The sequence below is a fragment of the Streptomyces sp. NPDC003284 genome, from assembly GCF_053589675.1.
Genome location: NZ_JBSFSI010000003.1, coordinates 568,986 through 626,656, shown reverse-complemented (window position 1 = coordinate 626,656; position 57,671 = coordinate 568,986). Strand labels below are relative to the sequence as shown.

Sequence of the window (57,671 nt, the reverse complement as noted above, 5' to 3'; positions counted from 1 at the left end):
CCAGGGCACCCGGCAGGCCGCCGGGTCCGCCGTGCGCGCGCCAGCCGAGCGCGTGCCCGACGCCCACGAGGACGGCAAGGACCAGCGCCGACTGGAGCATGTCGGCGGCCGAACGCCCCACCAGCACCGCGCCGTCGGCCATCGGCATCGCGCGGAACCGGTCGATGACCCCCTTGTTCAGGTCCTGGGTGACGGCGAGCATCGTGCCTTCCAGGCCGAAGGCCATGGTGAGGGCGAGCATGCCGGGGACCAGGTAGTCGACGTAGTCACCGCGCACGTCCCGGCCGCCGCCGACCAGGTAGCCGAACATCAGCAGCAGCATCACGGGGAAGACCAGGGCGACGGCCACCTGGACGGGCCGCCGCGCCCAGCGGGCCAGTTCGCGCCGGGTCATCGTCCAGGAGTCGGACAGCGCGCGGACGCTCGGGCGGATCTCCGCACTCAGGCTCGTGCCCGGGGTCCGGGTCGGGCTCGGGTTCGTGCTCGGGGCCATGCTCACGCGGGCTCCTCCACTCGGTGGTCCCCTCCGGTGAGGTGCAGGAACACCTCGTCCAGCGTCGGGCGGCGCAGGGCCACGTCCTCCGCCTCCGCACCGGCCTCCTCAAGGGCCCGTACGACGGCGGACAGCGCGGCCATGCGGTCGGTGACCGGGGCGCTGAGCAGCCGCCGGTCGGGGTCGGCGGACACGCCCGTCAGCGGCAGCAGCGCGGCGACGGCCGCCAGCCGGCGCGCGTCGCGCAGCACCACGTCGACGCGGTCGCCGCCCGCGAGCGCCTTCAGCTCGCCTGCGGTGCCGTCGGCGATCACCCGGCCCGTGTCGACGACCGAGATCCGGTCGGCGAGCTGATCGGCCTCCTCCAGGTACTGGGTGGTCAGCAGGACGGTCGTACCGCCGCCGACCAGGGAGCGGACCGCCGCCCACACCTCGGCGCGGCCCCGCGGGTCCAGGCCGGTGGTCGGCTCGTCCAGGAAGAGCACCTCGGGCTCGGTGATCAGGGAGGCCGCCAGGTCGAGGCGGCGCCGCATGCCGCCGCTGTAGGTGCTCACCGGCCTGCGTCCGGTGCCGGTCAGGCCGAAGCGCTCCAGGAGTTCACCGGCACGCGCGCGTGCCCCGCGGGCGCCCAGGTGGTGGAGGCGGCCGAACAGCTCCAGGTTCTCCCGGCCGCCCAGTTCCTCGTCGAGCGCCGCGTGCTGACCGAGCAGCCCGATGCGCAGGCGTACGGCGTAGGCGTCGGCCACCACATCGTGCCCGGCCACCGTGATCCGGCCCGCGTCGGGCCGCAGCAGCGTGGACAGGATCCGGACCAGGGTGGTCTTGCCCGCGCCGTTCGGACCGAGCACCCCGTGGACGGTGCCCCGGTCCACCCTCAGACGGAGCCCGTCCAGCGCGTACACCCCTCCTCTGCCGCCGTATTTCTTGCGTACCCCTTCGACGGTGATCGCCGCCTCGGCCATCGGCCGCTCCCCTCGCTAGCCAAATTTGACTACTGATGCCTGCCGGAGGAAGGTAGCGCCGCCGAGGCGGTTGGTCAAACTTGATTAGTGGGTCTCTTCGTCCGGTGCACCGCCGGCCTCTCCCGGCCGTCCGGTCCCGAAGGGGTTCTCCTGGCCGTCCGCCAGGATGCCGCGGAACGGCTCGCCCTCCCCCGCGAAGGTGTACGCCCCGCCGCGCACGCGCTCGATGAGGCCGCGCGTCCACTCGGCGCCCGAGTCGGCGGAGTGCACCCAGAAGTTCATGATCTCGCCGATGTGCCCGAGCTGCCCCGGGCCTTCCTCGGGGGTGTAGTACTCGGTGACCGACCTGCGCCACTCCTCGATGCTGCGCACCCGCTTCTCCAGCAGGCCGAGGACCTCCGCGCGCCCCAGGTCGACCATGAAGCCGAGCGCGGCGGTGAGCACGTCGGGGCGCTGGTCGTAGGCGGTGAGGTACTCGCGCAGCAGCGTGAGGTACTCCTCGGTGCCCAGCTCCGTGATCTCGTACTCGACGCGCGGCGGGCCGCCCGCCGTGGACGGCGCGATCTCGTGCGCGAGCAGCAGTCCCTGCTTCGCCATCTGCTTCAGGGCGTGGTAGATCGAGCCCGGCTTGGCGTTGGACCACTCATGGGCGCCCCAGTACTCCAGGTCGTTGCGCACCTGGTAGCCGTGGGCCCGCCCGTGCTGGCGGACGGCGCCCAGCACCAGGAGACGGATCGCTGACATGCGGTCCAGGTTATGGCCGCCGCCCGGCCCGCCCGCGCGAGGGCCGGGCGGACGGACGGCGGGCGGTGGGGCGAGGGCGGACGGCGGGTGAAGGGGGCCGGTCCCGTCAGACCGTCAGGCCGTCGGCCCGTCGGCCGGTCGGCCGGTCGGCCCGTCGGCCGGTCGGCCGGTCGGCCGGTCTGCCGGTCTGCCGGTCTGCCGGTCTGCCGGTCTGCCGGTCTGCCGGTCTGCCGGTCTTCCGGTCTGCCGGTCAGAACGGGAAGCCGCTGCGGCCGTGCTGGACCGAGATCCACTTCACCGTGGTGAAGGCGTCCACGGTCGTCTCGCCGTTGAGCCGCCCGATGCCGGAGTGCTTCTCGCCGCCGAAGGGGACCAGCGGCTCGTCGTGGACGGTGCCGTCGTTCACGTGGAACATGCCGGTGTCGATCCGCTTGGCGAAGGCCACACCGCGCTCGATGTCCGCCGTGTGCACGGCACCGCTGAGGCCGTACGGGGTGTCGTTGACGATCCGGACCGCCTCCTCCTCACCGTCGAAGGGGATGAGGAAGGCGACCGGGCCGAAGACCTCCTGCTGGAGCAGCGCGGAGTCGGCGGGCACCCCGGTCAGCACGGACGGGGCGACCAGGTTGTCCCGGGTGGTGCCGTGCACCAGCGCCGTCGCACCCTCGGCGATGGCCTGCTCCACGGTGCCGGACACCGCGTTCGCCTGCGCCGAGTTGATCACCGGGCCGATGACCGTCCCCGGGTCGCGCGGGTCGCCGACCTTCAGCGACTTCACCTTGGCGACGAACTTCCCGGTGAACTCCTCGGCGACCGAACGGTCCACGAGGACCCGGTTCGCCGCCATGCAGACCTGGCCCTGGTGGACGTAGCGGCTGAAGACGGCCGCGTCGACCGCGTAGTCGAGGTCGGCGTCGTCCAGGACCACGATCGCGCTGTTGCCGCCCAGTTCGAGGACGGAGCGCTTGAAGTTCGCGGCGCACACGGTGGCCACGTGCCGGCCGACCTTGTCGGAGCCGGTGAAGGAGATCACCTTCGGGACCGGGTGCTCGATGAACGCGTCCCCGATCTCGGCGATGTCCGTGACGACGACGTTGAGCAGACCGCCGGGCAGACCCGCGTCCTCGAAGATCTTCGCGACCAGGGTGCCACCGGCGATGGGCGTGTTCTGGTGCGGCTTGAGCACCACGGCGTTGCCGAGCGCGAGCGCCGGGGCGACCGACTTGACCGACAGCAGGAACGGGAAGTTGAAGGGGCTGATGACGCCGACGACACCGACCGGGACGCGGTAGACGCGGTTCTCCTTGCCGTCGGACGGCGACGGCAGGATCCTGCCCTCGGGGGCCAGCGCCAAATGGACCGACTCGCGCAGGAACTCCTTGACGAGGTGCAGCTCGAAGGCGGCCTTGAGGTGCGTACCGCCCAGCTCGGCGATGATCACCTCGGTGATCTCCTGCTCGCGCTCCTCGACCAGGCGCAGCGCCTTCTCGAAGACCAGCCGGCGCGCGTAGGGGTTGGTCGCGGCCCACTGCTTCTGGGCGCGGGCCGCCGCGCGGTAGGCCGCGTCGACCTCGTCGACGGTGGCTATCGTGATCGAGGCCAGCTTCTCGTCGTCGTACGGATTGAAGTCGATGATGTCCCAGGAGCCACTGCCCTGGCGCCACTCGCCGTCGATGTACTGCCGTGCCAGGTCGGTGAAGTAGGACGACATGTGACCCCTCGAATCCCAGGCGCTCGCTGTCTGATCGAACGTCATCGTACGCGCGGGCAAGGCGACTTGGGGACGAACCGGGACGGCTCAGGAGAGCTGGAGCAGCCCCCGCAGCACATCGCGGCTCTCGTCCGGGCCGGGGCTGTCGTGCTGGAGCTCCTTGAGCGCCCGCTCGTACTGGGCGACGTCCTCGCGCTTGTCCAGGTAGAGGGCGCTGGTGAGCTGCTCCAGATAGACGACGTCCGACAGATCGGACTCGGGGAAGCTGAGGATGGTGAAGGCACCGGACTCACCGGCGTGCCCGCCGAAGCTGAACGGCATGACCTGGAGCCGTACGTTGGGCCGCTCGGAGAACTCGATCAGATGCTGCAACTGGCCGCGCATGACCGCGCGGTCGCCGTAGGGGCGGCGCAGGGCGGCCTCGTCCAGGACGATGTGCAGCTCCGGCGCGTTCTCGGAGACGAGGTACTTCTGCCGTTCCAGGCGCAGCGCGACCCGGCGCTCCACGTCCGCCTCGCTCGCGCCCTGCATCCCGCGCCGGACCACCGCGCGGGCGTACGCCTCGGTCTGGAGCAGGCCGTGCACGAACTGCACCTCGTAGACGCGGATGAGCGACGCCGCGCCCTCCAGGCCCACATAGGTGGGGAACCAGTTGGGCAGGACGTCGGAGTAACTGTGCCACCAGCCCGCGACGTTGGCCTCTTTGGCGAGCGAGAGGAGTGAGGTGCGCTCGGCGCCGTCCGTGATGCCGTACAGCGTCAGCAGGTCTTCGACGTCACGGGTCTTGAAGCTCACCCGGCCCAGCTCCATCCGGCTGATCTTCGACTCCGAGGCGCGGATCGAGTAGCCCGCCGCCTCCCGCGTGATCCCCCGTGCCTCCCGCAGCCGCCTGAGTTGCGAGCCGAGCAGCATGCGCCGCACCACCGATCCGGGCTCTCCCGCGCTCACGTTCGCCAGCCTCCCCAACCGTCTTCAAGAGCCGCAGTCTGCCACTAAAACACTTCGAGCAGTACTCGCATGATTACGGAAACGGAAAGAGATCGCAGAAAGCGCACAGCGAGAGGCGAGAAGAAGGCAATCGCCGGTCGAGAAGATGGCGGAAAAAATGGCCAGTAAGCGGTACGGGAGGGTCTAATTCGGTCACGTGCACGTGCATCTGCCCTTGCATCTGCTGTACGCATCCGAAACCATGGTCTCGCGCCACCGCTGCATCGCAATGACCAATGCATCGCAACGATCGCGATTTCCCGGGAGTGCCTCGCATGGGGACGAATGGATCGACCATGCTCCAGCCGTTACGGCAGGGCCTTCCGCCACTGGACCCCTCCGCCGTGTGCGATGCCGCCTCCTGCGCTCTGCCCGCCCGCTTCGAAGCCGTGCGCGAGGCGCGGCGGTTCACCCGCGCCACTCTCGACGGATGGGACCTGGGCGAGCGTTTCGACGATGTCTGCCTGGTCGTCTCCGAACTGGTCACCAACGCCCTGCGGCACGCGCTGCCGGACGCGCCGGGACCGCGCGCGTGCGACCACGGCCCGTCGGTGCGGCTGCATCTGATGCACTGGACCGAACGGCTGGTGTGCGCCGTGCGCGACCCGAGCCGGGAGAGCCCGGTGGCCCGCGAGAGCGACGACTTCTCCGCCGAGTCGGGCCGGGGGCTGTTCCTCGTCGACTCCTTCAGCGACGGCTGGGGCTGGCATCCGCTGGCCGGCACGCTGGGCGGCAAGGTCGTCTGGGCGCTGTTCCGGCTGGGGCCCGTCGCGCCGATTGCACCGGTCCTGCCGATCGCGCCCGCCGCAACGGCCGCACCGGCCGTCCCGCTGATCTGAGGAACCGGCCGCGGCGTCGTGCGACGCCGCGGTTCTACGCGCGTCACGGGGTACGTGGCGACCGGTCCGTCCTCCCGGGTCCGCGCCCCCGCGGTGCGGCGAGCCCCCGCCCTGTGCTGTGGCGATTCGTTTCGTCAGCCGACGATCAGATGGTCGAACTCGCCGTCCTTGATGCCCAGCAGCATGGCCTCTATCTCGGCGCGCGTGTAGACGAGCGCGGGACCGTCGGGGAAGCGGGAGTTCCGCACCGCCACGTCCCCGCCCGGCAGCCGCGCGAACTCCACGCACGAGCCCTGTGAGTTGCTGTGCCGGCTCTTCTGCCAGGCCACGCCTCGCAGCCGTTCGGCCGCCATGCCGTTGTACACGTCGCACTCCCCGTACACGCCCTCGACGTCGTGGTTCACAGGTCGCTCCCCGGTGGTGCACTGGCTGGTATGGCCATTGATGCATCGGTCAACTGATCCGGATCATAACCTTGTTCATGTGCAGGTGCATGAGCAGATGCACGTGCACGCGGAGTGGTGCGGCCGTTACAGCTTTGACGAGCGCTTTACCGAAGCTGATGCAGCGATTGCCCCCGGACGGACCGGGCATGCGCGTCCCGTGCCCTGTCCGCCCGCCGGGCGCGCCCGTACTGCGCGCCCGTACTGACACGTGCACTCCAGGAAAGACGCACGGGAGGCCCGCGGTGTTCCGCCTCCGCGAGGGGGTTGCGTGAACGTGACCCGATAGCCTGCCGGTGGTGCACCGGCAGGCTGCCGGACGGCCGCTGCCAGGTGGGGGGGAACTCGGTGAACAGGACGGTCGAGGCGGGCGAGGCGGTCAAGGCGGGCGAGGCGGCCAGGACTGACACGGCGGCCACGGCAGCCACGGCAGCCACGGCAGCCACGGCGGCGAACAGGACGGCCGTGGTGGTGCGAACGGCCGTGGCGGTGCGGGTCGGTGTCGTCGCGCTGTTGGGCGCGTTCGTGCTGGGGGCTTGCGGCAGCGGGGGCGGGGGTGGGGGTGGGGGTGGAGACTCGGGTGCCGGGGGTGCCAAGGCGGATGTCTCCGGTGGCGCCACGCCGTCGGCCACGGGCGGCGGGAGTACGGGCGGCGGAGGTGCGGGCGGCGGGGGCGCGGGTGCCACGGACGCCGCGCTGAGCGGCAGTTGGCTCACCACCAGCGGCGGCAAGGCCGTGGTGCTCATCATCACCGGCCGTCAGGCGGCCCTGTTCTCCACCGACCGGACCACGTGCACCGGAACCGCGACCGGACAGGCGGGCGAGGACGTGATCCGCCTGGACGCGTGCAAGACGCGGTCGGCGGGCACGGTCGAGTCCGTCAACAAGACCACGCTCCAGGTGACCTGGGAGGGTGGACTCGGCAAGGAGACCTACACACGGTCCGAGGGCGGGGCGCTACCGTCGGGGCTGCCCACGGCGAGCAGCGGTTCCTGAGCGTCCGCGAGACCCGCGGGGGCCCGCAAGGTCCGCGACGTCCGAGGCGGGTGGGGCGGGCAACCGCGCGGCCCGCTCGTACGTGATGATCGTCGAGCATCGTCACGACCCGAGGAAGCAGCACATGCGCGCCATTCCCCTCACCGTCACCGCCGTAGCCGCGGCCCTTCTCCTCGCCGCCTGCGACAGCGGCGGCAGCGGCTCCGACAGCGACACGGGCAGCAAGAACACCGACAGTTCAGCCAACTCCGCCGGTTCGGCCGGTCCCGCCGGTTCCGCCTGCCGTATCGGCCAGGTCGGGCTCCAGGTCGGCCCCGCCAACGCCGCGCCCGCCGCCGGTGACACGGGTGACGTCCCGGTCACCCTCACCAACCGGGGCGCCCAGTGCACCCTGGACGGCTTCCCCACCGTCACCCTGGCCGCCGGGAGCACCTCCGCGACCGTGAAGCCGGACGAGGCAGGCCAGCCGCAGAAGCTGACCCTCGCCAAGGGCGGCACCGCGTCCTTCACCCTGACCTATGTGCGGGGCAAGGAGGGCGACGGGAAGAGCCTCGCGGCGACCTCGCTGAAGATCGCCCTGCCCGGCGCGGCCGACGCCCTCGACTCCAAGTGGTCCTACGGCCCGGTGCAGGGCAAGAAGGACGCGAGCGAGCCGGACGCGTCGGTGACGGCCTTCCAGCAGGCGGGCGACTGACGAACCGGGCCCGACCGGCGGAGGACCGCGCGGCGGACTGCCCGGAGGACTGCGCGGGGAACAGCCGAGACCGGCCGTCCGGGTTTGGCCGGGCAGCCGGGCAGCCGGGTTCAGTCCAGTCGGCGGCGGGATCTCATCTGCGCCCGGTCGGCCGCCTGCGCGCCCTCCGTCCATCCCGCCTCGTCGCTCACCCCCCGCAGCCGGGTGGTCGTCGTCTCCGGGAACAACCGGTCCAGCCGGTCGCCCACCGCGACGTCCCGGCTCGCCAGGACCGGCAGCAGGTCCTCGGTGACCTGGGTCCCGGCGGCAGCGGCGAGGCGGGTGCCGATGCGATGGGCGTAGGCGGCCAGGAAGGACTGCCGGAAGGTCTTGGTCCGCTTGCGTCCGCCGGCCCGCTGCGCCGCCTCGGCCTTCGCCATGGCGGTCGTGGCCTGCACGAGGAGTGAGGTGTACAGCAGCTCCACCACCTCCAGTTCGGCCTCGAAGCCGACGACGGTCGAGAAGCCCAGGGGCTCGTTCCACACCGCGCGGCAGCGGTTCGCGGTGGCGACGGCGTCCAGCAGTACGGCCTTGGCCTGCTCGTACGGCGGTTCGACACCGATCCGGCAGGCGCCGGGCGCGTCGGGCGCGGGAGCGCGGGCGGCGAGCAGCGCCTCGTCGACGCTGTGCCGGGCCATCAGCTCCTGCGCCTTGGCGCTCAGCGCCTCCGCCTCCTCCGGGAACCCGGTCGCCTCGGCCTTGGCCAGCAGCGCGCGGATCCGGCCGAGCATCCGGGACTCGGCTCCCGGCGCCGCCGCCGCGGACGGTCCGGCCGCCTCGTCCAGGTGCTCCAGCGCGGGCAGCCGCAGCAGCAGGCGGTACAGCTCCAGCACGGCGGTGGCGTACGAGAAGCGGTCGGCCCGGCCCGGCGCCGTGGCGGTCAGCTCGTCGAGCTGGGCGGTCCAGCGCCGTCCGCGCGGTCCGTCGTGCCGGGCCTGGGCGCGGATCAGCGAGGCGGCGAGGCGTACGTGCTCCTCGCCCAGCTCGCGCCCCACGATCCGCACCACGTCGGCGGGCTGCCAGCCCCGCTGCCAGGCGACCGCCACGAACTCCTCGCCGCGCCGGTCGAGTTCGGCGTCCGCGGCGGGGGCGGCGGCGAGCAGCGAGGCGCCCGTGTCGAGGGCGTCGTCGGAGGCGGCGTAGAGGGCGGCCCGCAGGGCGCGGTCGACGACGGCCCCGGGTCCGCCGGACGCGTCGGACGCGCTGGAGGAGCCGGAAGGGTCGGAGGAGCCGGAGGAGCCGGAAGGGTCGGTGGAGCTGGTCGTACGGGTCACGGACCGATCGTGCCACGTCGGGCCGACCGGCCGTCCACAGCCTGTGGACAACTCTGCGGCCAGCGGGCGGTGGGCGGCGGCCAGCGGGCGGCGGAGCCGCCGAGGCTCATGTCAACCCGAGGTTGACACTCCTCCACTGTCAACCTACGGTTGACACATGACGAACCCCAGCATCCGGTCGACGGTCCGTCTCGACGACCTCATCTCGGCCATCAAGAACGCTCACCAGGAACCCCTCGAACAGCTCCAGGACGCCGTCATCGCCGGTGAGCACCTGGGCGAGGTGGCCGACCACCTCATCGGACACTTCGTCGACCAGGCCCGCCGCTCCGGCGCCTCCTGGACCGACATCGGCGCGAGCATGGGCGTCACCCGGCAGGCCGCGCAGAAGCGGTTCGTGCCCAAGGAGTCCGCCGATCTCGACCCCAGCCAGGGCTTCAGCCGCTACACCCCCCGCGCGCGGAAGGTCGTCATGGCCGCGCACGAGGCGGCCAAGTCCGCGGGGAACACCGAGGGGCTGCCCGCCCACCTCGTCCTGGGCCTGCTCAGCGAGCCGGAGGCGCTCGCCGCCAAGGCGGTCCAGGAACAGGGCGTGACGCTGGAGGCGGTCCGGCGGGCCGCGTCCGCCGCGCTGCCGCCGGCCTCCGCCGACGCACCCGACCTGGTCCCCTACGGCCCCGCCGCCAAGAAGGCCCTGGAACTCACCTTCCGCGAGGCCCTCCGCCTCGGCCACAACTACATCGGCACCGAGCACATCCTTCTCGCCCTCCTGGAGCAGGAGAACGGCGACGGCCCGCTGAGCGGCCTCGGCCTCGACAAGGCACACGCCGAGGAGTTCGTCACCCGCCTCCTGGCGGAGTTCCTGACGGACGGCGAAGCACCGGCGGCCCCGTCCGGCGAGACACAGGACGGGCCGGCCTGAGCGAAGGGTCAGCGGACCCTCCGGCTCTCCTGAGTTCCGTCCGTCCACAGGTCCGGCCGATTGTCACAGGTGCCTGCGAGACTCTCGGCATGACCGACCGCTGGGCTCTCGCTCCGGCCGAGGACGGTGGCGCCGACGTCGCCCCCCTCGGCCCGGACGGGCTGCCCTCGGGCCCGGTGCGCCGGGAGCCGGACCTCGCCGAGTCCGTACGGAGCAGACCGCACGTCACCCGTTGGGTGTGGCGCTCCACCGCCGAGGTATACCCGCGCCTGCTCGACGCGGGCGTGCGCGTCGAGCGGTGCTACGACATCGAGGACGCCGAGACGCTGCTGCTCGGCCACGAGGGACGGCACGGCGAGCCCCGTTCGGCAGCGGCGGCCCTGGCCCGGCTGCGCGGCGGCCCCGTACCGCGCGATCCGCCGCAGCGGGCCGCCGAGCCGGGTTCGCAGTCCCCCCTCTTCGAACCGCGCGGCACCCACCTGCCCCTGTCCGATCTCCTCGCTGTCTACGCCGAGCAGCAGCGGCGGCACGGCAGGACAGCTCATCCCGACCGCATGCACCTGCTGACCACCGCCGAGTCGGCCGGGATGCTGGTGGCCGCCGAGATGAACCGCGCGGGCCTGCCGTGGGACGCGGACGTGCACCGCGGGGTCCTGCGCGAGCTGCTCGGCGAGCGGTACGCGGGCGGCGGCGAGCCCCGGCGGCTGGCCGAGCTGGCGGAGGAGGTGTCCGCCGCCTTCGGCCACCGGGTGCGGCCCGACCTGCCCGCCGAGGTCGTCAGGGCCTTCGCGCGGGCCGGGGTCAGGGTCAGATCGACGCGCCGCCACGAGCTGCACTCCGTGGACCACCCGGCCGTGGCCCCCCTGCTGGAGTACAAGAAGCTGTACCGGATCTGGGTCGCCCACGGCTGGGCCTGGTTGCAGGACTGGGTGCGGGAGGGGCGGTTCCGCCCGGAGTTCCTGGCGGGCGGCACGGTCACCGGGCGCTGGGTGACCCACGGCGGGGGCGCGCTCCAGATCCCGAAGGTGATCCGGCGTGCCGCGGTCGCCGACCCGGGCTGGCGGCTGGTGGTGGCGGACGCGGCGCAGATGGAGCCGCGCGTGCTGGCGGCGATCTCCCGCGACCCGGGCCTGATGGAGGTGGCGGGCCGGGACGACGACCTCTACCAGTCGGTGTCCGACCGGGCCTTCTCCGGCGACCGCGCCCAGGCCAAGCTGGCCGTGCTCGGCGCCGTCTACGGCCAGACCTCCGGGGACGGCCTGAAGAACCTCGCCGCGCTGCGCCGCCGCTTTCCCCGCGCGGTGGCCTATGTCGACGAGGCCGCGCGCGCCGGTGAGGAGGGGCGGCTCGTACGGACCTGGCTGGGCCGCACCTGTCCGCCCGCGGCCGGGGCGACGGACGAGGCCACCCAGGAGGCCGGCCTCCCCCAGGACGATCCGGACGAGCAGGACACCGGCCGGAGCCCCGACCAGGGCTGGACCCCGGGGTACGCGTCGGGTGACGCCCGCGCCCGGGGCCGCTTCACCCGCAACTTCGTCGTCCAGGGCAGTGCGGCCGACTGGGCGCTGCTGCTGCTCGCCGCGCTGCGCCGCGCCTGCCGGGACCTGACGGCCGAGCTGGTCTTCTTCCAGCACGACGAGGTGATCGTGCACTGCCCGGCGCACGAGGCCGACTCCGTCGCCGCGGCGATACGGGAGGCGGCGGAGCTGGCCGGGCGGCTCACCTTCGGCCCGACGCCGGTGCGGTTCCCGTTCACGATGTCGGTGGTGGAGTGCTACGCCGACGCCAAGTGACGCCGCGGGGACGGCCTTGATCAGATGATCGGAGGCCGACCCAGCCGGGTGAGCCGCCACACGGTCCGCCAGCGCATGGGCCGCCGCTCCCCCGCCGGGCGGCGCAGCCCCTCCGCGAACCCGCCGAGCCACGCCCGCAGCCCGGCGGCCGACCGGGTGCGTACGAGGGTGAGCAGCGCCCATACGCCCAGGTGGACCGGGATGAGCGCGAGGGGCAGCCGTCGGCGGGCCAGCCAGACCCGGTTGCGGGCGGTGACGCGGTAGTAGATGGCGTGCCGGGCGGGCGAGGTCTTCGGGTGCCGCAGGAGCAGTTCGGGGGCGTAGAGGATCTTCCATCCGGCATCGGCGGCGCGCCAGGCCAGGTCGGTCTCCTCGTGCGCGAAGAAGAACTCCGCGGGCCAGTCGCCGGTCTGTTCGAGCATCGGCATGCCGAGGGCGTGCCCGCCGCCGAGGAAGCCGGTGACGTACCCGCCGCGCATCGGGTCGGCGGAGCCGACACGGGGCACGTGCCGCTGCTGGGTCTCGCCGTTCTCGTCGGCGATGCGGAAACCGACGATGCCGAGGCGGGGATCGGCGGCGTACAGGTCCCGTACGCGGCGCAGCACGTCCACGTCGACGAGGAGCCCGTCGTCGTCGAGGTCGACGACCACATCGACGTCGCCGAACTCACGCAGCCGGGCGAGGGCCGCGTTGCGTCCGCCCGGACAGCCGAGGTTCTCGTCCAGCTCGACGGTGGTGACCTCGCCGGGCAGGGAGAGCCGCCGGGCGAACTCGGGCAGCCGGCAGCCGTTGCCGACGATCACGATGCGCGCGGGCGCGAGATCCTGCGCGGCGACGGACTTCAGCAGGGCGTCGACCTCGTCGGGCCGGTTGCCCATGGTCACCACGGCGACGGCGATCCGCGGTTCGCGCGTTCGCCCCGCTCCCACCCCTACCGCTACTTCCGCTTCTTGCGCCTCTGTTGCCTCTACTGCCTCTACTGCCCCTGCCGCCTCTTCTGCCCTGGCCGCCCCTGTCGTCACGTTCCGCTCACTCCATCCGCACCGGCGGCGCCCGAGCCCGTGTCTCAGGACGATCCGCTGATTCCGCTCGTTCCGCTCCTCGTTCACGACGATGTTGCCTCAGCTCGGCCCGTAACCCTGACACGGCGTGGCGGGGCTGCGTGCCCGGGTTTCCCGTCCCACCGGGGTGCGTCCCGCGGCCCGCGGTGTACCTCGCACCGGTTCCTGCGGTACTCCTGAAGATCCACGGCGACCGGGCACCCGACACCCGCACACGGACCCAGCCACCGAACCGAGGGGGAGAGCACCCATGCGCCTGCGCTGCGCCGTACTCGACGACTTCCAGAACGCCGCGACCACCGCGGCCGACTGGTCACCGCTGCACGACCGGGTGGAAGTCGTCGCCCACGACGAGCACTTCGCCACGGAGGACGCCCTGGCCGAGGCGCTCGCCGACGCCGACATCGTGGTGACCCTGCGCGAACGGGTCGCCTTCCCGGCCTCCCTCCTCGACCGGCTGCCCCGCCTGAAGCTGCTGATCGCCTCCGGTATGCGCAACTCGGTGATCGACCACGCGGCGGCACGGGCGAACGGCGTGACCGTGTGCGGGACCGAGAGCTCGTCGACTCCGCCGGTGGAACTGACCTGGGCCCTGCTGCTCGGCCTCGCCCGCGGGATCGTCCAGGAGAACAACTCTCTGCGGGCGGGCGGCCCCTGGCAGTCCACCGTGGGCGCCGACCTGCACGGCCGGCGCCTCGGCCTGCTGGGACTCGGCAAGATCGGCAGCCGGGTGGCGCAGGTGGGGCTGGCCTTCGGCATGGAGGTCACGGCGTGGAGCCGGAACCTCACGAAGGAACGTGCGGACGAGGTGGGCGTGGCCCTGGCGCCGAGCAAGGAGGATCTGCTGTCCACCGCGGACTTCGTCTCGGTCCACCTGGCCCTGAGCGACCGCACCCGCGGCCTCCTCGGCACCCGTGAACTGTCCCTGCTGAAGCCGACCGCCTACCTCGTCAACACCTCCCGCGCCGCCATCGTCGACCAGGACGCCCTGCTCACGGCCCTGCACGAGGGCCGGTTCGCCGGAGCGGGCGTCGACGTCTTCGACACCGAGCCCCTCCCCGCCACCCACCCGATGCGCACCGCCCCGCGCCTGCTGGCCACCCCGCACCTCGGCTACGTCTCCCGGGCGAACTACGCCCGCTACTACGGCCAGGCGGTCGAGGACATCGAGGCGTACCTGGCCGGAGCCCCGATCCGCCTCCTCGGCTGACCGCACCCGGCGCCACCCACCCGCTCGATAACATCAACCGACAGACACACGACCGGGCTGACGGCCCGGCGGATCGCCGTACGGACCGACGAGCGGGGGAAGGGGCCGGCGCGGACATGGGCGGGGTGGCGCGGCTGCGCGTACCGGTGGGCGAGGACGCCGAGCGGTGGATCACCCGCACCGGCTGCCGCCGCGTCCTGTTCATCGTCCACAACGTGACCTCGGCGACCCGCCTGCTGGACACCCTCCCGCTCTTCGACGGCGACCTGCGCGTCCAGCTCTTCGCCACCTGCACAGGCTCCTCCCCCTTCCTCGCCGGAGTACCCGAACTCCTCACCCGATCCGGCCTGCCCGTCCTCCCCTGGGCACAGGCGAAGGACACGGACTTCGACCTGGCGATCACGGCAAGTTATGGGGGCGAACTGGAGGCGTTCCAGGGGAAATTGGTGGTTCTGTCACATGGTGTCGGATACAATAAGAAGCTGGCAGCACCGAGCACCGAGCACCGAGCACCGAGCACCGAGCACCGAGCACCGAGCACCGAGCACCGAGCACCGGTCTTCGGTATGTCGCCGGAATGGCTGCTCGATGACGGGCGGCGCCCGCTGGCGACCGCGACGGTGCTCTCCCACCCGGAGCAGCTGGAGCGGCTGAGCGCGTACTGCCCGGAGGCCGCGCCCACGGCGGTCCTCGCCGGAGACCCGTGCTACGACCGCATCCTCGCCGCCCTCCCGCGCCGCGACAGTTTCCGCCGCGCGCTGGGCGTCGGTCCCGGCCGCCGATTGATCGTGCTCAACTCGACCTGGTCGGCGCGCTCGCTCTTCGGTGACACCACCGGGCAGGGCGCCGCACCGGCCGACGCCGACGACCTGCTGCCCTGGCTGCTCTCCCGGCTGGCCGCCGAACTGCCCGCCGACGAGTACCGCGTGACGGCCGTGCTGCATCCCAACATCTGGCACGGCCACGGCCCCGGGCAGGTCCGGGCCTGGCTGGACCACGCCCGGCAGGCCGGTCTGGACACGATCCCGCCGCTCGACGGCTGGCGCCAGGCGCTGATCGCCGCCGACTGCGTCATCGGGGACCACGGCAGCGTGACGTACTACGCGGCGTCCATCGGCGTCCCCGTCCTTCTGGGCGCCTTCCCCGAGGAGGCCCTCGACCCGCACTCCCCCGTCGCCGCCCTGGTGCGCACCGCTCCCCGGCTCGTCCGGCACGGCACCGGCCAGGGAGCCCTGCGGGCGCAGATCGACCAGGTGATCGCCGCGCACGGGCCGGACCGGTACCGGCGGCTGGCCGCGCAGACGACCTCGTCACCGGGCGAGTCGGGCCCACTGCTGCGCCGTCTGTTCTACGGCCTCATGGACCTGCCCGAGCCCAGCGGACGGCCCGCCCTGCTCGACCCGCTGCCGCTGCCCCCGTACACACCGGACCGGTGCACCGCGCCGGTCCGGGTCCTGACCCGGCTGCTCGGCACCGGTCCGCCGGAGGTCGCGGTGGTCCGCCGCGCCACCACCGAGGAGAATCCCGAGACCGAGACCGAGACAGTGTCCGGGACAGGGACCATGTCCGGGACAGAGACAGGGACCGAGTGCGAGACCGCCGCCCACACCGTGGTCGACGAGGACACGAAGCACGCGGGGCGGCTGCGGATCGCCGACATCGTCGTGCGCCGCGGGCGCGCGGACGACCCGAGGGTCGGACCGCCGGGCGCCTGGGTGGCGGAGGCACTCGCCCGGTACCCGTACTGCGGTCTGGCCGTCTACGTCGACGGGATCGACCGCTGTGTCGTCGGCACCCGCGAGGGCGCGCTGCTGCGGCTGACGGCGGCCACGGCCCCGGACGGCAGAGCCGACCTGTGCGATCCGGCGGCCTACGCGTCCGCGCTGTACGCGTGGGCCACCGGTGAGGCCGCCGCCGGCAGGCCCGCGCGCGAGGCCGCCCCCGAGATCGTCGTACGGACCGGCAGGACGACCCACCGCGTACGGATCGACCCCCTGGAGCACCCGCACCCGCACCCGCACCCGCAGCAGTGAGCGCGGGGCGCGGTCATTCCTCCGGCTCGGCCAGCCGGGCGCGCACGCGGGCCAGGGCGGGCTGGTCACCGCCGCGCTCGTGGAGCGGCACGGTGGCCCGCAGGTCCGCACGCTCGTCCTCCACCCGACCGGAGCGACGGTGGCAGTCGGCCCGCAGTTCCAGCGCGTAGGCGTGCTGCGGCTCGGCGCCCTCCGCGCTCATGATGTCGACCGCCCTGTCCAGGCACACCAGGGCGTGTTCCACGGACCCTGCGGCGAGGTGCGTCTCGCCCAGGCTCATGTACACCCGGCCCTCGTTGTACCGGTCGGCGCCCCCGGGCAGATCGCGGAACTGCACGAGCGCGGTGTTGAACCTGTCGACCGCCTCATCGAACCGGCCCTGCTTGGCCTGCGCCCGGCCGGTGTGGTGCTCCAGCAGCGCGCGGGCCCGCGGAAGGTCCTCCCGGCCCTCGTCGTTCTGTCCGATCCTGCTCAGGACCCGCCCGGCCTCGATGAAGCTCTCCTCGGCCTCCGCCCAGCGCCACTGCTTCAGATGGAGCAGCCCCAGTGCCTCGACGGCGCTCGCCTGCCCGCGGTGGTGTCCGCAGTCCGCGTCCGCCGCCACCGCCTGCGCCAGGGCCCGCTCCGCGTCGGCGGCGCGGCCGAGGCCCATGTAGGCGAAGGCGAGCTGGACCAGCACCCGGCCCACGGCCCGCCGGTCGCCGAACTCGGCCGCGCTGCGCCGGGCCGCCTCCACGCCCAGCAAATGTGTGTCGACCCACTGCTCGTGGAAGCCGAGCCGCAGATGCAGCCCCCACATCGCCTCGCACAGCTGCCACACGAGATCGTCGAACCCGTGGTGCGCGGCGGCCCGGACGACCGCCGCCAGGTTCTCGCGCTCCTCGCGCAGTTCCCGCAGCGCGCGCCCGCCGTCCTCCGGGTCGCGGTTCTCCGGCCGGCCGAGCGCCGCGTAGGCGGGCCCGAGCCGCCACCGGGACGGGATGACCCGAAGGTCGGCGCCCGCCGCGAACCGGAGCTGCCCGACCGCGACCCGGCGCACCGCGGCGGCCATCCGACCGTGCCCGTCCTCGGCGACCGCCAGGTCGTGCGCGAACGCACGCGACACGTCATGGAACCGGTAGCGCTCCGGCGCCACCTCCTCCAGCAGGTGCACATCCGCCAGCTGTTCGAGCAGCAGGCGTGCGTCGCCCTCCTCGACGCCGGCCGCGAGTGCCGCGCAGCGCACCGTGACCGTCGGCCACGGCCACACCGCCACCGCCCGGTAGAGGGCGGCGCACTCGGGTGCCAGTTCGCGGTACGCGCCGTCGTGCGCGAGCCGTACCGGGTCCCCCGGTGTCCCCTCCGGCATCGCCGCGCCCTCCTCCTGGCCGTCCCCGCCGCCGGATCCCGCACGCCGCTCGGACAGTTGCCGGGCCACCCGCTCCCACGCCAGGTGCTCCCGTACGGCCAGGCGCGCGCCGGTGGTGCACAGGGCCAGCGGGATCCCGCCGGTCCCTTCGGCGACGGCCCGCACGCCCGCCTCCGCGCCCGCCGCCCGCTCGTCCCCGACGATCCGGGTCAGCAGGCGCACCGAATCCTCCGGGGTGAGCGGTGGGACGGTGAGGTGCCGCGCCCCGGTTCCGGCCACCAGCCGGTCCAGCCGGCGTCGGCTCGTCACCAGGACCAGGCAGTCGGGCGAGGCCGGGAGCAGCGGCAGGACCTGGGCGTCGGAGTGGGCGTTGTCCAGCACGATCACCAGGCGTCGGCCGGCCGTGCGGTCGCGGTAGAGGTCACGCTGGCGTGCCTCGTCCCCGGGCACCGCGGCGGGCGGCGTCCCGAGCCGTTCGAGGAAGCGGACCAGCACGTCGGACGGCGCCAGTGCCGTCTCGGCGGAGGCACCGGCCAGGTCCACGTACAGCGCGCCGTCCGGGAAGCGGTCGGCCAGGACGTGGGCGCAGTTGACCGCGGCCGCGGTCTTGCCGATGCCGCCCGGACCGCTGAGTACGGCGACCGCCGGGGCGCCCCGTGTGCGGCCGGTCTCCTCCAGCAGCGCGGTCACCGACGCCGTCAGGTCCTCCCGGTCCGTGAACACTCCGGTCGCCGGGGGCAGCATCCGCGGGCGGACGGTCCCGTGAGCCCCGCCGCTGCCGCCTCCCGGCACCAGCGAGGCCGCCTCGTCGAGCCACCGAGCCACCTCATCGGCGAAGTCGGGCGACCGGCGTGCGACCTCCGTCAGCCATAACGCCGCCGCGCGCTGCTCGGACTCGGTCACCGGCAGCGTCGGCGCCCGCCCGCCGCCCGTGGCCCCGTCCGCCCGGGTGCCCCCGGCCCGTCCCGGCGCGACGGCCGCGGTTCCCTGCTCGTCACGTGCCCGGTTCAGCAGCCCGAAGAGCGTCTCCGAGGTGCGTCTGCCCATCTCCCCGCCCGCACCGGACAACGCGCCGGACGCGACCGTCCCGACGGCCGACAGCACCACTCCCATGAAGGGTTCCACGCAAGACTCCCCCAACTCGCCGGTGAGCCAGATCGTATCGACCGCCCCCGACACACCAGAAGCCCACAACACCCCGCCCCCGACCCCCACCGGCGACCACACCCTGCCCGACACGCCCCCTCAAAACAACAAAAAAGCCAGGTCACGCGCGAGGTGACCTGGCTTCTTCCCAAGGGAGCCGCTTTCGGGATTCGAACCCGAGACCTACGCATTACGAGTGCGTTGCTCTGGCCATCTGAGCTAAAGCGGCGTGCTGGCCGCACCATGGTGCGATCGGCAACGTCGGCAAGTCTACACAGTTTCCGGGGGTGCTTCGTACCCGCCCCGGGGACGGGGGCCGGGGCGGGTACGGGGTGGTCAGGAGCAGTGCTTGTCCTGGGCGGGCGGGGTGCCCCGGAGGAGGTAGGTGTCGATGGCGGCGTCGATGCAGCGGCTGCCGCGGCCGTAGGCGGTGTGGCCGTCGCCGTCGAAGGTGAGGAGGCGGGCGGAGGCGAGCTGGGCGGACAGGCCCTGGGCCCAGCGGTAGGGGGTGGCCGGGTCGCGGGTGGTCCCGACCACCACGATGGGCGCCGCGCCCTTGGCCTCGATGCGGTGCGGGCCGCCGGTGGGCTTCACCGGCCAGTACGCGCAGTTCAGGGAGGCCCAGGCCAGACCCCGACCGAAGACGGGGGACGCCTTCTCGAAGGCGGGCAGGGCCTTCTCCACCTCGGCGGGGGTGGAGTACGCCGCGGGGAGGTCGAGGCAGTTCACGGCGGCGTTGGCGTACATCAGGTTGCTGTAGCGGCCGCTGGAGTCGCGTTCGTAGTAGCTGTCGGACAGGGCCAGCAGGGGGGCGCCGTCGCTGTTCTTCATCGCCGCGTTCAGGGCGCCGCGCAGTTGCGGCCAGGCCGACTGGTCGTACATCGCGGCGATCACCCCGGTGGTGGCGAGCGCCTCGCCGAGCTTGCGGCCCTTGGTGTCACCGGCGGGGATCGGGTGGGCGTCGAGCTTGCGGAAGAAGGCCGCCATGCGGTCGCCCGCCTGCGCCGGTGTGGTGCCCCGGCCGCCGAGCGGGCAGTCGCTCTGGCGCACGCAGTCCTTCGCGAAGGACTGGAAGGCGGTCTCGAAACCCGTCGTCTGGTCGAGGTTCATCCGGCTCGCCGGCAGGGACGGGTCCATCGCGCCGTCCAGCACCAGGCGGCCCGCCCGGTCCGGGAAGAGACCGGCGTACGTCGCCCCCAGGAACGTCCCGTACGACGCCCCCACGTACGTCAGCTTCTTGTCGCCGAGCACCGCGCGCAGGACGTCCATGTCGCGAGCCGCCTCGACCGTGGAGACGTGCCGCAGCAGCCGCGGATCATGGGCGCCGCAGCCCTCGGCGAACTTCCGGTACGCGCCCACCAGCGCGTCGGTCTCCTTGCGGTCGTCGGGCGTGACGTCGGTCTGCGTGTACGTGTCCATGTCCCGGTCGCCGAGGCACTCGACGGGCTCGCTGCGGGCCACGCCGCGCGGATCCATCGCCACCATGTCGTAGCGGGCGCGGATCTCGGCGGGGTAGCCGAGGCCGGCGTACTGCTGGAGGTAGCCGATGGCCGAGCCGCCCGGTCCGCCCGGGTTCACCTGCAACGAGCCCAGCCTGCTGCCGGGCCCCGTGGCCTTCTTCCTGGCCACCGCCAGCCGCACGTCGCCCTGGGAGGGCTGCGCGTAGTCGAGCGGCGCCTTCATCGTGGCGCACTGGAAGCCGGGCGCCCCGCAGTCACGCCAGGTCAGCTTCTGCTCGTAGTACGGCATCAGCGCGGCCGGGGTGGAACGCGGCAGCGCGGCCAGCACCGCGTCCGCCGCCGGAGCGGCCTGCTGCTGCCGCGCCGCGCCCGCGGAGCAGCCCGAGACCAGCAGGGCGGCGGCGGAGAGCCCGGAGAGGAGGACGAGGAGAGCGGGGCGGGAGCCGCCGGGGCGGGGCCGGGGTGCGGGCGGAAAGCTGTTCGCAGAGGTGTCGGGAGGAGTGCTCGGACGAGGGGCGCGCCTGAAGTACATCTGGCGAGCGTAACTCTGCGCGACGGTGCGGGTGCGCTACGTGCGTGTCGTGCCCCGTACGAGTGATGCCCCCCCCTGTGGGCGGTGGGACAGGTCCGTCGGGTCCGTCGGTCGGGTCCGTCGAGTCCGTCGGGCGGGCCGGTCAGCCGGCTCTCAGGGCCATCGTCATCGCCTCCACCGCGAGCAGCGGGGCCACATTTCGGTCGAGGGCCTCACGGCAGGCGGCGATCGCCTCTATGCGGCGCAGCGTGGACTCCGGGGTGCTGCCCCGGGCGACCCGGTCCAGGGTGTCCTCGACGTCCACGTTGGCGATGGCCACCCGCGAGCCGAGCTGGAGGGCGAGGACGTCGCGGTAGAGGGCGGTCAGGTCGGTCAGGGCGAGGTCGAGGCTATCGCGCTGCGTGCGGGTGCGGCGGCGCTTCTGCTTGTCCTCCAGGTCCTTCATCACACCCGCCGTGCCGCGCGGCAGCCGGCCGCCCTGGGCCGCGCCCAGCGCCGCCTTCAGCTCCTCGGTCTCCTTGACGTCCGTCTCCTCCGCGAGGGCCTTGGCGTCGTCCGCCGCGGCGTCGACCAGCTCCTGGGCGGCCTTGAGGCAGCCGCCGATGTCGTCGAGGCGGAGCGGCAGCCGCAGCACGGTGGCGCGGCGCTCGCGCGCGGCCGGGTCGGTGGCCAGGCGGCGGGCCCGGTCGACGTGCCCCTGGGTGGCGCGCGCGGCCGCGGCGGCGACGCCGGGTTCGACGCCGTCCCGGCGTACGAGCATGTCGGCCACGGCGTCCACCGAGGGGGTGCGCAGGTTCAGGTGGCGGCAGCGCGAGCGGATCGTGGGCAGGACGTCCTCGATGGAGGGGGCGCACAGCAGCCACACCGTACGGGGAGCCGGTTCCTCGACGGCCTTCAGGACGGCGTTGGCCGACTTCTCGTTCAGCCGCTCGGCGTCCTCGACCAGGATCACCTGCCAGCGGCCGTTGGCGGGTGAGGTGAACGACTTGCGGACGGTGTCCCGCATGTCGTCGGCGAGGATCTGGGTGCCGACCGCGGCGACCGTGGAGACGTCGGCGTGCGTACCGATCAGCGCCGTGTGGCAGCCGTCGCAGAAGCCACAGCCGGGGGCCCCGCCGAGGGCGCGGTCCGGGCTGACGCACTGGAGCGCGGCGGCGAAGGCCCGCGCCGTCCGGACGACCCCCGCGCCGGGCGGCCCGGTGAACAGCCACGCGTGCGTCATCCTCGACGCCTCCGGCGGTGCGGCTCCGGAGGCGGCCGCCGTCACCAGGGCGTCGGCGTCCCGGGCAGCGGCGCCCAGCTGTTCGCCGGCCTTCTCCTGCCCGACGAGGTCGTCCCACACGCTCATGGGTCACGCCGCCCTTCCGCCGCGGTCCGCCGCGCCCTCGTCATGGCTCGCCGCGCCTTCGTCCTGTTCGTGTGCGTCCTGTTCGTGGTGGTGCGGGATCCATTGTGCGGGTGCCCACTGACAACGGGGACCGGCGAGGCCGCCGGTCCCGGCCGGCCCCGGGCGCCCGCGGCCCGACCGTCGTCCTCAGCCCCGGCGCCCGCGGCCCCGGCCGTCGTCGTACTCCTCCTGCCCGTCCTGGCGCGGGCCGAGCAGCTCGTCCGCCAGCGTCGGCAGGTCGTCGAGCGGTGTCTCCTCGGCCCAGTCCGGCCGTGGCCGCCGCCGCGTGCCGGTGTCTGCCTCGACCTGGGGCAGCTCGCGCGTGCGGTCGTCGGAGCCGTCGGGCCGTACGGGAGGCGTCGGCCGCTCGTCCCGGAAGAAGCCCGGCGGGACCCGGTCGGTGATGTCGCCGCCCCGGACGTCCGCCGGAGCCGCGTCCCGCACCGGCGGCAGCACCGCGGTCTCGTCGGCCGCGCCGGAGAACGCGCCGGAGACTGCGCCGGAGCCACCGGTACCGGCGCCCTCACCGTCGTCGTCGGCGCGGATCTGCGGCAGCACCGCCGTCTCGTCCGCCGGGCCGGTGGGCGCCGGCGGCGGGCCGGACAGCCCCGGCTGGGGCAGCTCGGCCGTGGTCTCCGCCTCGGAAGCCTCCGCTTCGGCCTCCGGCTCGGCGTCCCTTCCGGCAGCGCCACGGGAAGCACCCCGCGCACCCGGTTCCCGGGCGTCGGAACCCGCGCCCGGAGCATCGCTCCGGTCCGCGCGCACCGCGCGCAGCACCGCTGTCTCGTCGTCCGCCGGGGCGCCCGCCGGGGCGGAGGAGCGGGCGTCCGTCGCCTCGGAGGTGTCCGGCGCGTCGGCCGGGGACACCACCGGCGTCGGGACGGTCACCGCGTCCGACGGCGGCACGGCGGCCGCGGCGGGCGGGGCCGGGCGGCGCGGGCCCGAGGCCGCCGCCGCGGCGGCCTTCTCGGCCGCCCGCCGGGCCTCCTCGGCCCGCAGCAGTGCCTCCTCGGCCTTCTTCTGCTTCTCCAGGCGCAGCGCCTCGGCCTCGGCCCGCAGCCGGGCCTCCTCCTCGGCCTGCTTGCGCAGCCGCTCCTGCTCGGCCTTGCGCCGGGCCTCGGCCTCCGCGCGCGCCTGCTCCTCGGCGAGCAGCCGGGCGCGCTCCTCCTCGGCACGGCGGCGCGCCTCCTCGGCGCGCTGCCTGGCCTCCTCCGCCTGGCGCTCGGCCTCGCGACGCTGCGCCTCCTCCAGCTCGCGGCGCTTGCGCTCCTCCTCCTCGGCGCGCAGCCGGGCCAGCTGCTCCTGGCGCTCCCGCTCCAGGCGCTCCTCCTCGGCCTTGCGCCGGGCCTCCTCCTCCGCCTTGCGGCGCGCCTCTTCCTCAGCCTTGCGGCGTGCCTCCTCCTGGGCCTTCACCTCGGCCTCGGACAGCGGCAGCATCTGGTCGAGCCGGGCCCGGACAACGGTGGTGACCGCCTCGGGCTCCTGGCCGGCGTCCACCACCAGGTACCGGCCGGGGTCGGCGGCGGCCAGCGCCAGGAATCCGGAGCGCACGCGCGCGTGGAACTCGGCCGGCTCCGACTCCAGCCGGTCGGGCGCCTCCGTGAACCGCTCGCGGGCGGTCTCCGGGGAGACGTCCAGGAGGACGGTGAGGTGGGGCACCAGCCCGTCGGTCGCCCAGCGCGAGATACGGGCGATCTCCGTCGGGGACAGGTCGCGGCCCGCGCCCTGGTAGGCGACGGACGAGTCGATGTACCGGTCGCTGATCACCACGGCGCCGCGCTCCAGGGCGGGCCGTACGACGGTGTCGACGTGCTCGGCGCGGTCGGCGGCGTACAGCAGGGCCTCGGCGCGGTGGGACAGGCCCTGGGAGGACACGTCCAGGAGGATCGAGCGCAGCCGCTTGCCCACGGGCGTGGCGCCCGGCTCACGGGTGAGGACGACCTCGTGGCCCTTGGCCCGGATCCAGTCGGCGAGCGCCTCGGCCTGGGTGGACTTGCCCGCGCCGTCGCCGCCTTCCAGGGCGATGAAGAAGCCGGTCGCGGCGGGCACCGTCACGGGGTCGTCGCCGCCGCGCAGGGCGTCGAAGAGGTCCTTGCGCAGCGGAACGCCGGAGCGGTCGTCGACCTTGGCCAGCACCAGCGCGGCCACCGGCAGCAGCAGCGCGCCGACCAGCATCAGGGTGAAGGCGGCGCCGCCGTGCTCGAAGACGAACCGGCCGTTCTCCAGCCGGTGCGGGCCGATACCGGCGGCGACCACCGGAGCGCACAGCGCGGCGAGGGCGACCACGAGCCGCACCACCGCGTGCAGATGCCCGGCCATGCGCGGCCTGCGCTGGTCCTCGGTCTCTAGATCGAGGACGGTGTGCCCCGCGTTGGCGGCGGTGCCGGCGCTCACCCCGGCCAGGGCGAGCAGCAGCAGGACCGTGGTGACGTCGGGCACCAGCCCGGCGGCGAGCAGGGCGATGCCGGTGAGGGCGAGGGCCAGCGCCAGCAGCCGGCGCCGCGACAGCGTGACGAGCGCCTTGGGCGCCGTACGGATGCCGACGGCGACCCCGCCGGTCAGGACGAGCACCTCCAGACCGAAGAGCACCGGGCCGCCGCCCAGGTCGCGCGCGTGCAGCGCGCAGACGGCGACGGCCGCGGCGATCGCCCCGGCGACGGCGGCGCAGGCGAGCACGAGCACCGGGACGGCGCCGGTGCGGCCCTTGTCCACGCCGGTGGCCGTCCTGGGACGGCGCAGCCCTTCGAGCGGCGACCGCGCGCGCGGGGTACGCGTGCCGGGCAGCTCCAGGTAGGTGAGGACGGACAGGGACGCGGCGAACAGACCGGCCGCGACATACGCGCCGAGGGCGGCCTGGTGCTGGTCGAACCAGGCGACGCCGGTGCCCAGGAGGTTGTTGAACAGGGAGGCGACGACCAGGACGACGGCCGCGAGCGGGATCGCCGCGAAGGTGGTGCGCAGCGACAGGCGGCGCAGGGCGTCCAGGTGGTCGGGCAGGGGGCGCACGGTGGCGCCCTCGGGGGGCGGGGCGGGCAGCAGCGCGGGCGCCGCGCTCTCCCGGCACACCGTCCACAGCCGCTCGGCCGCTCCGGTCACGAAGACGGTGACCAGGAGGAGCGTCGGTGCGTTCGCCGGGGTCCAGTCGATCCACAGCGGGGCGATGATCAGCAGCGCGGCGCGTACGCCGTCCGCTCCGACCATGGTCCAGCGGCGGTCGAGCGGGCCGTCCGGTGCGGTCAGGGTGGTGAGCGGTCCCAGGAGGACCGCTCCGAAGAGGACGGTCGCCACGATGCGCGCACCGAAGACGGTCGCCACTGCGAACGCCGCGCCCCGGTAGCCGCCGCCGAAGGACCCCTGGGCGACGGCCGCCTGGAGGACCAGGGCGACCAGCACCAGGAGGGCCAGGGTGTCGCCCACGCCCGCGACCAGCTGCGCGCTCCACAGCCGCTTCAGCTGGGGTCGGCGCAGCAGGGCACGCACGGCGCGCTCGCGGGAGTCCGTCACCAGTGCGTCGTCGGGGGCCGGAGTGTGGGCCGTTGGCTGCTCGGCTCGCGTCATGCGTTCAGCCTATCGGGAGGCACCGACAGGACGTGGCGACCGCCCGAACGTACGCGCGCCCCGGCATGTGTGTGATGCCGGGGCGCGCGTCGCGTGAACAGATGTGAAGACGAACCGGATGAAGCCGACCAAGCCGACGAAGCCGCGGTGCCGCTCAGTCCTCGGCCGCCGCCGTGTTCGCGGCGGTCTTCTTCGCCGCCGTCTTCTTCGCGGCAGCGGTCGTCGTCTTCTTCGCCGTCGTCTTGGCAGCCGTCGTCTTGGCAGCCGTCTTCTTCGCGGCGGTCTTCTTGGCCGTGGAGGCCGTCTTCTTCGCCGCGGTCTTCTTGGCGGGGGCCTTCTTCGCGGTCTTCTTGGCCGGGCCCTTGGCCCGCTTCTCCGCGAGCAGTTCGAAGCCGCGCTCCGGCGTGATCGTCTCCACGCTGTCACCCGACCGCAGGGTCGCGTTGGTCTCGCCGTCGGTGACGTACGGACCGAAGCGGCCGTCCTTGACCACGACCGGCTTGGCGCTGACCGGGTCCTCGCCCAGCTCCTTCAGCGGCGGCTTGGCCGCCGCCCGGCCGCGCTGCTTGGGCTGGGCGTAGATCGCCAGCGCCTCTTCCAGCGTGATCGTGAAGAGCTGGTCCTCGGTCTGCAAGGACCGCGAGTCCGTGCCCTTCTTCAGGTAGGGGCCGTAGCGGCCGTTCTGCGCGGTGATCTCGACGCCCTCGGCGTCCGCGCCGACGATCCGCGGCAGCGACATCAGCTTCAGCGCGTCGTCGAGCGTCACGGTGTCCAGGGACATCGACTTGAAGAGCGAGGCCGTGCGCGGCTTGACCGCGTTCTTGCCGGTCTTCGGGGTGCCCTCGGGGAGGATCTCCGTGACGTACGGACCGTAGCGGCCGTCCTTGGCGACGATCTGGTGGCCCGTCACCGGGTCGGCGCCCAGCTCGAAGTCGCCGCTCGGCTTGGCGAGCAGTTCCTCGGCGAGTTCGACGCTCAGCTCGTCGGGGGCCAGGTCGTCCGGGATGTCGGCGCGCTGGTGGGAGTCGGTGTCCTTCTCGCCGCGCTCGATGTACGGGCCGTAGCGGCCCACGCGCAGCACGATGCCGTTGCCGACCGGGAACGACGACACCTCGCGCGCGTCGATCGCGCCCAGGTCGGTCACCAGTTCCTTGAGGCCGCCGAGGTGGTCGCCGTCGCCGTTGCCTGCGTCCGCGGCACCGCCCTCGCCCGTGCCCTCGCCGAAGTAGAACCGCTTCAGCCACGGCACGGCCCGCGCCTCGCCGCGCGCGATGCGGTCGAGGTCGTCCTCCATGCGGGCGGTGAAGTCGTAGTCGACCAGCCGGCCGAAGTGCTTCTCCAGGAGGTTCACCACGGCGAAGGACAGGAAGGACGGCACCAGCGCCGTGCCCTTCTTGAACACATAGCCGCGGTCGAGGATCGTGCCGATGATCGACGCGTACGTCGACGGGCGGCCGATCTCGCGCTCCTCCAGCTCCTTGACCAGGCTGGCCTCGGTGTAGCGGGCCGGGGGCTTGGTGGCGTGCCCGTCGACCGTGATCTCCTCGGCGCCGAGCGCGTCGCCCTCGGCGACCTGCGGCAGCCGGCGCTCGCGGTCGTCCAGCTCGGCGTTCGGGTCGTCGGCGCCCTCGACGTACGCCTTCAGGAAGCCGTGGAAGGTGATCGTCTTGCCGGACGCGCTGAACTCGACGTCCCGGCCGTCGGCGGCCCGGCCGCCGATCTTCACCGTGACGGAGTTCCCGGTCGCGTCCTTCATCTGGGAGGCGACGGTCCGCTTCCAGATCAGCTCGTAGAGCTTGAACTGGTCACCGGTCAGACCGGTCTCGGCGGGCGTGCGGAAGCGGTCGCCCGAGGGGCGGATCGCCTCGTGCGCCTCCTGCGCGTTCTTGACCTTCCCGGCGTACGTACGCGGCTGCGGCGGCAGGTAGTCGGCGCCGTACAGCTGCGTGACCTGGGCGCGGGCGGCGCTGACCGCCGTGTCGCTCAGCGTCGTGGAGTCCGTACGCATGTACGTGATGTAGCCGTTCTCGTACAGCTTCTGCGCGACCTGCATGGTGGCCTTGGCGCCGAAGCCGAGCTTGCGGCTGGCCTCCTGCTGGAGCGTCGTCGTACGGAACGGGGCGTACGGCGAGCGGCGGTACGGCTTGGACTCGACGGAGCGGACGGCGAAGGCGGTGTCCGCCAGGGCGGCGGCGAGCGCACGCGCGTTCGCCTCGTCGAGGTGGAGGGTGTTCGCGCTCTTCAGCTGCCCCAGGGAGTCGAAGTCGCGGCCCTGTGCGACACGCCGGCCGTCGACCGTCTGGAGCCGTGCGACCAGGGACGACGGGTCCGAGGCGTCGCCCGCCCGGCCGGTCGAGAAGGTGCCCGTCAGGTCCCAGTACTCGGCGGAGCGGAAGGCGATGCGCTCGCGCTCCCGTTCGACCACGAGCCGGGTCGCCACCGACTGGACGCGGCCCGCCGACAGCCGCGGCATGACCTTCTTCCACAGGACCGGCGAGACCTCGTAGCCGTAGAGGCGGTCGAGGATGCGGCGGGTCTCCTGGGCGTCGACGAGCTTCTGGTTGAGCTGGCGCGGGTTGGCGACGGCGGCCCGGATCGCGTCCTTGGTGATCTCGTGGAAGACCATCCGCTTGACCGGGATCTTCGGCTTCAGCACTTCCTGGAGGTGCCAGGCGATGGCCTCGCCCTCGCGGTCCTCATCGGTGGCGAGGAAGAGCTCGTCGGAGTCCTTCAGCAGGTCCTTGAGCTTCTTGACCTGGGCCTTCTTGTCGGCGTTGACCACATAGATCGGCTGGAAGTCGTGTTCTACGTCCACACCGAGGCGGCGGACCTCACCGGTGTACTTCTCCGGGACCTCCGCGGCCCCGTTCGGAAGGTCCCGGATGTGCCCGACGCTCGCTTCGACGACGTAGCCGGGGCCGAGATAGCCCTTGATCGTCTTCGCCTTGGCAGGCGACTCGACGATGACGAGTCGGCGACCGCCCTGTGCGGTATCGCTGGTCGGGGACAACTTCGCTCTTCTCTCCGGTCGACGCTTGGTCTCGCTGTGTCTCGCTGGATCTCCCCAGGCTGTGGCTGCGTTCCCGGGGCCGGGCAGTGCTGACGCTGCGGAGTGTGACGGTACATCCCGCCCCCGTGTCAAACGGGAAAAGCCCGCAACGGCCACTCGAACGGTAACCCGACTACCGCCCTTCCTGCCGCCCGGAGTGCCCACGGACCGGTCGGGGCCGAAGCGGAAGATGATCCACCGGACACCGGGGACGCCGCGCCGCGCCGGTGTTCACAGCCGCGTCAGGCACCACGTCCCGAGCGCCAGGGACCCCAGGGCCGCGCCGGTCGCGAGGGTTGCCGCGAGGCTCTGGCGCACCCCCAGCGCCACGGGTTCGCGACGGCGCGCGCGAAGTGCCGTCCACCCCAGCAGCACCGCTCCGAACAGGGCGAACACCGCCCCTGTGAAGATCGCCGGACCGCTTTCCACGTACGTACCCCTCCGCCCCGGATGCCCCCGGTCGGGGAGGCTGGCACCTCCGGGCGACGGGCGGCCCAACCCGGGGTGAACACGGAGCGTCCGGGCAACCGCGCGGCCCCTCGGCGACCGCCCGGCGTGCCCCGGCGCACGCCGGAGCGATGACCGAAAAATGGTCGAGCGGGGCCGGAGGCGAACGGTCCGGAGGGGCGGGCGGGCCCCGCCGGGCGGACTCTGCGCGGGGCGGGTCCCTCGGGGCGCGGCGGCTGGCGCACTGAGGGCAGGTCAGTCCGCCGACGGCGGGGTCAGTCCTCCGAGGCCGGGTCAGTCCGCCGACGGCCGGTCGGCCGGCTCCAGGAAGCCCTGCTCCACCAGCAGGCGGATCTGCGCGGGCGTGCGGTCGCGCAGGAGCACGGGGTCCTCGCCGACGAGCTGGGCGATGGCGTCCAGGATGCGTCCGGCGCTGAGCGTGCCGTCGCAGACACCGGCGAAGCCCGCGCCGACCGTGTCCACGGCGGTGGCCCGGCGCATCCCGCGGTGCTGGCGCAGCACCACGTGCTCCGGGTCCTCGGCGCCGGGCAGCCCGACCTGCTCCTGCACGACCTCCCCGACGAGCCGGAAGTGCCGGTCGAGCAGGCCCGCGTCGTCGTGGTCCCGCAGGAAGCCGACGCGGTCGAAGTGCGCGCGCACGGTGTCGCCGAGCGGCTGCTCGACGGGGTGCGGCCACTCCTCCGCGACGACCGAGGGCACGGCGGAGTCCGTACGGCGCAGGGTGATCCAGCCGAAGCCGACGGCCTTCACCTTGCGCGCCTCGAACTCCTCCAGCCAGGCGTCGTAGCGCGCCTGGTACTCCGCCGGGTCGGCGCGGTGGTCACCGGCGTCGCGCAGCCACAGCTCGGCGTACTGCGTGACGTCCTGCACCTCGCGCTGCACGATCCACGCGTCGCAGCCGCGCGGCACCCACGACCTGAGCCTGTCCTGCCAGTCCTCCCCCTCCACGTGCTCCCAGTTGGCGAGGAACTGCGCGAACCCGCCCTCGTTCAGCCGCTCCCCCGCCTGCTGAACGAGCGTGCGGCACAGATCGTCCCCGGCCATCCCGCCGTCGCGGTACGTCAGCCGGGCACCCGGCGAGATCACGAAGGGCGGGTTGGACACGATCAGGTCGAACCGCTCGTCGGCGCGGACCGGCTCGAACAGGGAGCCCTTGCGCAGATCGGCGGCCGGGGCACCTGACAGCGCGAGCGTGAGGGCGGTGATGTGCAGCGCGCGCGGGTTGAGGTCGGTCGCGGTCACCCGCGTGGCGTGCCGGCTCGCGTGCAGTGCCTGGATGCCGGAGCCGGTGCCGAGGTCCAGCGCGGCGGCGACGGGCGTACGGACCGTGAGTCCCGCCAGGGTGGTGGAGGCGCCGCCGACGCCGAGGACGACGCCCTCCTCGTGGCTGCCGATGCCGCCCGCGCCGCCGACCGCGCACCCCAGGTCGGAGACGATGAACCAGTCCTCGCCGTCGAGCCCGGCGTACGGCCGTACGTCCACGGTCGCGGCCAGCTCGTCCCCGCCGACGCGCGCCAGCCAGCCGGTCTCCAGGCAGGCGTCGACGGGCAGGACGTCCGCCACGCGCGCGTGCGGCACGGGCTGCTGGAGCAGGAAGAGCCGGACGAGCAGTTCGAGCGGGGTGTCCCCGCGCGTGGCGCGGAGCGCGGGCACGGTCTCGCTGCGGGCGAGCGCCGCGTACGCGGGCGCGCCGAGCAGTTCGAGCAGCCCGTCGGCGGTGAACGACGCGCCGAGCAGGGCGTCGCGGAGCCGGGCGGCGACGTCGGGGCGGGCGGCCGCGGGCAGGGCCGCCGGGCCGACCGGGGCTTCGGGGGTGCCGGGTGCGGCAGGGGCGGTCGACACGCTCGGGATGTTCGGGACGTTCGGGGCGGGCACGCTGGAGTCACTCACGCACCCATTGTGTCGGCTCCCACCGACATCGCACGCGCGCACCGCTCGCCCCGGCACGGCACGCATCGGCACGCGCGTGTGCGCGTGCGTGCGTGCCGATGCGTTCGCCGGGACGGCGGTGCGGTGGCGGTGCGGCCGCGGCGGCTCAGCCGTTCGCGGGCGACGCGGTCGTGGAGGCGGTGGCCGAGGCGGACTTGCAGCTCGGCTGCCCGGCCATCGCCTTGCCGACGTCGCCCTCCTCCAGGTTCTTCAGCGCGTCGTTGCCCGTCCTGCTCAGCTTGTCGAGCTGGGTGGCGATGTCCTTGAGCCCGTCCGCGAACTTGGCCTGGTCCTTGGTGTCGAGCTTGTCGACCTGCTCCTTGAGCGAGGCGTAGGAGGCACCGAGGTCGTTGAGTTCCTTGACCGCGTCCTGCTGCTTCTTCTGCCCGCCCTCGACATCGGGCGCGCCGGCCTTGTTCACGGCGGCGCCGATCGCCTTGTAGGCGTCGGACATGTCCTGGAAGGCCTGTGCGTCGGTCTCCTGGACCGTCTTCGTCGGAGTGTTGTCCGAGGTCTGCTTCTGGATCGCGGCGCTGGCGGCCTGGATCTTCTTCGCCTGCGGCTGGACACCGTCGCACACCTGCTTGGCCCAGGTGTTCAGCGCGTCGTTCTTGCCGTCGTCGCTGCTGCCGGAGCATCCCGTCAGTGCCAGTGCCAGTACCGCACCGCCGGACAGTGCGGCCGCGAGCTTCTTGTTCACCGGATCGGTCCCTTCCATGGCTCTCGGCCCCGGAACATACACGGCGATCGCCAGGCCGCCGGGGCCCGGTGACCCCTTACGTGCCGTCTTGCAGCCATTTGCACCAAGCGAGAGAAGGCTCACGGCCTCCCGGCACGCGCGGCGGGTCCAGGACCCCGGACACGCGGCGGGCGGGCGGCGCGTCGAACGCGCCGCCCGCCCGCTCACGAGCCGGACCGTGCCGTACGGCCCCGTGCGCCCCCTTACGAGACCACCGCGGGGTCGGCCGGTTCGGCGGCCACCCGTTCGGCGCTCTCCTCGTCGTCGCCCACGGCGATCCCGCGCCGCTTGGAGACGTAGACCGAGCCGACGATGACGATCAGCGCGAGGATCGCGATCAGGATGCGCACGCCGACGCTCTTGTCGTCGCCGTAGGAGAACTTGATGACCGCGGGCGCGATGAGCAGCGACACGAGGTTCATCACCTTCAGCAGCGGGTTGATCGCCGGGCCCGCGGTGTCCTTGAACGGGTCGCCGACCGTGTCGCCGATCACCGTGGCGGCGTGGGCCTCGCTGCCCTTGCCGCCGTGGTGGCCGTCCTCGACCAGCTTCTTGGCGTTGTCCCAGGCACCGCCGGAGTTGGCGAGGAACACCGCCATCAGCGTGCCCGCGCCGATGGCGCCCGCGAGATAGGCGCCGAGTGCGCCGACGCCGAGCGTGAACCCGATGAAGATGGGCGCCATCACGGCCAGCAGTCCGGGCGTGGCGAGTTCGCGCAGGGCGTCCTTGGTGCAGATGTCGACGACGCGCCCGTACTCCGGCTTCTCGGTGTAGTCCATGATCCCGGGGTGCTCGCGGAACTGGCGCCGCACCTCGAAGACCACCGACCCCGCCGACCGCGACACCGCGTTGATCGCCAGCCCCGAGAAGAGGAAGACGACCGCGGCCCCGGCGATGAGCCCGACCAGGTTGTTGGGCTGGGAGATGTCCATGATCAGGGTCATCGGCGCGCCGGGCCCGGACAGCTTGGCGCCGACGTCGCTCGCACCGGTGGTGATGGCGTCGCGGTACGACCCGAAGAGCGCCGACGCCGCGAGGACGGCGGTGGCGATGGCGATGCCCTTGGTGATGGCCTTGGTGGTGTTGCCGACCGCGTCCAGGTTGGTGAGCACCTGGGCGCCCGCGCCCTCGACGTCACCGGACATCTCGGCGATGCCCTGGGCGTTGTCGGAGACCGGTCCGAAGGTGTCCATGGCGACGATCACACCGACCGTGGTGAGCAGGCCGGTGCCGGCCAGCGCCACCGCGAACAGCGCCAGCATGATCGATGTGCCACCGAGCAGGAACGCCCCGTAGACGCCGAGGCCGATCAGCAGCGCGGTGTAGACGGCCGATTCCAGTCCGATGGAGATACCGGCGAGGACGACGGTGGCCGGGCCGGTGAGCGAGGTCTTGCCGATGTCGCGGACCGGCCGCCGGGTGGTCTCGGTGAAGTACCCGGTCAGCTGCTGGATCACGGCGGCCAGCAGGATGCCGATGCCCACCGCGACCAGGGCGAGGATCCGCGGATCGCCGTCCTTCCCGCGGATCGCCGCGTCGGTGACGCCGGTGAGACCGGCGTACGTGGACGGCAGATAGGTGTAGACGGCCACCGCCACCAGGGCGAGGGAGATCACCGCGGAGACGAAGAACCCGCGGTTGATCGCGCTCATGCCGCTGCGGTCGCTGCGGCGCGGGGCCACCGCGAAGATGCCGATCATGGCGGTGACCACACCGATGGCGGGCACCAGCAGCGGGAAGGCGAGTCCGTCGTTGCCGAAGGCGGCCTTGCCGAGGATGAGCGCGGCGACCAGCGTGACCGCGTACGACTCGAAGAGGTCGGCCGCCATGCCCGCGCAGTCGCCGACGTTGTCGCCCACGTTGTCGGCGATGGTCGCGGCATTGCGCGGATCGTCCTCCGGAATGCCCTGCTCGACCTTGCCGACCAGGTCGGCGCCGACGTCGGCGGCCTTGGTGAAGATGCCGCCGCCCACTCGCATGAACATGGCGATCAGCGCCGCGCCGAGGCCGAAGCCCTCCAGCACCTTCGGCGCGTCCGCCGCGTAGACCAGCACCACGCAGGAGGCGCCCAGCAGGCCGAGCCCCACCGTGAACATGCCGACGACGCCGCCCGTACGGAAAGCGATCTTCATGGCTTTGTGCGAGACGGTGGTGAGATCCTTTTCCGGTTCGCCCTGCGCGGGAGTCGCCTCCCGGGCGGCGGCGGCCACACGCACATTGCTGCGCACGGCGAGCCACATGCCGATATAACCGGTGGCCGCCGAGAACCCGGCACCGATCAGGAAGAACACCGACCGTCCGGCGCGCTGATTCCAGTCGTCGGCGGGCAGCAGCAGGAGCAGGAAGAACACCACGACGGCGAATACGCCGAGGGTGCGCAGCTGGCGGCCCAGATAGGCGTTCGCGCCTTCCTGGACCGCTTCCGCGATCTTCTTCATGCTGTCGGTGCCCTCGCCGGCCGCGAGCACCTGGCGCACCAGGACACCCGCGACCAAGAGCGCGGCCACCGCGACCGCGGCGATGACCGCCACGATGATCCGATTGTCATCGGTCAGTACCGCGGCTGCGAAAGTTGTCGGTTGAGCCGACTGATGAGGGGTAGAAAGCCCCGCCATTCGTCCTCCTTGACGCTTGGGCTGAGCTCAAGATGTGGACGGATTGTAGGGAGCGAAACCCGAACTAAACAGTGTGCGGTAAATGGAATCAGCCGTCACACGGCTCTCAGCAAAAGATCGCCGGCCGACAGGGGACCCGAAAGCGGTAACGCCTCAAAAGCATTGACCCTTGATCCATTATCAGGCTATCGATCGTGAATCAATTCACTAAATGATGCCGGTCCGCCGCAGGATCGGCCGAATGGGCCGGTCGAAAGGCCCGTTCGAAAGACTCGTTCGAATGGGTCGGCCGGGGACGGCGGTGCTCCTGCCCCCGGACATGCCGAAGGGCCCCGCTGCCGGGGCCCTTCGGAACAGACGGACGGAAACAGAACAGACGGACGGAAACGGAACGGTGTGGGGCACAGAAGCGGGCAGGGACCAGGACGGGTCGAGGACGGAGCCGGGATGCGAACCTATGAGCGATCGGCTGCGATCGGCTCAGGAGAGCACGGCGCCCGCCGACGCGGTCGGCCAGGTCATCTTGATCAGTCCGCCGTCCTCGCCCGCCGAGACCTCGACGTCGTCGACAAGGCCGCTGATGACCGCGAGGCCCATCTCGTCCTCCTCGGCGTCCGCGTCGTCCACGGCGCCCGGGGCATCCCCCGGATGGTGCGGAGCATGCCGGGCCTCGTCGCCGACCTCGATGGAGAACTGCTTCTCCTCCTCGGTCAGCACCACCGTCACCGGTGCCGCGATCCCGTTGCTCTGATGCAGCCCGACGGCACGGGAACAGGCCTCACCGACGGCGAGCCTGACCTCGTCGAGGACGGCCTCGTCGACCCCCGCCCTGCGCGCCACCGCTGCCGCCACCAGCCGGGCGGTCCTGACGTGCTCCGGCAGCGCGCTGAAGCGGAGTTCGACGGTGGCCATGCATCCCCCTAGGAGCTACGGGCGTGCGGTCGGGAGACCGGGCCGCCGAGCCCGGCTCCCCGCAGGAACGTCTTCCGCCCCGGACACCGGCCCGGGACCGGCGGTCAGTCGGTCGCCGCCACCGCTTCGTCGACCGAGGTGTGGATGGGGAACACCTTGGTCAGACCGGTGATGCGGAAGATCTTGAGAATGCGCTCCTGGTTGCAGACCAGGCGCAGCGAGCCCTCGTGGGCACGCACTCGCTTCAGACCGCCGACCAGTACGCCGAGACCGGTGGAGTCGAGGAAGTCCACGCCCTCCATGTCGACGACGAGGTGGAAATTCCCGTCGTTCACCAGCTCGACCAGCTGCTCGCGCAGCTTGGGCGCGGTATATACGTCGATTTCGCCACCGACCTCGACGACCGTACGATCGCCGACGGTACGGGTCGACAGGGACAGGTCCACGGATCCTCCAGCACCTTGCTATCGAGCGGTCGCCCATCGGGCACCTCGGCTTGAGGCCCCCGGGACGGTTCGCCAGCCGCGATGGCATTCAATCACTTACCGGCAGGCGTGCACGACGCCTTGGCTCCATTGTCCGTCACGCCGGTGACAGACTCGGTGTCAATGGCCAAGAATCACCGATCCGATCGAACCCCGACGGACACCGCAACCCGCCTGACGCCGGGCTCGGTTCTGGACCGGCTCGCCTCCGGGCCGAGCCGGGCTGCGCGCATCACTCATACGGAGCACCTGCCCCCGCGAGCGGGTCGTCATGCCGTCTGGCCCGACCGGATTCGCCCGGAGGTCCTCGCCGCGGTCCGGGCCTGCGGGATCGAGCACCCCTGGGCCCACCAGGCACAGGCCGCCGAGCACGCCCTCGACGGCCAATCCGTCGTGGTCGCCACCGGCACGGCGTCCGGCAAGTCGCTGGCGTATCTGGTCCCCGTGCTGTCGGCGCTGCTGGAGGGCTCCGAGGCGCCGAACGGCCGCGGGGCCACCGCCCTCTATCTGGCCCCCACCAAGGCTCTCGCCGCCGACCAGTGCCGCGCGGTGCGGGAACTCGCCCGGCCGCTGGGCAGCGCCGTACGGGCCGCCGTGTACGACGGCGACACACCGGTCGAGGAACGCGAGTGGATCCGCCAGTACGGCAACTACGTGCTGACCAACCCCGACATGCTGCACCGCGGGATCCTGCCGTCCCACCCGCGCTGGTCCTCCTTCCTGCGGTCCCTGAAGTACGTCGTCATCGACGAGTGCCACACCTACCGCGGTGTCTTCGGCTCCCATGTCGCCCAGGTCCTGCGCCGCCTGCGCCGGCTCTGCGCGCGTTACGGCGCCTCGCCCGTCTTCCTGCTCGCCTCGGCCACGGCGGCGGAGCCCTCGGTGGCCGCCCGCCGCCTCACCGGCCTGCCCGTGGTGGAGGTCGCCGACGACGCCTCGCCCCGCGGTGAACTGGTGTTCGCCCTCTGGGAGCCTCCGCTCACCGAACTGTCGGGCGAGAAGGGCGCCCCGGTCCGCCGCACCGCCACCGCGGAGACCGCCGATCTGCTGACCGACCTCACCCTCCAGGGGGTGCGCTCGGTCGCCTTCGTGCGCTCCCGGCGCGGCGCCGAGCTGATCTCGGTCATCGCCCAGGAACGACTGGCGGAGGTCGACCGGTCCCTGGTCCGGCGCGTCGCCGCCTACCGGGGCGGCTACCTCCCCGAGGAGCGCCGCGCCCTGGAACGCGCCCTGCACTCCGGGGAGCTGCTGGGCCTCGCCGCCACGACCGCCCTCGAACTCGGCGTGGACGTCTCCGGCCTGGACGCCGTGGTCATCGCCGGGTATCCGGGCACCCGGGCCTCCCTGTGGCAGCAGGCGGGCCGGGCGGGCCGCGCCGGGCAGGGCGCCCTCGCGGTCCTGGTCGCCCGCGACGACCCGCTGGACACCTTCCTCGTCCACCATCCGGAGGCCCTGTTCGACCAGCCGGTCGAATCCACCGTCCTCGACCCCGACAATCCCTACGTGCTCGCCCCGCACCTGTGCGCCGCCGCCGCCGAGCTGCCGCTGACCGAGGAGGACGTGGAACTGTTCGGTCCGGCGTGCCCGGAGCTGCTGCCGCAGCTGGAGGCCGCGAAGCTGCTGCGCCGACGGGCCACGGCCTGGCACTGGACGCGCCGGGAGCGGGCCGCGGACCTCACCGACATCCGCGGCCAGGGCGGACGGCCGGTGCAGGTCGTCGAGGCCGGCACCGGACGGCTGCTCGGCACGGTCGACGAGGCCGCCGCGCACACGACCGTGCACGAGGGCGCCGTCCACCTGCACCAGGGCCGTACCTATCTGGTGCGCTCGCTCGACCTGGACGACTCGGTCGCCCTGGTGGAGGAGGCGAACCCGCCGTACACGACGGTCGCCCGGGACACGACGGCGATCTCCGTCCTGGAGACCGACGTCACCGTCCCCTGGGGCGACGGCCGCCTGTGCTACGGCTCCGTCGAGGTCACCAATCAGGTGGTCTCCTTCCTGCGCCGCCGGGTCATCACCGGCGAAGTGCTCGGCGAGACGAAACTCGACCTCCCGCCGCGCACGCTGCGCACCCGCGCCGTCTGGTGGACGGTCACCGAGGACCAGCTCGACGCGGCCCGGATCAACCCGGAGATCCTCGGCGGCGCCCTGCACGCCGCCGAGCACGCGTCGATCGGCATGCTGCCGCTCTTCGCCACCTGCGACCGCTGGGACATCGGCGGGGTCTCCGTCCCGCTGCACCCCGACACGCTCCTGCCGACGGTCTTCGTCTACGACGGCCATCCGGGCGGCGCGGGCTTCGCCGAGCGTGCCTTCCACACCGCCCGGGACTGGCTCGTCGCCACCCGCGAGGCCATCGCCTCCTGCGAGTGCGACGCCGGCTGCCCGTCCTGCATCCAGTCCCCCAAGTGCGGCAACGGCAACGACCCGCTCCACAAACGCGGCGCCGTCCGGCTGCTCACGGTGCTGCTGAAGGGAGCGCCCGAACGGCCTTCTCCGGAGCCCTCTCCGGAAGACTTCGCGGGACGTACGGAGGAAGCCACGGGCCGGAGGGACGGCACGGACGGCACGGAACGTTCGGAAGGCGCGGAAGGCGGAGACGGGGCGGGTGCGGTTCTCCGGGGCTGACCCCATCGACGGATCCGCCTGGTTCTCCCGGCTCCCCCGGCTCATCCGGCCCTGCTGACCCAGCTCCCCCGGCGGATCCGGCTGATCCGGCGGACCCGCCCTGGCCCGGACCTGTGCCGCGAACGGCCCGTGTCCCGAGGCCGCCGTGACATCCGAGACGTCGCCCACGAGCGCGCACCGGACGAGGCGGGCGCCCTGCGCCCGTGCCACCCGGTCGGCGCGGGCGCAGGCCGCCGCACCGCCGAGCGCCCAGTGGTCGGCGGCGGCCAGCGCCGCCAGGTCGGCCGCGCCGGCCGCGCGGTGCCGGACGACCACGGCCTGGCCCAGCGCGAGGCCGGTGCCGAACACCGCGCACAGCAGGGCGATCGCCCCGACGCTCCAGACGGTGGCGGAGCCCCGGTCGCACTCGGCGAAGCGGCGCCTCATGAACCCGTCTCCTGCCCCGCGCGCACCGCCGCGCCGCTCGGTCCGGCCGCCCCTGGCCTCTCATCCGTCACGGCCGCCTCCTCCGCCTCGGCCACGGCCTCCTCCCTCAGCCGGAAGGGCAGCAGGCCCAGCCCCGGAGGCGACGCGCTGACGACCACGCGGACCTGCCCCGCCCGCCGGGACACCGTGACCTTCGCGCCGCGAGGCGCCGTCCGGCGGGTCACCAGGACCACCGCGCCGTCCGGGTCCTGGCGGGCGGCCGCCCGCGCACCGACCCGTGCCGCGTCCACGCACTGGATCTGCGCGAGCACGACGAGCAGCCCCCACACCAGCGTGGTCACCACCAGCACCAGCACGGGCAGGACCATGGCGGCCTCCGCCGTCACGAACCCCCGGTCGCCACCGGGCCCGCCGCGCCCGTCACGCGCGCCGCCCCGGCGGTGCTCACATCCGGGCACTGAGCGCCCGCTTCACGATGTTCTGGAGCTCCGTCTTGACCTGCCCGCTGGTCACCACCTCGTACAGCAGCACCGCGAACGCCACCGCCGCGATGATGCCCATCGCGTACTCGGACGTGACCATTCCGGTGTCCCTGCGCATACGGACCGCCAGGCCACGCAGCCGTGTCCATGCCGCCTTCGTGTTCATCTCAACCCCCGTGAGGTGTCGTTCCGTTGTCGTTCGCATCGCTTGTCGCGTCAGTCGTGTCGGTCGTGTCGGTCGTGTCGGTCGTGTCGTCCCGGTCCTCGCCCTCTCAGCCGCCACCGCCTCTCCACACCCCGCCCGCGAGGCCGATCACCACGGGCAGCACGCCGATGGCGACGAAGGCGGGCAGGAAGCACAGCCCCACCGGCGCGGTGACCAGCACGGCCGCACGCCGGGCGCGGGCGGTGGCCGTGCGTCCGCGGTCGGCGCGCACATCGGCGGCCAGCCGAGCCGCCGGTACGGCGGCGGGGAACCCGGACTCGCCGGCCCGTTCCAGCAGCCGGGCGAGGGGCGCGGCGCCCGGTATCGCGGCGAGTCCGCGCCAGGCGTCGTCGGCGCCGCCGAGCCGCACCTCCGCGGCTCCCCGCGCCAGGGCCTCACCGACCGGGCCTCCCAGGGCCTCGCCCACCGCCTGCGCGGCGATCACCGGACCGGCGCCGGCCGCGATGCAGGCGGCCAGCAGATCGGCGGCGAGCGGAAGCTGCCGGGCGGCCTCGGCCGCGTCGACCTCGGCCTCGGGCCGTGGCCGATTACCGGATCGCTGCTGCCACCACCACAGCCCCGCTCCACAGGCCAGCCCCGTCACGGCCCCCGCCGGGCCGCCGACGAGCATCCAAGCGGCGCCCGCGACAGCCACCGCCGGAACCCTCTGCCGTACGGAGGCCGACCACACCGGGAGACGTCCGGCGGCCCTCGCCCCTGACGAGCCGCCCGCCACCGGCGGTGGATGCACCGCCGAGGAGCCCGCCAGCAGCGAGGCCGTGCGCCGCCGTACCCGCCGGACGCGGCGCACCGCCAGCAGCCGCCACACCGGCAGCCCCAGGGCGGCCGCCACCGCCGCCACCGTCCCCAGCCTGTGGACGACGTCCATGACGTCCGGCACGCCCGAGCCGTCCGCGTTCACGCCGCCTCCGCCCGTCGCACGATTCCCAGGGCCCACCACAGCCCCATGCCTTCCAGCACGCCCCCGACAAGCAGGCAGCCCATTCCGGCGCCGGTGTGCAGCAGCACGTGCAGCGGATCGGCGCCCATGGCCGTACCGAGCAGGAGGCCGAGGGCGGGCAGTGCGGCGAGCATCACCGCCGTCGCACGGGCGCCCGCCAACTGGGCCCGCAGGTCGGCACGCTGGTCGCGCTCCGCGCGCAGTGCCGCTTCGAGCCGGTCGAGCCCCGCCGCCAGGCCCGCCCCCTGGTCGACGGCGACCCGCCAGCACGCGGCGAGGCCCCGCAGTCCCTCGGCGCCCGGTCGCCGGGCCGCGACGGAGAGCGCGCCGGGCACGTCCCCGCCGAATCGCGCCGCCGCCAGCACGGCCGCCTGGGAGTCCCCGAAGCCGCCCGCGTCCCGGACGGCGCACAGCAGGGCCTGGCCCGGCTGCCGCCCGGCCCGCACCTCCCCGGCGAGCGCCCCGCACAGGGCGATCACCGCGTCCGCGCGCCGTTCCCGGGTCCGGCGGGCGGCCTGTGCCAGCCGGGCCCTGCGCAGCACGGGCAGTCCGGCCGCCCCCGCGACGACCGGCAGCACGGAGCCGCCCAGCACGGCCAGCAGCAGTCCGGCGGCCGGTGCCCACCACTCGGCCCGCAGCCGTGCGCGCAGCCCGGCCAGTCCGTGGCGCAGCCGGGTCTCCAGCGCGGGCGGCGAAGGCACCGCTCCGCCACCGGCGAGCAGCAGACGGGCCCGCCGCGCCCCGGAGTGCCATCCGCCCAGCAGCCGGACGGCGGCCAGCGCGCACACCAGGGCCGCCGCGACGTACGCCGATTGCGGGAGGGCCGGCGGCACCAGCAGGCCGGTGGCCGCCTCGTTCAGCAGGCGCATCACTTGCTCCAGGACGCTCACCGCTCCCGCCCCCCGCTCACCGGACCGGCCGCGTCCCTCGCGCCGCCCGGGTCCGCGAGGTCCACCGGGCGGAGCAGCGCCCGCAGCCGCTCCCAGCCCGGTTCCTCCACGAAGGCGTCCGCGCCCCAGCGCAGCGCCGGGACCGTGCGCACCAGCCCGGACGCGTCCCGCTCCAGCACCCGCACCTCGGCGATGCGCCGCCGCCCGGAGCGGTCGCGCACCAGGTGGACCACCACCGACAGCGCAGCGGCCACCTGGCTGTGCAGGGCGGCCCGGTCCAGTCCCGCGGTGGTGCCCAGGGCCTCCAGGCGGGCGGGGACGTCCGCCGCCGCGTTGGCGTGCACCGTCCCGCACCCGCCTTCGTGGCCCGTGTTCAGCGCGGCCAGCAGATGCACCACCTCGGCGCCGCGCACCTCACCGACCACCAGCCGGTCCGGCCGCATGCGCAGGGCCTGGCGGACCAGGTCCTCCAGGGTGACCAGGCCCGCTCCCTCCTGGTTGGCGGGTCGTGTCTCCAGGCGGACGACGTGCGGATGGTCGGGGCGCAGCTCCGCGGAGTCCTCGGCGAGCACGATGCGCTCGCCCGGCCCGACCAGGCCCAGCAACGCGCTGAGCAGTGTGGTCTTGCCGCTGCCGGTGCCGCCGCTGACGAGGAAGGACAGCCGGGCCTCGACGAGCGCCCGCAGCACCTGGTCCCCGCCCGGCGGGACCGTGCCCGCGGCGACCAGCTCGCCGAGGGTGAAGGCCCGGGGCCGGACGACGCGCAGGGACAGGCAGGTGCAGCCGACGGCGACCGGGGGCAGCACCGCGTGCAGCCGGGTGCCATCGGGCAGGCGGGCGTCGGCCCAGGGCCGGGCGTCGTCCAGGCGCCGCCCCGCCACGGCCGCCAGCCGCTGGGCCAGACGGCGTACGGCCGCGGCGTCGGAGAAGGCGACGGCGGCCCGCTCCAGTCCGCCTCCGCGGTCCACCCAGACCTCGTCGGGCGCCGACACCAGGACGTCGGTCACCGACGGGTCGGCGAGCAGCGGCTCCAGCGGACCGCTGCCGATCAGTTCGGAGCGCAGCCGCTCGGCCGCGCCGAGCACCTCCTCGTCACCGAGCACACGGCCCTGTTCACGCAGGGCCTGGGCCACGCGCGCGGGTGTCGGTTCGGCCCCGCTCTCGGCGAGCCACTGGCGTACGCCGTCCAGGAGCCGGGCGGGCGTGCCCGGCGATTCCGCTGCCCGAGGCACGCGCGGACCACTGGCCGCCGTGTACCGCCCGACCGCGTCCCACCTGTTCCTGGCCCGACCGCCTCCGTCCCGACCGTCTCCACTCCGGCCGTCTCCATCGCGGCCGTCCCCCTGCCGTCCGGTCGCGCCGGGCCCGGACGGAAGCCGCCACTGCCCGGCCGGGGCCCTCACGCGGCGCCCGCCTCGGTCAGGGCCCGCTCCCAGAAGCCGGTGCAGAACCGGGCCAGCGGGCCGCGCGCGGTCGCGCCGGGCGGCGTCCTGCCCTCGCCGGGGCGTCGCAGCCCGGACTCGACCGGCACCTCCCCCGCCAGCGGCAGTCCGAGCAGCCGGGCCACCTCGCAGTCGTCGAGCCCGGGTGCGTACGGGCCGCGTACCGCGACGCGCAGATCGCGCAGGACCATGCCGGCCACCGAGGCGACCCGGGCGGCGGCCGCCACGGCGCGCAGCTCGGCGGGGACCACGAGCAGTCCGACGTCGATCTGGGCCAGCGCCTCGGCGGCGCCCTCGTCGACCCGGCGGGGCAGGTCGACCACGACGGCCCCGCCGCCGCGCCGCGCCGCGGCCAGCACCGCGCGGACGGCCGGCGGCGGGACGGCGACGCAGTCTCCGCGGTCCCAGCTGAGCACGCGCAGCGAGTGCAGCCGGGGCAGTGACTCCTCCAGGGCACCGCCGCCGACCCGTCCGCGCGAGGTCGCGAAGGCGGGCCAGCGCAGCCCCTCGGCGGCCTCCCCGCCCAGCAGCACGTCGAGCCCGCCGCCCAGCGGATCGGCGTCCACGAGCAGGGTGCGCAGGCCCTCCCGCGCGGCGGTCACGGCGAGCGCGCAGGCGAGGGTGGAGGCACCCGCGCCGCCGCGGCCGCCGATGACGCCGACGGTGAGCGCGGGACGGCCGACGCCCTCGGCGACATCGGCGATCCGGTCGACCAGCCATTGCTCGCCGTCGGGCAGCACCAGCACATGGTCGGCGCCGATCTCGACGGCGCGCCGCCAGATGCCGGAGTCGTCCTGGTCCCGGCCGACGAGCACGACGCCCCGTCTGCGCGGGGTGGCGCGCACCCGCGGTGCGGCGTCGTCACCGACCAGCACCAGTGGCGCGGCCTCCCAGCCGCCCCGGTGCTCGGGCACGCCGTGGTGCACCTCGGGGGTGGCTCCGGCCGCCGCGCACAGGCGCAGCAGGTCGTCGAGGAGGTCGGCGTCCTCGGTGATGATCAGTGGGCCGCTCCGGGGCCCTCCGGTGCCGGACGGCGGATCGTGGGTGACGGTGACGGCCATGGGCCGCTCCCCCTTCGCTGCGTCGTGCGCGCGGCTCGTCGCCCCGCGTGATTCCGGACAGATGAAGAACCGGCGAGCGGTCCGCATATGAGCGGCCGCCGGAAACCGGCGTGGACGGCCGACAGAAACCGGCCAAACGCGCCCGACAAACGGAACCGGCCATGAACTCCGCCGCGAGCGGTGCGCGCAGGAATCACGGTGCAGCGATCCGGAAATTGATGTGGATCTTGGTCGAAATCTGTGGACAACTCAGTGCCTGTGAAAATGGCGGTCACCCAAACCGGTGACCCCCGCACCGACTCCCGTACGACTTCCGCAGCGCAGCCCAATAACTACGCACAGTCACGGATCATGAGGAGTGTCGAGGCGGCCGCGCGAGGGCCCGCCGGGGCCACAAGGCCGCACCGGACGGGCAGGGAGCCGGAGAAAACCCCTCCGGACATGCGACGACCCCCGCCGGGGGGGAGAGCGGGGGTCGTCTCCACGGCCGACTCGGGGGGGGAGGAGTCGGACCGGGTTAGCACGGTCGCGAACGATCCGTGACTTCCATGGTGTACCCGAGAGCCCTCTCAGGCAAACCCACACGCCAAGCTTACGCCGAATGGGCTGCCCCTATGCTCGACCTTGTGGAAAACCACTCCTTGCCCCGCACAGCGGCGTTCTTTGATCTGGACAAGACGGTCATTGCGAAGTCGAGCACGCTCACCTTCAGCAAGTCGTTCTACCAAGGCGGACTGATCAACCGCAGGGCTGTGCTGCGTACCGCATACGCCCAGTTCGTCTTCCTCGCCGGAGGCGCCGACCACGACCAGATGGAGCGCATGCGCGAGTACCTGTCCGCGCTCTGCCGCGGCTGGAACGTACGACAGGTCAAGGAGATCGTCGCCGAGACGCTGCACGATCTGATCGACCCGATCATCTACGACGAGGCCGCCTCCCTCATCGAGGAGCACCACAGGGCCGGACGGGACGTCGTCATCGTCTCCACCTCGGGCGCCGAGGTGGTCGAGCCGATCGGCGAACTGCTCGGCGCCGACCGGGTGGTGGCCACCAGGATGGTGGTGGGCGACGACGGTTGCTTCACCGGCGAGGTGGAGTACTACGCGTACGGGCCGACGAAGGCGGAGGCGGTCCGCGAACTGGCCGTGTCCGAGGGGTACGACCTCTCCCGGTGCTACGCCTACAGCGACTCGGTCACCGATGTGCCGATGCTGGAGGCGGTCGGCAATCCGCACGCCGTCAACCCCGACCGGGCCCTGCGCCGCGAGGCCGTCGCGCGCGAGTGGCCGGTCCTCGACTTCCACCGCCCGGTGCGGCTCAAGCGGCGGCTGCGCACGCTCTCCGTACCCCCGCGCCCGGCCCTGGTCGCGATGGCGGCCGTGGGAGCGGCGGCGGCCACGGCGGGGCTCGTCTGGTACGCGAGCCGACGGCGCGCCCTGGCCTGAGCGGCTGCCGGGGCGGCGGAGCACGGCCGGACGGCGTCCCTTTGTGACCCGTTTGGGACGGAAAGTAAAGAAGTGTGGGCAGGGGTTCCGCTTGTCACCCGGGTGCAGTACAAAGGACTCAACGGCCCGCGAGACCTGAGGACATCCGAAAGGATCACCTTTTCAACGCATTCGGCCCCACGGACCGAGCATGAACACCGGGCACCCACGCGACGTCGACCCGTCGATTACGGGCCAGCCGCACCAGGTGACGGGCAAAGTCCCCGGCCTGATGGGCGACATATCGAGGACGCTTGGTAACGCGGTGCTCATGCCAGCGGCGGTACGACATGTCGTACCGCCGCGACCCTTGTCCCGCCGTTGTCCGGCCCTTGTCCCACCCCTTGCCGGACCGCCCTCCGGCTACGCCGCTCCGCGCTGGAGCGCCTCGCACACCGCCGTGGACTCCCGCGCGCCCAGTTCGACCGCCCCGGCGCAGTGGGCGATCCAGGCCGCCATGCCCTCCGGGGTCCCCGAGACATAACCGTCGAGGGCGGCCCGGTAGGCCGCGCGGCCCAGTTCGGCATGGCCCACCTCGGCCGGGCAGACCGACTTCGGGTCCAGGCCGCTGCCGACCAGGACGATACGTTCCGCGGTGCGGGCGATCAGGCCGTTGTGGGAGACGAAGGGGCGCAGCGCCAGGATCTCGCCGTGCACCACGGCCGCCGTCACCAGCGCCGGTGCGGAACTGCCCGCGACGACCAGTTCGGACAGCCCCTCCAGCCGGCCGGAGACCTCCGACGCGCCGGGCAGCGCCAGCTCGATCAGCGGCTCGTCGACGCCCTCGCCCTCCTGGCGCGGCCGGCCGACGGTGTCCTCCGTGCCCGCGGCGGCCACCAGGTGCAGCCGGGCCAGCACCCTGAGCGGCGACTGCCGCCAGACGGACAGCAGTTGTCCGGCCTCGGCCGTCAGCCGCAGCGCGGCCCCCAGGACGCGCGCCTCGTCGTCACCGCTGAAGTCGGTGCGCCGACGCACCTCCTCCAGGGCCCAGTCCGCTCCCGACAGCGCCCCGGAGCCCCGCGCGCCGCGCAGCGCCGCCTCGGAGGTGACGGCGTTGCTCCGGCGCCGCATGATCCGGTGCCCGTAGACCCGGTCCACGGCCTTGCGCACGGATTCCACGGACTCGGCCACCCCGGGCAGGGACCCCAGGGTCGCGAGCGGATCAGCGGTCGCGCCTGTCGTACTCATGCGTCCGACCCTACGCACCCGGTCCTCCCCTGCCTCGAAGGAGTGGTCTTCTTCACGCAAGCTGCCACGTACAGCTATCGCGGCACTACGCTTGGTGAACATGAAAATTGCTTTCGTCGGGAAGGGCGGCAGCGGCAAGACCACGCTGTCGTCCCTCTTCATCCGCCATCTCGCGGCGACCGGCGCGCCCGTCGTCGCGGTCGACGCCGACATCAACCAGCATCTGGGAGCGGCACTGGGCCTGGAGGAGGCCCGCGCGGCGGAACTGCCCGCGATGGGCGACCGGCTGCCGCTGATCAAGGACTATCTGCGCGGCAGCAACCCCCGCATCGCCTCCGCCGAGACGATGATCAAGACCACGCCACCCGGCGAGGGCTCGCGGCTGCTGCGCGTCGCCGAGAACAACCCGCTCTACGACGCCTGCGCGCGGCCGGTGGAACTCGACGGCGGCGCCGTTCGTCTCATGGTCACCGGCCCCTTCACCGACGCCGACCTGGGGGTCGCCTGCTACCACTCCAAGACGGGCGCGGTGGAGCTGTATCTGAACCACCTGGTGGACGGCCGCGACGAGTACGTCGTGGTGGACATGACGGCCGGTTCGGACTCGTTCGCGTCCGGCATGTTCACCCGCTTCGACATCACGTTCCTGGTCGCCGAGCCGACCCGCAAGGGCGTCTCCGTCTACCGGCAGTACAAGGAGTACGCCCGGGACTTCGGCGTCGTCCTGAGGGTCGTCGGCAACAAGGTGCAGGGGCCGGACGACCTCGACTTCCTGCGCTCTGAGGTCGGCGACGACCTGCTCGTCACCGTCGGGCAGTCCGACTGGGTGCGCGCCATGGAGAAGGGCCGGCCGCCCCGCTTCGAGCTGGTGGAGGACGCCAACCGCCGCGCCCTGCGCACCCTCCAGGTGGCCGCCGACGCCACGTACGAGCTGCGTGACTGGGAGCGCTACACCCAGCAGATGGCGCACTTCCACCTGAAGAACGCCACCTCCTGGGGCAACGAGCGCACCGGGGCCGATCTCGCGGCCCAGATCGACCCCGGTTTCGTGCTCGGCGAGGGCGTCACCGCCTCCGCCTGACGGGCGCTACGGCTTGGGCGCCCCGGGTACTCCCTTGGGCGCCGGAGCCGGACGGGCCGACAGGAAGGACGCCCAGCCCTGCTTGGGCGCCTCGCCCACCTCCAGGCCGCGCAGCCTGGCCAGGGTCTGCGGGTCCTGCGCGTCCAGCCAGTCGGCCAGTTGGTGGAAGGAGACGCAGCGCACGTCGGGCTTGTTGCACACCTCCTTCACGACGTCCTCGACGGCGCGCATGTAGGTGCCGCCGTTCCACGACTCGAAGTGGTTGCCGATGACCAGCGGCGCCCGGTTCCCGTCGTAGGCCCGGTTGAAGCCCTGGAGCAGGCCGTCGCGCATCTGGTTGCCCCAGTAGTCGAACTTGTCGGGGTCGCCCTGGGTCTGCGTGCCCGACTGGTTGACCATGAAGTTGTAGTCCATGGTCAGTTGCTCGAAGGTGTGGCCGGGGAAGGGCACCAGCTGCATCGACAGATCCCACAGCCCGTCCTTCTTCTTGGGCCACAGCTGGTTGTTGACGCCGCTGCTGTCGTAGCGGAAGCCCAGCTGGCTCGCCGCCTTCATGAAGTTCTTCTGGCCCTCCAGGCAGGGGGTGCGAGCGCCGATCAGCTCCTTGTCGTAGTCGAAGGGCAGCGCGGGCACGTTCTTCAGCCCGCTGTTGGACTTCCAGGTCTTCACGAACTGCTTGGCCTGGCCGATCTCGCTCTTCCACTCGTCGACCGACCACTGGCCGGCCCCGCCGTCGGGGCCGCAGAAGTGGCCGTTGAAGTGGGTGCCGATCTCATCGCCCTCCAGCCACGCCAGGCGTGCCTGCTCGGCCGTGTCCGCGATGCCCTGGGTGTCGTTGAAGCCGATCTCCGAACTGCCCTGCGCGTGCTGCGGCGGCCGGTACAGATCACGCTTCTCCTCCGGCAGCATGTACACACCGCTGAGGAAGAACGTCATGTTGGCGTGGTTGTCCTTGGCCACCTTGCGGAAGTGGGAGAACAGCTTCTGGCTGTCCTCGCCCGCGCCGTCCCAGGAGAAGACGACGAACTGGGGAGGCTTCTCACCGGCCTTCAGCCGTTGCGGCTTGGGCAGGTGCGGCTGGGCTCCGGTGTACGAGGTCGACCCGTCGCCGATGAGACGGACGGCGCTCCCGGGCGCCTGCGCGGCTTTGGGTGCGCCGTGCGCGCCCTCGCGCCGGGGTACGTCGCTGCCACTCGCACAACCGGCGAGCGCCGAGGCACAGGCCACGGCGGCGACGACGCTCGCGGCGATCCTCTGGTTGGCGGCCATGTTCCGCCCACCTTCTTCCTTCTCTCGTCCTACGCCGAGACGGCGTGTGCTGGTGCTGTGCCGGCCGTGCCGACAGCGCCGTCAAGGTCGCACGAAGGCGAGAAGGAATTAGTACGACAAGCCGATAAAAAGCCCACTTCACCCTTCAAGGTGATTCACTGCCCCATTTGCACAGAAAAGCTGTGCTGGAACTTTACGTTGCATTACTTTTGCTTTACCAAGCGTTGCATTCGCCTTCTCCCAGAGGAGAGCCGAGCCATGCCTGCCCGCACCCCCTCCCCCACCGGCACCGCGCGCACCCGCCGCGCACACCCGCCCCACAGCCCGCCACCGCGCCGACGCCTCCGACGCCTTCCCCGCGTCGCGGGCGCCGACCTGTCGGCCGCCGTCGCGGTCTTCCTGATCGCCCTGCCGCTCTCCCTCGGCATCGCCCTCGCCACCGGCGCCCCGCTCCAGGCCGGCCTCGTGGCCGCCGCCGTGGGCGGGCTGGTCGCCGGCCGCCTCGGCGGCTCCCCCTTGCAGGTCAGCGGCCCGGCCGCCGGGCTCACCGTCGTCACCGCCGACCTGATCCACCGCTACGGATGGCGCACCACCTGCGCCATCACCGTCCTCGCCGGTCTCCTCCAGCTCGCCCTGGGCTGCCTCCGGGTGGCCCGCGCCGCGCTCGCCGTCAGCCCCGCCGTCGTGCACGGCATGCTCGCCGGCATCGGCCTCACCATCGCCGTGGCCCAACTGCACATCGTCCTCGGCGGCAGCCCGCAGAGTTCCGTGCCCGACAACCTGCGCGCGCTGCCCTCCCAACTGGCAGGCGCCGATCCCGCCGCGCTCGCCGTCGGCGCGCTCACCCTGGCCCTGCTGCTGTCCTGGCCCCGGCTCCCCGGCCGGGCGGGACGCCTGCTGCGCCCGGTGCCCGCCGCGCTGGTCGCCGTCACCGGGGCCACCGCCGTCGCCTCCCTGTGCGGACTGATACTGCCCAGGGTCGATCTGCCCTCCTGGCGCAGCCACGCCCTGGCCGGGCTGCCCGACGGGCCGGTCCTCGGCCTGGTGGCGGCCGTGCTCAGCACCACTCTGGTGTGCAGCGTGCAATCGCTGCTCGGCGCCGTCGCCGTGGACAGACTGGCCGCAGGCCGACCGGGGCCGCCCGTTCCCGCCGCCCGCTCCGACCTCGACCGGGAGCTGCTCGGCCAGGGCGCGGCGAACGTCGTCTCGGGCGCGCTCGGCGGGCTGCCCGTCGCCGGGGTCGCCGTCCGCAGCTCGGCGAACGTACGCGCGGGCGCCGTCAGCCGGGACGCCACGATGCTGCACGGCGCGCTCGTCGTGGCCGCCGCGCTGCTGCTCGTCCCGGTCCTGGAGTTCATCCCGCTGGCCGCGCTCGCCGCCCTGGTGATGGCCGTCGGCGTCCAGATGGTCTCCCTGCACCACATCCGTACGGTGACCCGCCACCGCGAAGTGCCCGTGTACGCCGTGACCGCCCTCGGGGTGGTGGCCCTCGGCGTCCTCCAGGGCGTGGCCCTCGGTGTCGCCACCGCCGTCGCCGTCGCCCTGCACCGCCTGGCCCGCACCCGCATCACGCACGACGAGAGGAAGGGAGTGCATCACGTACGCGTCCGGGGCCAGCTGACGTTCCTCGCGGTGCCGCGGCTCAGCCGGGTCCTGCACCGGGTGCCCCGGGGCGCGGTCTCCGTCGTCGAGCTGGACGGCTCCTTCATGGACCACGCGGCCTACGAGTCGCTCCAGGACTGGCAGCGCGCCCACACCGCGCAGGGCGGTTCCGTCCGGCTCACCGGACGCCGCAGAGCGGTCCGGGTCGGTGAGCCGACCGGTCCGGACGGCGCCGTGTGCCGCTGCCGGCCCTGGACGCCCTGGCGCAACCACCAGTGCCCCGCCCCCGGCATCCGCTCCGAGGTGCGTCCCACGCCGGGCGCTCCATCGCGCGCGGCCGGGTCCCCCGGCCCCAGCGGTGAGCAACTGGCCCGTGGCATCGGCGTGTTCCAGCGCACCACAGCGCCGCATGTGCGCGACGAACTGGCACGGCTGGCCAGAGAAGGGCAGCAGCCGTCCCACCTCTTCCTCACCTGCGCCGACTCCCGCCTGGTCACCTCGATGATCACCGCCAGCGGCCCCGGTGACCTGTTCGTCGTGCGCAACGTGGGCAACCTCGTCCCGCTCCCCGGCCAGGAGCGCGGCGACGACTCGGTGGCCGCCGGGATCGAGTACGCGGTGGACGTGCTCGGGGTGCGCTCCCTCACGGTGTGCGGCCACTCCGGGTGCGGGGCGATGCAGGCCCTCCTCGGCTCACGGCCCGGCACCGGGGACGACGGGACGTCCCTCGGGCGCTGGCTGCGGCACGGGGCACCGAGCCTGGAGCGGCTGCGCGCCACGGACGGCACCGTCCCGCTGCTGGCCGGCCGGATGCCCGCCGACGAGACCGAGCGGCTGAGCCTGGCCAATGTCGTCCAGCAACTGGAGCACCTGCGCGCCCACGACCCGGTGGCAAGGGCCCTGCGCGCGGGCACGCTGGAGCTGCACGGGATGTACTTCCAGGTGGCCGAGGCCCAGGCGTACCTGCTCACGGACCCTGCCGGAGACAGAGACGGCGGCGCGGTCTTCGTCCCCGTGGCGGCGGAGGAGGCGGCACAGACGGCAGACCCAGCAGAGGCACCACAGACGGCAGAGGCGGCAGAGGCGGCGGCGCAGGCAGCACCGGCGGCCGGGACGGCGGGACCACCGGGCGCCCCGGCGGGACCGGACGCCCCGCGGCCGACGGAGTCGGTGAAAGACCTGCCCAGCGCGGTGTGATCCGGGCGCCCGGCGACACGCATGCCCCCGGGCATGGTCTCCCCGGCCCCCGGGGGCCATGCTGAAGCCGGGCGACACCCGTCACCCGCCGCAGGAGCTGTGCGAACACTCCACAACAGGTCTAAACCAATTACCGGTCGGCCCTTGTCATCCGGCCCCCGGGTCTGATGAGCTGTGGCCTGGGACACAACGGACACCCTGGGAAAGGGAGATGTCGTGAGCAACGAAAGCCTGGCCAACCTCTTGAAGGAGGAGCGACGCTTCGCGCCGCCCGCTGACCTGGCCGCGAACGCCAACGTCACGGCCGAGGCGTACGAACAGGCCAAGGCTGACAGGCTCGGCTTCTGGGCCGAGCAGGCCCGCCGGCTGACCTGGGCCAAGGAGCCGACCGAGACCCTCGACTGGTCGAACCCGCCGTTCGCCAAGTGGTTCAAGGACGGCACACTGAACGTCGCGTACAACTGCGTGGACCGGCATGTCGAGGCCGGCAACGGCGACCGGGTCGCGATCCACTTCGAGGGCGAGCCCGGCGACAGCCGTGCCATCACCTACGCCGAGCTCAAGGACGAGGTGTCCAGGGCGGCCAACGCCCTGCTGGAACTCGGCGTCCAGAAGGGCGACCGGGTCGCGATCTACATGCCGATGATCCCGGAGACGGCCGTCGCGATGCTGGCCTGCGCCCGCATCGGCGCGGCGCACTCCGTCGTCTTCGGCGGCTTCTCCTCGGACGCGCTGGCCACCCGCATCCAGGACGCCGACGCCAAGGTCGTCATCACGGCCGACGGCGGCTACCGGCGCGGCAAGCCGTCCGCGCTCAAGCCGGCCGTCGACGAGGCCGTCGGCCGCGCCACGGGCGTACGCAATGTGCTCGTGGTCCGCCGCACCGGCCAGGACGTCGCCTGGGACGACAGCCGGGACCTGTGGTGGGACGACGTGGTCGGGCGCCAGTCGGCCGAGCACACCCCGGAGGCGTTCGAGGCCGAGCACCCGCTGTTCATCCTCTACACCTCGGGCACCACCGGGAAGCCCAAGGGCATCCTGCACACCTCCGGCGGCTACCTCACGCAGGTCGCCTACACGCACTGGGCCGTCTTCGACCTGAAGCCGGAGACCGACGTGTACTGGTGCACCGCCGACGTCGGCTGGGTCACCGGCCACTCCTACATCGTGTACGGCCCGCTGGCCAACGGCGGGACGCAGGTCATGTACGAGGGCACGCCGGACACCCCGCACCAGGGCCGCTTCTGGGAGATCGTGCAGAAGTACGGGGTCACGATCCTGTACACGGCGCCGACGGCGATCCGCACGTTCATGAAGTGGGGCGACGACATCCCCGCGAAGTTCGACCTGTCCTCCCTGCGGGTGCTCGGCTCGGTCGGTGAGCCGATCAACCCGGAGGCGTGGATCTGGTACCGCAAGAACATCGGCGCGGACCGCACCCCGGTCGTCGACACCTGGTGGCAGACGGAGACCGGCGGCATCATGATCTCCCCGCTGCCGGGCGTGACCGACGCCAAGCCCGGCTCCGCCCAGCGCGCGCTGCCCGGCATCAGCGCGACCGTCGTCGACGACGAGGCGAACGAGGTGCCCGACGGCGGCGGTGGCTACCTGGTGCTCACCGAGCCGTGGCCGTCGATGCTGCGCACCATCTGGGGCGACGACCAGCGGTTCATCGACACCTACTGGTCGCGCTTCGAGGGCCGCTACTTCGCCGGTGACGGTGCCAAGAAGGACGACGACGGCGACATCTGGCTGCTCGGCCGGGTCGACGACGTGATGCTGGTCTCCGGCCACAACATCTCCACCACCGAGGTGGAGTCCGCGCTGGTCTCGCACCCCTCGGTCGCCGAGGCGGCCGTGGTCGGCGCGAAGGACGAGACCACCGGGCAGGCGATCGTGGCCTTCGTGATCCTGCGCGGTTCGGCCGCCGAGAGCGACGACCTGGTCACCGAGCTGCGCAACCACGTCGGCAGCACGCTCGGGCCGATCGCCAAGCCCAAGCGGATCCTGCCGGTGGCGGAGCTGCCGAAGACCCGGTCCGGCAAGATCATGCGCCGTCTGCTGCGGGACGTGGCGGAGAACCGGCAGCTCGGAGACGTCACGACGCTGACGGACTCCACGGTCATGGACTTCATCCAGGCGAAGCTGCCGGCGGCGCCCAGCGAGGACTGACCCCGGCCCGCGGGGGCACGGCCCTCGCAGGCCAGCATCCGGGGGCACCCGGCGTCAGCTGACGCCGGGTGCCCCCGGATGCGTAGACTGGTCGGAGCTACAACGCAACAAGATCCTCAGGTGCGCCGGGAAGTCTGGTCGGCATGTGCTCAGCGCTGCCCACCGACCGGAGGTTCCCGTGGTCACCGACCGCCCCCGCACCCCTCGCGCCCCCCGCAAGACCTTCGGGCGCCTGTCCCTGCCGGAGCGGAACTTCGTCGCGGACGCGCTGCGCACCGAGACGGTCGGCGGTGTCCTGCTGCTGCTCGCCGCGATCGCCGCGCTGGTGTGGGCGAACATCCCGGCACTGCATGCGAGCTACGAGCGCGTCAGCCACTTCCATCTCGGCCCCGCCGCCCTCGGCCTCGACCTGTCCGTCGCGCACTGGGCCGCCGACGGGCTCCTCGCGGTCTTCTTCTTCGTCGCCGGCATCGAACTCAAGCGGGAACTGGTCGCCGGTGACCTGAAGGACCCCAGAGCTGCGGTGCTGCCGGTGGTCGCGGCGCTGTGCGGCATGGCGGCCCCCGCCGCCGTCTACGCCCTCACCAACCTCGCCGGTGGCGGCTCGTTCGGCGGCTGGGCGGTGCCGACCGCCACCGACATCGCCTTCGCGCTGGCCGTGCTCGCGGTCATCGGCACCTCGCTGCCCAGCGCCCTGCGCGCCTTCCTGCTCACCCTCGCGGTCGTCGACGACCTCTTCGCCATCCTGATCATCGCGGTCTTCTTCACCGACAACCTGAACTTCGCCGCCCTCGGCGGAGCCTTCGCGGGCCTGGCCGTCTTCTGGCTGCTGCTGCGCAAGGGCATGCGCGGCTGGTACGTGTACGTACCGCTCGCCCTGGTCATCTGGGCGCTGATGTACAACAGCGGCGTGCACGCCACCATCGCGGGCGTCGCGATGGGCCTGATGCTGCGCTGCTCGACCCGGGAGGGCGAGGAGCACTCGCCGGGCGAGCGCATCGAGCATCTCGTCCGGCCGCTGTCGGCGGGCCTGGCCGTGCCGCTGTTCGCACTGTTCAGCGCGGGCGTGTCCGTCTCCGGCGGGGCACTGGCCGATGTGTTCACCCGGCCCGAGACGCTCGGTGTCGTGCTCGGTCTGGTCGTCGGCAAGACCGTCGGCATCTTCGGCGGCACCTGGCTCACCACCCGGTTCACCCGGGCCTCGCTCAGCGACGACCTGGCCTGGGCCGATGTCTTCGCGCTCGCCACGCTGGCCGGGATCGGCTTCACCGTCTCCCTGCTCATCGGCGAGCTGGCCTTCGACGGCGACGCCACGCTGACCGACGAGGTCAAGGCCGCGGTCCTCACCGGCTCGGTGATCGCCGCGCTGATCGCGACGGTGCTGCTCAAGATCCGCAACGCCAAGTACCGCCGGATGTGCGCGGACGAGGAGCGCGACGACGACCTCGACGGCATCCCCGACGTGTACGAGGAGGGCGACCCCGCGTACCACCTCCGGATGGCGGCCATCCTCGAACGCAAGGCCGCCGAACACCGCGCCGTCGCCGCCCGCCAGGAGGCCGAACGGGCAGCACGGAGTGCGGAAGTGCAGGGCGGGGCAGGCGAGCAGAACGACAGTCCGGCATGATCTGACGGGACGGTACAAAAACCCGGCCGTTCCTGGAACGCAGGGTCAGGCAGAAGAGGGAGACCGCGATGAGCGCACCCGACGGCAGCCCGGTCGGCGCCGAACGCAGCATCGGCCAGCTGGTCGCCGCGGCGACGGCGGAGATGTCCGCGCTGGTGCACGACGAGATCGCGTTGGCGAAGGCGCAGCTGAAGAAGGACGTCACACGCGGCGGGATCGCCGGCGCGCTGACCACGGCAGCCGGGGCCATGCTGCTGTTCTCGCTGCCGATGCTCAACTTCGCGCTCGCGTACGGCATCCGCACCTGGAGCGGCGGCTGGAACCTCGGCTGGTGCTTCCTGCTCTCCTTCGCGGCCAACGTCCTGATCGCGCTTCTCCTGCTGCTGGTCGGCCTCGTCTTCTTCAAGAAGGCCAAGAAGGGCAAGGGCCCCCAGAAGGTCGCCGCCTCCATGAAGCAGACCGCCGGAGTGCTCCAGAACGCCAAGCCGCACCCGCGTCCGCAGCTCCCCGCGCTGGAGGACCGGGCACCGCAGGCCATCGAGGCTGTGGCACGCTCGTCCTCATGACGGACCCCGCCACTCCTTCGGCGCAACCGACCTCGGTCGTACGGGCCGACGTGCCCGGCGCCCGGAAGGTGACGCACCGGGACGTCGCCGCCAACGGCGCGCGTTTCCACATCGCCGAGACGGGCGACGGACCGCTGGTGCTGCTGCTGCACGGGTTCCCGCAGTTCTGGTGGACCTGGCGGCACCAGCTCACCGCGCTCGCCGACGCGGGCTTCAGGGCCGTGGCGATGGACCTGCGCGGCGTCGGCGGCAGCGACCGCACCCCGCGCGGCTACGACCCCGCCAACCTCGCCCTCGACGTCACCGGCGTGATCCGCTCCCTGGGCGAGCCGGACGCGGCCCTGGTCGGCCACGACCTGGGCGGCTATCTGGCGTGGACGGCGGCGGCGATGCGCCCCAAGCTGGTCCGGCGGCTCGCGGTCTCCTCGATGCCGCACCCCCGCCGCTGGCGCTCGTCGATGCTCTCCGACGCCCGGCAGACCGCGGCGAGTTCCTACATCTGGGGCTTCCAGCGCCCGTGGGTCCCCGAGCGGCAGCTCACCGCCGACGACGGCGCGCTGGTGGCCCGGCTGATCCGGGACTGGTCGGGCCCGCGGCTGCCGGACGACGAGGTACTGGAGACGTACCGCAGGGCGATGTGCATCCCCTCCACGGCGCACTGCTCCGTGGAGCCGTACCGCTGGCTGGTGCGCTCCCTGGCCCGGCCGGACGGCATCCAGTTCTACCGCCGGATGAAGCGCCCGGTGCTCGTGCCGACCCTGCATCTGCACGGTTCCCTCGACCCGGTGCAGCGCACCCGCAGCGCGGCCGGTTCCGGGGAGTACGTCGAGGCGCCCTACCGCTGGCGCCTGTTCGACGGTCTCGGGCACTTCCCGCACGAGGAGGACCCGGTGGCCTTCTCGACCGAACTGGTCAACTGGCTGAAGGATCCAGAACCGGACCGGTGAGGTCCTCGGGGACCGGACCGGCGACGGCCCCGCGAGGGCGGTCCGTGACGGCGCCGTCGCGCCCGGTATCCGGACGTGGACGCCTGTCCGTCGAACGGCCAATTGCCCCGCGCATAGGCCAAATCGAGGGCGCCCGGGAGGTTATCGACCTTCGGACGGGGGCAGACGTCGGGGTATGGGCTGGACGCACGACTACAGTGACGTAGCACGCACCCGCCGTTCGGCGAGCGGTCCGGGCTCCCTTCACCGGGAAGCCCCGCAACTGACGGGCACGGACCCCCGGGTCGGCATTCCGCGCATCCTGCGCCGCCGGGCCCGCTGGGTCTCGGTACGCCTGCGGCATCCCCGCGGCTGATCCCGCACCGGCCGGACCGCCTCCCCTGCGGGGCGTGGTCCGGCCGTCCTCACCTCACATCGCGCAGCGGTCGGTGTCCACCTGCTGCACTGCGGTGCGCCCCTTGGCGATGTCCTGCTCGATCTCACCGGCCGTGAGCGCGTAGCCGGTCTCGGCGTCGTCGAGGGACTTCGCGAACACCACGCCGTAGACCTCGCCGTCCGTGGTGAGCAGCGGGCCACCGGAGTTGCCCTGGCGGACCGTCGCGTACAGCGAG

Annotated in this window: 44 protein-coding genes, 1 tRNA gene and 1 pseudogene (2 of these 46 cut by a window edge); 16 read left to right on the top strand and 30 right to left on the bottom strand. The window is 73.0% G+C overall.

Translation table 11 applies throughout. The annotated features are described in order from the left end of the window. The 5 genes from ACWDYF_RS09765 to ACWDYF_RS09745 all read right to left on the bottom strand — a co-directional run. A protein-coding gene (locus ACWDYF_RS09765) for an ABC transporter permease (RefSeq protein WP_389473252.1) crosses the window boundary here: on the bottom strand, positions 1-394 show its 5' portion. The gene continues 335 nt to the left of window position 1, outside the view; the window shows 394 of its 729 coding nt (coding positions 1-394); the start codon lies at positions 392-394; its stop codon lies off the left edge, out of view. Between the two features lie 101 nt (positions 395-495). After that, the gene (locus ACWDYF_RS09760) at positions 496-1,455 is read right to left on the bottom strand and encodes an ATP-binding cassette domain-containing protein (RefSeq protein ID WP_389473213.1); all 960 of its coding nucleotides are present in this window, start codon (positions 1,453-1,455) and stop codon (positions 496-498) included. Positions 1,456-1,539: 84 nt separating this feature from the next. Beyond that, the gene (locus ACWDYF_RS09755) at positions 1,540-2,199 is read right to left on the bottom strand and encodes a PadR family transcriptional regulator (protein WP_389473215.1); all 660 of its coding nucleotides are present in this window, start codon (positions 2,197-2,199) and stop codon (positions 1,540-1,542) included. A gap of 250 nt (positions 2,200-2,449) precedes the next feature. After that, positions 2,450-3,910 carry an aldehyde dehydrogenase family protein gene (locus tag ACWDYF_RS09750; RefSeq protein WP_389473217.1) on the bottom strand — a complete coding sequence of 487 codons (1,461 nt, stop codon included), beginning with the start codon at positions 3,908-3,910 and terminating at the stop codon, positions 2,450-2,452. A gap of 87 nt (positions 3,911-3,997) precedes the next feature. Then, the gene (locus tag ACWDYF_RS09745) at positions 3,998-4,822 is read right to left on the bottom strand and encodes a helix-turn-helix domain-containing protein (RefSeq protein WP_051115905.1); all 825 of its coding nucleotides are present in this window, start codon (positions 4,820-4,822) and stop codon (positions 3,998-4,000) included. A gap of 371 nt (positions 4,823-5,193) precedes the next feature. Here ACWDYF_RS09745 and ACWDYF_RS09740 point away from each other — a divergent pair, with 371 nt between their 5' ends. Continuing rightward, a complete protein-coding gene (locus ACWDYF_RS09740) occupies positions 5,194-5,736 on the top strand; it encodes an ATP-binding protein (protein ID WP_389473219.1) in 543 nt (180 codons plus the stop codon). Positions 5,737-5,870: 134 nt separating this feature from the next. Here the strand turns inward: ACWDYF_RS09740 and ACWDYF_RS09735 are convergent, their stop codons facing one another. Next, the gene (locus tag ACWDYF_RS09735) at positions 5,871-6,140 is read right to left on the bottom strand and encodes a DUF397 domain-containing protein (protein ID WP_018568901.1); all 270 of its coding nucleotides are present in this window, start codon (positions 6,138-6,140) and stop codon (positions 5,871-5,873) included. A 387-nt stretch (positions 6,141-6,527) separates the two neighbouring features. Between ACWDYF_RS09735 and ACWDYF_RS09730 the strand changes: the two genes are divergently transcribed. After that, entirely contained in the window at positions 6,528-7,175 is a 648-nt protein-coding gene (locus ACWDYF_RS09730) for a hypothetical protein (RefSeq protein ID WP_389473221.1), read from the top strand. Between the two features lie 124 nt (positions 7,176-7,299). Then, entirely contained in the window at positions 7,300-7,869 is a 570-nt protein-coding gene (locus ACWDYF_RS09725; protein WP_389473223.1) for a DUF4232 domain-containing protein, read from the top strand. A gap of 110 nt (positions 7,870-7,979) precedes the next feature. Here ACWDYF_RS09725 and ACWDYF_RS09720 read toward each other — a convergent pair whose 3' ends face one another. Further along, positions 7,980-9,065, bottom strand: a complete 1,086-nt coding sequence (locus ACWDYF_RS09720) for a DUF2786 domain-containing protein (RefSeq protein ID WP_389473255.1) — start codon at positions 9,063-9,065, stop codon at positions 7,980-7,982. Between the two features lie 274 nt (positions 9,066-9,339). Between ACWDYF_RS09720 and ACWDYF_RS09715 the strand changes: the two genes are divergently transcribed. Both ACWDYF_RS09715 and ACWDYF_RS09710 read left to right on the top strand, forming a co-directional pair. Next, positions 9,340-10,104: a Clp protease N-terminal domain-containing protein gene (locus ACWDYF_RS09715; RefSeq protein ID WP_389473225.1), complete on the top strand. Its 765-nt coding sequence runs from the start codon at positions 9,340-9,342 to the stop codon at positions 10,102-10,104. Between the two features lie 89 nt (positions 10,105-10,193). Next, entirely contained in the window at positions 10,194-11,897 is a 1,704-nt protein-coding gene (locus ACWDYF_RS09710; RefSeq protein WP_389473227.1) for a bifunctional 3'-5' exonuclease/DNA polymerase, read from the top strand. A 20-nt stretch (positions 11,898-11,917) separates the two neighbouring features. Here ACWDYF_RS09710 and ACWDYF_RS09705 read toward each other — a convergent pair whose 3' ends face one another. Continuing rightward, positions 11,918-12,826, bottom strand: coding sequence for a glycosyltransferase family 2 protein (locus ACWDYF_RS09705; protein WP_389473229.1), 909 nt, complete (start codon positions 12,824-12,826; stop codon positions 11,918-11,920). Positions 12,827-13,208: 382 nt separating this feature from the next. On the opposite strand from ACWDYF_RS09705, the gene ACWDYF_RS09700 reads away from it, so the two are divergent. Continuing rightward, positions 13,209-14,168 (top strand): D-2-hydroxyacid dehydrogenase family protein, encoded by a 960-nt coding sequence (locus ACWDYF_RS09700; protein ID WP_389473231.1) that lies wholly within the window; start codon positions 13,209-13,211, stop codon positions 14,166-14,168. A 116-nt stretch (positions 14,169-14,284) separates the two neighbouring features. Next, positions 14,285-16,201: a hypothetical protein gene (locus ACWDYF_RS09695; RefSeq protein ID WP_389473233.1), complete on the top strand. Its 1,917-nt coding sequence runs from the start codon at positions 14,285-14,287 to the stop codon at positions 16,199-16,201. 13 nt (positions 16,202-16,214) lie between these two features. Here the strand turns inward: ACWDYF_RS09695 and ACWDYF_RS09690 are convergent, their stop codons facing one another. From ACWDYF_RS09690 to bldG, 12 genes are all read right to left on the bottom strand, one after another. Then, positions 16,215-18,674, bottom strand: coding sequence for a tetratricopeptide repeat protein (locus ACWDYF_RS09690; RefSeq protein WP_389473235.1), 2,460 nt, complete (start codon positions 18,672-18,674; stop codon positions 16,215-16,217). 176 nt (positions 18,675-18,850) lie between these two features. Further along, a tRNA-Thr gene (locus ACWDYF_RS09685) sits at positions 18,851-18,924 on the bottom strand. Positions 18,925-19,031: 107 nt separating this feature from the next. After that, a complete protein-coding gene (locus tag ACWDYF_RS09680; protein ID WP_389473237.1) occupies positions 19,032-20,687 on the bottom strand; it encodes an alpha/beta hydrolase in 1,656 nt (551 codons plus the stop codon). Between the two features lie 142 nt (positions 20,688-20,829). Further along, positions 20,830-22,035 (bottom strand): DNA polymerase III subunit delta', encoded by a 1,206-nt coding sequence (locus tag ACWDYF_RS09675; RefSeq protein WP_381740824.1) that lies wholly within the window; start codon positions 22,033-22,035, stop codon positions 20,830-20,832. A 186-nt stretch (positions 22,036-22,221) separates the two neighbouring features. Beyond that, positions 22,222-25,632, bottom strand: coding sequence for a dTMP kinase (gene tmk / locus ACWDYF_RS09670; RefSeq protein ID WP_389473240.1), 3,411 nt, complete (start codon positions 25,630-25,632; stop codon positions 22,222-22,224). Positions 25,633-25,786: 154 nt separating this feature from the next. Then, positions 25,787-28,642, bottom strand: coding sequence for a type I DNA topoisomerase (gene topA / locus ACWDYF_RS09665; RefSeq protein WP_389473242.1), 2,856 nt, complete (start codon positions 28,640-28,642; stop codon positions 25,787-25,789). Between the two features lie 270 nt (positions 28,643-28,912). After that, positions 28,913-29,110: a hypothetical protein gene (locus ACWDYF_RS09660; protein ID WP_381740829.1), complete on the bottom strand. Its 198-nt coding sequence runs from the start codon at positions 29,108-29,110 to the stop codon at positions 28,913-28,915. 312 nt (positions 29,111-29,422) lie between these two features. Continuing rightward, a complete protein-coding gene (locus ACWDYF_RS09655) occupies positions 29,423-30,991 on the bottom strand; it encodes a DUF7059 domain-containing protein (protein ID WP_451584272.1) in 1,569 nt (522 codons plus the stop codon). 193 nt (positions 30,992-31,184) lie between these two features. Further along, complete coding sequence (locus ACWDYF_RS09650) at positions 31,185-31,796, bottom strand: hypothetical protein (RefSeq protein ID WP_026252702.1); 612 nt, start codon at positions 31,794-31,796, stop codon at positions 31,185-31,187. Between the two features lie 224 nt (positions 31,797-32,020). Next, on the bottom strand, positions 32,021-34,432 hold the full coding sequence (locus ACWDYF_RS09645; protein WP_381740831.1) for a sodium-translocating pyrophosphatase: 2,412 nt from the start codon (positions 34,430-34,432) through the stop codon (positions 32,021-32,023). Between the two features lie 480 nt (positions 34,433-34,912). After that, positions 34,913-35,344, bottom strand: a complete 432-nt coding sequence (locus ACWDYF_RS09640) for an ATP-binding protein (protein ID WP_389462597.1) — start codon at positions 35,342-35,344, stop codon at positions 34,913-34,915. A 104-nt stretch (positions 35,345-35,448) separates the two neighbouring features. Continuing rightward, on the bottom strand, positions 35,449-35,790 hold the full coding sequence (bldG, locus tag ACWDYF_RS09635; RefSeq protein WP_009189842.1) for an anti-sigma factor antagonist BldG: 342 nt from the start codon (positions 35,788-35,790) through the stop codon (positions 35,449-35,451). 81 nt (positions 35,791-35,871) lie between these two features. Here bldG and ACWDYF_RS09630 point away from each other — a divergent pair, with 81 nt between their 5' ends. After that, positions 35,872-38,460 (top strand): DEAD/DEAH box helicase, encoded by a 2,589-nt coding sequence (locus ACWDYF_RS09630; RefSeq protein WP_389462598.1) that lies wholly within the window; start codon positions 35,872-35,874, stop codon positions 38,458-38,460. A gap of 72 nt (positions 38,461-38,532) precedes the next feature. Here the strand turns inward: ACWDYF_RS09630 and ACWDYF_RS09625 are convergent. From ACWDYF_RS09625 to ssd, 7 genes and pseudogenes are all read right to left on the bottom strand, one after another. Further along, positions 38,533-38,886: pseudogene (locus tag ACWDYF_RS09625) on the bottom strand (Rv3654c family TadE-like protein); the annotation flags it as partial. Continuing rightward, on the bottom strand, positions 38,883-39,344 hold the full coding sequence (locus tag ACWDYF_RS09620; RefSeq protein WP_389462600.1) for a TadE family type IV pilus minor pilin: 462 nt from the start codon (positions 39,342-39,344) through the stop codon (positions 38,883-38,885). The gene ACWDYF_RS09620 and the pseudogene ACWDYF_RS09625, both read right to left, overlap by 4 nt. Further along, the gene (locus ACWDYF_RS09615) at positions 39,331-39,534 is read right to left on the bottom strand and encodes a DUF4244 domain-containing protein (protein WP_078510009.1); all 204 of its coding nucleotides are present in this window, start codon (positions 39,532-39,534) and stop codon (positions 39,331-39,333) included. Before ACWDYF_RS09615 ends, ACWDYF_RS09620 begins: the two co-directional genes overlap by 14 nt. Positions 39,535-39,640: 106 nt before the next feature. Beyond that, complete coding sequence (locus ACWDYF_RS09610) at positions 39,641-40,495, bottom strand: type II secretion system F family protein (RefSeq protein WP_389462601.1); 855 nt, start codon at positions 40,493-40,495, stop codon at positions 39,641-39,643. Beyond that, complete coding sequence (locus tag ACWDYF_RS09605) at positions 40,492-41,403, bottom strand: type II secretion system F family protein (protein WP_389462602.1); 912 nt, start codon at positions 41,401-41,403, stop codon at positions 40,492-40,494. Before ACWDYF_RS09605 ends, ACWDYF_RS09610 begins: the two co-directional genes overlap by 4 nt. A gap of 17 nt (positions 41,404-41,420) precedes the next feature. After that, positions 41,421-42,656, bottom strand: coding sequence for a TadA family conjugal transfer-associated ATPase (locus ACWDYF_RS09600; RefSeq protein WP_389462603.1), 1,236 nt, complete (start codon positions 42,654-42,656; stop codon positions 41,421-41,423). A 167-nt stretch (positions 42,657-42,823) separates the two neighbouring features. After that, positions 42,824-43,927, bottom strand: a complete 1,104-nt coding sequence (gene ssd, locus ACWDYF_RS09595; protein WP_389462604.1) for a septum site-determining protein Ssd — start codon at positions 43,925-43,927, stop codon at positions 42,824-42,826. Positions 43,928-44,541: 614 nt separating this feature from the next. Here ssd and ACWDYF_RS09590 point away from each other — a divergent pair. Beyond that, positions 44,542-45,372, top strand: coding sequence for an HAD family hydrolase (locus tag ACWDYF_RS09590; RefSeq protein ID WP_389462605.1), 831 nt, complete (start codon positions 44,542-44,544; stop codon positions 45,370-45,372). A gap of 402 nt (positions 45,373-45,774) precedes the next feature. Here ACWDYF_RS09590 and ACWDYF_RS09585 read toward each other — a convergent pair whose 3' ends face one another. Then, positions 45,775-46,599 (bottom strand): Fic family protein, encoded by an 825-nt coding sequence (locus ACWDYF_RS09585; RefSeq protein WP_381740843.1) that lies wholly within the window; start codon positions 46,597-46,599, stop codon positions 45,775-45,777. A 100-nt stretch (positions 46,600-46,699) separates the two neighbouring features. Between ACWDYF_RS09585 and ACWDYF_RS09580 the strand changes: the two genes are divergently transcribed. Then, the gene (locus ACWDYF_RS09580; RefSeq protein WP_018568931.1) at positions 46,700-47,680 is read left to right on the top strand and encodes an ATP-binding protein; all 981 of its coding nucleotides are present in this window, start codon (positions 46,700-46,702) and stop codon (positions 47,678-47,680) included. 6 nt (positions 47,681-47,686) lie between these two features. Here the strand turns inward: ACWDYF_RS09580 and ACWDYF_RS09575 are convergent, their stop codons facing one another. Then, positions 47,687-48,949, bottom strand: coding sequence for a polysaccharide deacetylase family protein (locus tag ACWDYF_RS09575; RefSeq protein ID WP_389462606.1), 1,263 nt, complete (start codon positions 48,947-48,949; stop codon positions 47,687-47,689). Positions 48,950-49,207: 258 nt separating this feature from the next. On the opposite strand from ACWDYF_RS09575, the gene ACWDYF_RS09570 reads away from it, so the two are divergent. The 6 genes from ACWDYF_RS09570 (at position 49,208) to ACWDYF_RS09545 (ending at position 57,415) form a co-directional block, all read left to right on the top strand. Further along, positions 49,208-51,748 carry a bifunctional SulP family inorganic anion transporter/carbonic anhydrase gene (locus ACWDYF_RS09570; protein WP_389462607.1) on the top strand — a complete coding sequence of 847 codons (2,541 nt, stop codon included), beginning with the start codon at positions 49,208-49,210 and terminating at the stop codon, positions 51,746-51,748. Positions 51,749-51,964: 216 nt separating this feature from the next. Then, positions 51,965-53,920: an acetate--CoA ligase gene (gene acs / locus ACWDYF_RS09565; RefSeq protein WP_389462608.1), complete on the top strand. Its 1,956-nt coding sequence runs from the start codon at positions 51,965-51,967 to the stop codon at positions 53,918-53,920. 178 nt (positions 53,921-54,098) lie between these two features. Further along, complete coding sequence (gene nhaA, locus ACWDYF_RS09560; protein WP_389462609.1) at positions 54,099-55,547, top strand: Na+/H+ antiporter NhaA; 1,449 nt, start codon at positions 54,099-54,101, stop codon at positions 55,545-55,547. A 68-nt stretch (positions 55,548-55,615) separates the two neighbouring features. Next, complete coding sequence (locus tag ACWDYF_RS09555; RefSeq protein ID WP_018568936.1) at positions 55,616-56,113, top strand: phage holin family protein; 498 nt, start codon at positions 55,616-55,618, stop codon at positions 56,111-56,113. Beyond that, positions 56,110-57,060, top strand: coding sequence for an alpha/beta fold hydrolase (locus ACWDYF_RS09550; protein WP_389462610.1), 951 nt, complete (start codon positions 56,110-56,112; stop codon positions 57,058-57,060). The genes ACWDYF_RS09555 and ACWDYF_RS09550 overlap by 4 nt, the downstream gene beginning before the upstream one ends. A 175-nt stretch (positions 57,061-57,235) precedes the next feature. After that, positions 57,236-57,415, top strand: a complete 180-nt coding sequence (locus ACWDYF_RS09545; RefSeq protein WP_078510012.1) for a hypothetical protein — start codon at positions 57,236-57,238, stop codon at positions 57,413-57,415. Positions 57,416-57,469: 54 nt separating this feature from the next. Here ACWDYF_RS09545 and ACWDYF_RS09540 read toward each other — a convergent pair whose 3' ends face one another. Then, positions 57,470-57,671 carry the 3' portion of a MarP family serine protease gene (locus ACWDYF_RS09540; RefSeq protein ID WP_381740856.1) on the bottom strand. It continues 998 nt past the right edge of the window, so 202 of the gene's 1,200 nt are visible here — the last part of the coding sequence; its start codon lies off the right edge, out of view; it ends in the stop codon at positions 57,470-57,472.

Bases quoted from the DNA above. Each gene is read 5' to 3' on its own strand.
- ACWDYF_RS09760 (WP_389473213.1), bottom strand. From the start codon at position 1,455: ATGGCCGAGGCGGCGATCACCGTCGAAGGGGTACGCAAGAAATACGGC.
- ACWDYF_RS09755 (WP_389473215.1), bottom strand. From the start codon at position 2,199: ATGTCAGCGATCCGTCTCCTGGTGCTGGGCGCCGTCCGCCAGCACGGG.
- ACWDYF_RS09750 (WP_389473217.1), bottom strand. From the start codon at position 3,910: ATGTCGTCCTACTTCACCGACCTGGCACGGCAGTACATCGACGGCGAG.
- ACWDYF_RS09745 (WP_051115905.1), bottom strand. From the start codon at position 4,822: ATGCTGCTCGGCTCGCAACTCAGGCGGCTGCGGGAGGCACGGGGGATC.
- ACWDYF_RS09740 (WP_389473219.1), top strand. From the start codon at position 5,194: ATGCTCCAGCCGTTACGGCAGGGCCTTCCGCCACTGGACCCCTCCGCC.
- ACWDYF_RS09725 (WP_389473223.1), top strand. From the start codon at position 7,300: ATGCGCGCCATTCCCCTCACCGTCACCGCCGTAGCCGCGGCCCTTCTC.
- ACWDYF_RS09715 (WP_389473225.1), top strand. From the start codon at position 9,340: ATGACGAACCCCAGCATCCGGTCGACGGTCCGTCTCGACGACCTCATC.
- ACWDYF_RS09710 (WP_389473227.1), top strand. From the start codon at position 10,194: ATGACCGACCGCTGGGCTCTCGCTCCGGCCGAGGACGGTGGCGCCGAC.
- ACWDYF_RS09700 (WP_389473231.1), top strand. From the start codon at position 13,209: ATGCGCCTGCGCTGCGCCGTACTCGACGACTTCCAGAACGCCGCGACC.
- ACWDYF_RS09695 (WP_389473233.1), top strand. From the start codon at position 14,285: ATGGGCGGGGTGGCGCGGCTGCGCGTACCGGTGGGCGAGGACGCCGAG.
- ACWDYF_RS09680 (WP_389473237.1), bottom strand. From the start codon at position 20,687: ATGTACTTCAGGCGCGCCCCTCGTCCGAGCACTCCTCCCGACACCTCT.
- ACWDYF_RS09675 (WP_381740824.1), bottom strand. From the start codon at position 22,035: ATGAGCGTGTGGGACGACCTCGTCGGGCAGGAGAAGGCCGGCGAACAG.
- tmk (WP_389473240.1), bottom strand. From the start codon at position 25,632: ATGACGCGAGCCGAGCAGCCAACGGCCCACACTCCGGCCCCCGACGAC.
- ACWDYF_RS09650 (WP_026252702.1), bottom strand. From the start codon at position 31,796: ATGGAAGGGACCGATCCGGTGAACAAGAAGCTCGCGGCCGCACTGTCC.
- ACWDYF_RS09645 (WP_381740831.1), bottom strand. From the start codon at position 34,432: ATGGCGGGGCTTTCTACCCCTCATCAGTCGGCTCAACCGACAACTTTC.
- ACWDYF_RS09640 (WP_389462597.1), bottom strand. From the start codon at position 35,344: ATGGCCACCGTCGAACTCCGCTTCAGCGCGCTGCCGGAGCACGTCAGG.
- ACWDYF_RS09630 (WP_389462598.1), top strand. From the start codon at position 35,872: ATGGCATTCAATCACTTACCGGCAGGCGTGCACGACGCCTTGGCTCCA.
- ACWDYF_RS09615 (WP_078510009.1), bottom strand. From the start codon at position 39,534: ATGAACACGAAGGCGGCATGGACACGGCTGCGTGGCCTGGCGGTCCGT.
- ACWDYF_RS09605 (WP_389462602.1), bottom strand. From the start codon at position 41,403: ATGCGCCTGCTGAACGAGGCGGCCACCGGCCTGCTGGTGCCGCCGGCC.
- ssd (WP_389462604.1), bottom strand. From the start codon at position 43,927: ATGGCCGTCACCGTCACCCACGATCCGCCGTCCGGCACCGGAGGGCCC.
- ACWDYF_RS09590 (WP_389462605.1), top strand. From the start codon at position 44,542: ATGCTCGACCTTGTGGAAAACCACTCCTTGCCCCGCACAGCGGCGTTC.
- ACWDYF_RS09585 (WP_381740843.1), bottom strand. From the start codon at position 46,599: ATGAGTACGACAGGCGCGACCGCTGATCCGCTCGCGACCCTGGGGTCC.
- ACWDYF_RS09580 (WP_018568931.1), top strand. From the start codon at position 46,700: ATGAAAATTGCTTTCGTCGGGAAGGGCGGCAGCGGCAAGACCACGCTG.
- ACWDYF_RS09575 (WP_389462606.1), bottom strand. From the start codon at position 48,949: ATGGCCGCCAACCAGAGGATCGCCGCGAGCGTCGTCGCCGCCGTGGCC.
- ACWDYF_RS09570 (WP_389462607.1), top strand. From the start codon at position 49,208: ATGCCTGCCCGCACCCCCTCCCCCACCGGCACCGCGCGCACCCGCCGC.
- ACWDYF_RS09555 (WP_018568936.1), top strand. From the start codon at position 55,616: ATGAGCGCACCCGACGGCAGCCCGGTCGGCGCCGAACGCAGCATCGGC.
- ACWDYF_RS09550 (WP_389462610.1), top strand. From the start codon at position 56,110: ATGACGGACCCCGCCACTCCTTCGGCGCAACCGACCTCGGTCGTACGG.
- ACWDYF_RS09545 (WP_078510012.1), top strand. From the start codon at position 57,236: ATGGGCTGGACGCACGACTACAGTGACGTAGCACGCACCCGCCGTTCG.